The following is a 57,671-nucleotide window of genomic DNA, read 5'->3' on the forward strand; positions in this document are numbered from 1 at the left end:
TTAGTTAACATAGACAAAAATTTATATATAAGTATTTATGGCTTGTAAAAGCTATAATTAATTTTGTTAAGATACTTAACTTGATAACCTTACTGGGATATGAAGGCTGAAAAACTTTAATATCTTCATATTTAGTTTCTTTTGTTAATATGTTATTTTTATTATTGAATAACTGGGGGAATTTATGTTGAATGTTTCAAAAGCAGATCGATTACAGCAAATAATCGAAATTTTAGCTAAAAATAAGAGAATTAGTACTAAAAAATTACAAGAAAAACTTGGAATTAGTATTTCAACATTGAGAAGGGATCTTATGAGTTTACAGGCAACAAATACAATTAGCCGGACTCATGGTTATGTTAGCTTGCTTGAAAATTCCAATGTCGAAATTGCATATGCAACTAGGAAGAGTGAAAATGTAGCTGTCAAGAATAAACTTTGTAAGTACGCAGCTGATTTAATTACTAACGGGGCCGCAATTTTTTTAGATGGATCATCTACTTTAACTTTTTTGCCTAAGTATTTTGCTGGAAAAGAAAATTTGCATATTATTACGAATAATATCAATATTGTTGACGAAGTAACACAATTAGAAAATATTGATATCTCAGTTTTAGGGGGCCAAATATCAAACCGTTCTAATTCAATTTTGGGTCCAAAAGCAATTGCTGATCTTGATAATAATTACCGCCCTAACTTAAATTTCATTTCATGCAGTTCAATTGATGAGAATGGAATATATATGGCAGATGAAAGCCAAACATACATGAAGAGAGCTGCAATAGACAAATCACAAAAGACAATATTATTAATTGATCATACTAAGTTTGGCAAAAAAGACTATATTCTTCTATCAGATTTTAATTCAAAAAAAATTCAAACTATTATCACTGATAAAACTCCACCAATCAATATTGCCAAGGGCATTATGAACAATGGCATCGATCTTATCATTACTTCAACATAATAAAAAAAGAAACTCATCAATTGATGAGTTTCTTTTTATTGTTCTAAATTTGCAGCTATATCATGAATCTTTTTAAATCGATGATTAACTCCAGATTTCGATATTGGACCATCTGGCACCTGCTGTGCTATTTCTTTTAATGACAGTTCAGGCTCTTCTAGTCGCAATCGAGCTAATCCCTGCAATTTTTCGGGAATGTTTTCTAGCCCGATTTTACGTTCAATTAACTCAATATCTTCAACCTGCTTTGCTGCTGCATTAGCCGTCTTCTTTAAATTAGCTGTATCACAATTGACTAATCTATTAACAGAATTACGCATATCGCGCATAATGCGCAAATCTTCAAAAGACAGCATTGCATTTAATGCTCCAACAATATGCAAAAAGTCGCCAATTTTTTCGGCTTCCTTTAAATAAACAATATAGCCTCGCCTTCTAGGTGTGCTTTTAGCATTCAGATTAAAGCGATCATTCATAATATGAAGCAAATCGTCATTGTGGTCTTTATAGATAGAATATATCTCTAAATGATACCGGCTCGTATTAGGATTATTCACACTACCACTGGCCAAAAATGCACCACGTAGATAAGACATTGCCCCTTCCCGTGAATTAATTATTCTTTTAGGAATTCTAGTAATTAAATTCAAAGTTGGCGTCAGAATTTCCAAGTTATTCAGTATTTCTTTAACATGATTTTGAAGTCGCACCAAGTATTGATTATTTTTTTTCAGCTTCATTTTGCGAGAAACTATCAGCTGAGGTTCAACTTTATACGCAGTTTTTATTAATGAAAAAATACGTCTAGCTATAGCAGGATTTTCAGTAGTGATATCAAGGCTAAATTGGTGCTCATGAAAATTCAAAACGCCATTCATACGCAAGAAAGCAGCCAGTTCAGCTTTGGCATGTTCGCGGTGAATCGGCAACGAAGTCAACTCTTTTTTTACGTTACTAGCATAACTGGCCATTATTTATTATTCCTTCCTGCGAGACATTGCTGCGAATGCCAGGTTGATGATCTCCTTTGCTACCTTCTTACCATCATGAAAAACCAACCCGCTACGTTGGTCAATGAAATCATCGGTAATTACACGGCAGCCTTGCTCACGCAATCCCTTAAAATCGTTTTTTACGGGTTCAATGTATGCATCATAATCATTAGGATTAAACTTAGTCATGTCAATTTTGGCGCCATTGACTAAAGTGGTAGTAATATAATGTCCACCCAAATGAGCATTAATTACTCTAACATGATCACAATCAGAAAAGTGATCGGTTTCACCAAGTTGCGTCATAATATTGCAAATATATATCACTTCTGCACTGGTTTTTCTAACAGCTTCACCTAAATTAGGAATCATCAGATTAGGTAAGATCGAAGTAAACAAACTACCTGGTCCCAACACTACAGCATCAGCATTTTCAACAGCTTCCAATACTTGAGGCACAGCTTCTGGTTCAGATTTTGAATCTGTATTAGTAACCCAAACCCTTTTTATCCGCTTATCTTTATCAGTGATTTCCTTTTCTCCCGCCTGGATAGAACCATCGACAAACTCAGCATTAAGCGTTAAGGGTTCATTACAAGCTGGATACACATGTCCATCTACATGCATCATTTTAGACAATGCTTGCACAGCATCAAAAATATTGCCGTGCATCTCATTCAGAGCTGCAATAATTAAGTTACCTATGGCATGACCTGAAAAAAATGAATCTGAGGAATCAAAACGATACTGAAAAACATCTTTTTCTTCTTGAGATATTTCACTTAAAGAAACTAAAACATTACGTATATCACCAGGTGGTACGACATTAATAAAATTGCGAATCGAACCTGATGAACCACCATCATCCGATACAGTCACAATTGCAGTAATTTCAGCATCTTGTTCTTTAAGTGCATTTAAGACAACTGGCAGTCCAGTACCACCACCAATAACCACAATCTGTGGCCTTCTGCTTCTTGTTACGTGAATAACTTTTTCAGCATTCGTCATAAAAATCACCTTTTTCTAGCATAACGACTAATTTCACGGTGAGTAATATCAACTGTATAGTCTTCAGCCAAATCCTTTGCTAATTGTTGTGCAATTGCTACACTACGATGTTGGCCGCCAGTACAACCAATTGCAACAGTTAATTTGCTTTTACCTTCTTTAATATATCCTGGTAAAGCTTCTTTTAATAAATCTAAAAATTTTTGATAAAAACTACGCGTTTCTTTTTTGTCCATTACATAATCAAAAACTCGTTTATCAAGACCGGTAAATGGCCTTAATTCAGGTATATAGAAAGGATTAGGTAAAAACCGTACATCCATTACAATATCAGCATCAATTGGCATACCATATTTGAAGCCAAAAGATAACACTTCAATCGAAAAAGGTTGTTTATGTTTTTTACTAAATCTATTTGCCATCTCTTGTTTTAACTCTTTAGGAGATAAATTAGAGGTGTCGATTATGTCATTAGCGCGACTCCTTAATCTAGCTAAAATTCGTCTTTCTTCCAAAATACCATCTAGTAAACGACCATTCTTGGCTAATGGTGGAACACGTCTGGTTTCCTTATAACGTGCTACTAAAGTACTGTCTGATGCGTCAAGAAATACAATTCTTGTTTGAACGTTGCTGTTATCTTCAAGCGAATTGATTTCATTACCTAAATCTGTGTAAAACCGTCTAACTCGTAAATCAATGACTACTGCCACTTTAGAAAAATCATCCGAATTAACAATTAAATCCCAAAAACTAGGTAAAAGCGATGGAGGCAAATTATCAACTATAAAATAGCCCATATCTTCCAAAGCATGAGAAGCAACGGTTTTACCCGCACCACTCATTCCTGTAACAATCAATAGTTGCTTTTTGTGCTCAGCCATTTTCAAGCTACCCCCTATTAATAAAATTATACCATATCAGATTTTTCATAACTTTTTTGAGTAAAAAAAAAGTTCTAATGAACTTTTTTATTTATTACCGATTAACAAAAGCTGCAATAATCTGATTAATTCCAAAAATTAATAACCAGAATGACACTAACCAAATTAGTGTTAAAGCAGATAGTGCTGGATTAAACATCAGGCTAATTGCTATCAATAATCCTAGTATATTCAGTATCAGATTAAGCCAAAAGAAGAAATTAGAAATCCTTCTCATGTGCCATGAAAAAACTATTCCAGTAATTGAATCAAATAAGAACCAAAAAGCAAAAAGGTAAGCAATTGTTAATCCAGCAGCGTCGTATGAATAAAGAAACAGAACACCAATGATAATGTCCAATACCCCTGAAACAATTGACCACCAGCTAGAAGGGATAAAATACCGAAAACGGCTGTAAAATACCAGCCAAACAAATCCCTGGACAATAGAGACAATAGCGAATAGCAAAACGAATGCATGCAATGCTTTACCAGGATGCCGCAATAAAAATAACCCGGCAATTACCATTAAAATACCAGAAATAAATGCGGCCCAATTAAATCCGCGGTTTTGTCCGTAACTAGAAAAATTATCCATTTTTATTCCTCCTTGCGCTATATTTTACACTTTATCGCAAATAATTAATACTATTTAATTATTTTTTGCACTAGCCTTTTTTGTTAGTGCTATGTCACGCTTAAGAACTGGTTTTAAATACTGACCTGTATAACCTTCTTTAACCAATGCAACCTGCTCTGGAGTTCCAGTGGCAACTATTTGCCCGCCACCTTCTCCACCTTCGGGACCAAGATCAATTAGCCAGTCGGCATTTTTAATCACGTCCAGGTTGTGTTCGATTATCAAAACAGTATTGCCTTGATCAACAAGTCTTTGCAATACTTCGAGTAAACGCTTGATATCATCAGTATGCAATCCAGTTGTCGGTTCATCTAAAATATAAAAGTTCTTACCTGTTGACAGCTTTTGCAACTCAGCAGCAAGCTTCATCCTTTGAGCTTCACCACCAGATAAGGTAGTAGCAGATTGACCTAATTTAACATAACCTAAACCAACATCCACAATTGTTTGTAATTTTCGCGCAATTTTAGGAATATTTTTAAAAAACAGGCAGGCTTCGCTAATCGTCATGTCCAAAACTTGTGCAATATTTTTCTTGCGATAGGTCACTTCTAAAGTTTCAGAATTATAACGACTGCCATGACAAACTTCACACGGAACATAAACATCTGGTAAAAAGTTCATTTCTATTTTAATAATGCCATCGCCATGGCAAGCTTCACAACGGCCGCCTTTAACATTAAAGGAAAAGCGTGCCTTAGTGTAGCCGCGAAGTTTGGCTTCATTTGTTTGGGCAAATAAGGCTCTGATGTCATCAAAAACGCTAGTATAAGTAGCCGGATTACTTCTTGGTGTGCGACCGATCGGACTTTGATCAATATCTATGATCTTTTCAATATTTTGATAGCCACTAATAGTTTTGTATTTACCAGGTTTAGTTTGATTCCGGTTCAGTTTTTGTGCTAAAGCACGTTTCAATATCATGTTTACCAAAGTTGATTTACCTGAACCTGAAACGCCAGTAACCACAATTAATTTTCCCAAAGGAAATTCGACCTTTAGATTTTTGAGATTGTTTTCAGCTGCGCCAGTAACTGTAATTTTTTTACCACTACCTTTACGCCTTTTTAATGGAACAGGAACGAACTTTTTACCAGCCATATATTGCCCTGTCAGAGATTTTTCATTCCGTTCAACTTCTTCAGGCGTACCAGCAGCCATGACTTCACCGCCGTACGTCCCGGCACCTGGGCCCATATCAATCAAGTAATCTGCTTGCCTCATAGTTTCATCATCATGTTCAACTACGATCAACGAATTACCTAAGTCACGCATCCGCTTCAAAGCAGCAATCAATCTGTCATTATCACGCTGATGTAAACCAATTGATGGTTCATCTAAAACATACATTACTCCTGAAAGATTAGAACCTATTTGGGTTGCTAGCCTTATTCTTTGTGCTTCTCCCCCAGATAAAGTATTAGCTGAACGTGACAATGTCAGGTAATCTAGTCCTACACTATTCAGAAAAGTAAGCCTATCACGAACTTCTTTTAGTATTGGCTTAGCAATAATAGATTCCTGTTCGTCCAGTTTAATATTATTAAAGAATTCGAGAGCATGACTGATCGCTAACTCCGATGCCTCAGCAATATCCTTGCCATTAACTTTAACCGCTAATGCTTTACGATTTAACCTTTTGCCATGACATGTTGAGCAAGTAAGTTCTGTCATATATTTGCCCATAACATCTCGCATGAACTTGGACATCGGATGATAGTAACGTCTTTCAACATTCTCCATAGCTCCTTCAAAAGGTGCTGTAGTATCATTAACTCCAAAATCACCAGTAACATGAAACTTAATTTTTTTAGTTGAGCCGTGTAAAATCGTTTCTTTTTGCTTCTTAGTCAGCTTAGAAAATGGCTTATCAAGGGGAATCTTTAAAGCTGTGCATGCCTGTTCGAGCATTTCTCCGTAATACTTAGAATTCTTCCAAGGTGCAATAGCTCCTTCTTCTAAGGTCTTATTCTTATCAGGTATAACCAAATCTTCATCAACTGATAATTTAACACCTAACCCATCACAATCAGGACAAGCACCAAATGGTGCATTAAAAGAGAAAAGCCGTGGCTCCATTTCTCCTACAGTAAAACCACATTTAGGACAAGCATAGTATTCTGAAAAGTTAATCGTCTTTCCACCGATAACGTCAACATTCATATAGCCGTCTGATAAACGAAGAGCAGCTTCTACCGAATCAAAAAGCCGCGAACGAATACCTTCTTTAACGATTAAACGATCAACTACAATATCAATTGAATGACGCTTATTTTTTTCTAAATCGAATTTTTCACCAATTTCATGCATATCACCATCAACGATAACACGCACATATCCTGCTCTTTGTACGCGTTTAAAGACTTCTTTATGTGACCCCCGCTTAGATCTAATTACCGGTGCTAAAATTTGAATACGAGTACGCTCTGGCAAAGCCAAAATACGGTTAACCATTTGTTCAACTGATTGTCTTTCAATTAAAGTGCCATCGTTGGGACAAACTGGATGCCCCACTCTAGCCCATAATAATCTGAGATAATCATTTATTTCAGTAACGGTACCAACAGTCGATCTGGGATTATGTGATGTCGTTTTTTGGTCAATCGAGATTGCAGGATTTAAGCCATCAATTGAATCAACATCTGGCTTATCCATTTGCCCTAAAAATTGGCGCGCATAACTTGATAGCGATTGGACATACCTTCTGCGCCCCTCAGCATACAAAGTATCAAAAGCCAAAGAACTTTTTCCAGAACCTGACAGACCGGTAATAACAACTAATTTATCCTTAGGTATTGAAAGATTGATGTCTTTTAAATTATGTTCACGCGCACCCCGAATAACAATTTTATCATTTACCATTTAAAGCTTTTCCTTTTTTCTTAATTGGACTTCTAGTTGAGCTTTCCAATTCCATGATAGCATCCCGCAAGGTTGCAGCACCTTCGAAGTCAAGCTTCTTAGCAGCTTCTTGCATTTGCTTACGCAAATCCTTTATCATGGTTCTCTTTTGTTTAACGGTTAATTCGTCAAAATTCAAATCGGCAAAACTGTCGGTCTGAGTGTCTTCATCAGCAACCTTAGTAGCAGAAATAACATCTCTGATCGGTTTAACGATAGTTTTTGGTTTCATACCATGTTCTTCATTAAACTTAATCTGTAATTTACGTCTTCTCTGCGTTGCATCAATAGCCTCCCGCATCGAATCTGTGATTGTATCTGCATACATAATTACAGCCCCATCTGCGTTTCTAGAAGCTCGTCCCATTGTTTGCACTAGTGGTCTGTAGGCACGTAAAAAGCCTTCCTTATCAGCATCAAGAATTGCGACCAAAGAAACTTCCGGTACATCAATACCTTCACGCAATAAGTTAATACCAATTAAAACGTCATACTTGCCAGTACGCAAATCACGCAATATTTGCATTCGCTCCAGCGTTTTCACGTCAGAGTGAAGGTATTGCACTTTAATGCCCAGATCTTTCAGATAATCTGTTAAGTCCTCAGCCATTTTTTTGGTTAATGTCGTAACAAAAACACGTTCGTTCTTGTCAATACGTTTATTAATCTCAGCAACTAGATCATCAATTTGACCCTCAACTGGTTTAACCTCAATTTTAGGATCAAGAAGTCCAGTTGGTCTGATGATTTGTTCAACTTTATGATCAGTGCGTTCTAATTCATAGTCTCCCGGGGTGGCTGAAACATATAATATTTGGTTAACGTGCTTTTCAAATTCAGCCAGCTTTAAGGGCCTGTTATCAAGCGCTGAAGGTAAACGAAAGCCATAATCAATAAGAGTCTTTTTACGATTACGATCCCCGTTGTACATTGCCCTAATTTCCGGCATAGTCGCATGAGACTCATCGATTAAAATCAAAAAATCATCTGGAAAGAAGTCAAGTAAAGTATAAGGTGGTTCTCCTTCTTTACGGCCTTCCATATGGCGAGAATAGTTTTCAATACCGTTGGTATAGCCAACTTCACCCATCATTTCCATATCAAAAGTAGTCCGTTGCTTAATACGTTCAGCTTCCAGCAACTTTCCCTCGCCTTCAAACTTTTTCACTTGAATATTCATTTCTTGTGAAATAGCCTTGAGGGCCCGTCTCATTTGTTCTTCATTGGTCATAAAGTGCGTTGCTGGGAAAAGTGAAATACTCTCTCTTTCACCAACTACTTCACCTGTTAAGGCATCAACTTCTACTATTCTGTCAATTTCATCACCGAAAAATTCAATCCGATAAGCGTGGTTAGAATTACCTGCAGGAAAAACTTCTACAACATCTCCGCGGACGCGAAAACGACCACGTTGAAAGTCAATATCATTGCGATCATATTGAATATTAACTAAATCACGCAGCAAAGTATTCCTGTTATATTCTTCACCCTCATGAACTGTAATCACGCTCGCAGCATATTCTTTAGGATCACCTAAACCGTAGATACACGAAACTGACGCTACGACTATAACGTCGTTACGCTCCATTAAGTCACTGGTAGCTTGGTGACGCAATTGGTCAATTTCATCATTAATTGCTGAGTCCTTTTCAATATATGTGTCTGATTGCGGCACATATGCTTCAGGTTGGTAATAATCATAGTATGACACAAAATAGTCAACGGCATTATGCGGGAAAAACTCTTTAAATTCTCCATACAGCTGTCCCACCAAAGTCTTATTATGAGAAATGACTAAAGTGGGTTTATTTAGCTTAGCAATAATATTAGCCATAGTGAAAGTTTTACCAGTACCGGTAGCACCTTCCAAAATCTGTTCTTTATACCCTTTTTTAAAGCCAGCAGCCAATTTGTCAATAGCTTGTTGCTGATCACCTGCTGGATTAAATTTAGAAACGAGTTCAAATTTACGTTCTTCTTGTCGTTTAATCATCGAAAGACTCCTCGTAGAAAAAGTTGGACAAAATTGCCCAACTCTCATTTGACTTATTATATTTTACACTCTCGAACGTATTTTCGCATTATTTTTGTCTTATTTTAACAGTTTTGCCATTGCCTTTTGATAACTTTCAGCCGCATCATGAGCAGTTGCAATATCGGGCTTATTAACTCCGACATAGGCTTTAATTACTGGTTCTGTACCAGATGGTCTTAAGGCCAGCCAAGTTTCATCTGCTAAATAATATTTTAATACATTGGATTTAGGTAATCCTGCTAGCGGTTTAACACCATTCTCGGTAATTTCTTGCTGCTTTAAAAAATCTTGAATTTTGTCAACCTTAACCCCATTTATATCTTTTAAATGCTCTGAGCGCAATTTTGACATTAACTTTGCCATTTTCTTTTGACCACCAATACCGGGCATTTCAATGGCTTTAGTAATTTCATATGAAGTACCGTATTTTTGCCAAATTTCATTGAGACCATCTAGCACGGTCATGTTGCGCGAAGCATAATATGAAGCAACTTCAGCAAACATTAATGCACCCTGCATGGCATCTTTATCCCGCGCAAAAGGCTTGAAAAGATAACCGTAGCTTTCTTCAAAGCCCATTAAAAATTTGCCATCATGTGTTTTACTCATACGATCGATTTCTTCACCAATGAACTTGAAACCGGTCAAAACCGACTTGGTTTTAATACCAAAATCTCGGGCAATTTTAAATGGCATGCTACTTGAAACTACCGAAGTAATTAACTCATAATCAGGATTCAACTGACCATTATTTTTTAAATTAACCAATAAATAATAAATCATCAACGTAGCAATTTGGTTACCAGTTAGCACCTGAAAATCACCATTTTTGGTGCGAACGCATGCACCCATTCGATCAGCATCGGGATCCGTGGCAACGATTAAATCTGCATGTTTTTCATTTGCCAATTTTATTCCCGGATCAAAAACATCACGATATTCCGGATTTGGTTTTTTAGTTGTTGGAAATTCCGGATCAATAATTGCCTGGCTGGGAACCGGAATTACATTAGTAAAACCTCCTTGCCTGAATGCGCGATCATAAATCATTTTACCTGTACCATGCAATGGGGTATAAATAATTGTTAATTTATCGGCATTTTGCCGTATAAGGTCGGTGTTAACATTTACCGTTTTTAATTCTGCTAAATAAGCTTCATCAATGTCTTCACCAATCAGCTGTAAAGTTTTTTGTGCACGTAATTGCACTATGGGCGCTGCTTTAACGTTAAAAATATCTGTTACTTTTTGAGAATACTCAAAAACTCGCTCTGCATCTTCAGGACCCATTTGGGCACCATCAGCACCATAAACTTTGTAACCATTATATTGTTTAGCATTGTGTGAAGCAGTAATATTAATTCCTGCCGTAGCGTGTAAGTATCTAACAGCGAATGATAATTCCGGTGTTGGTCTTAAATCATCAAACAGATAAACATGGATATTATGGCTTCCTAAGATTCGCGCCGCATGTTCCGCAAATTCGCGTGAATGATAACGTGAATCAAAAGAAATTACCACCCCTTTATTTTGAGCTTGCTCACCTTTTTCATCTATCAACCGAGCTAAGCCCTCTGTTACACGACCAACAGTGTACAAATTGATGCGATTAGTTCCCGGCTCTAGTCTGCCCCTCATGCCGGCTGTACCGAAATTAATATCTTGCCCAAACGCATCTTCAACCCAATTAGGATTTTGACCAAGTTCAGACAGTTGATCTTTTAAATAATCGGGCAGATTTGGTGCCTGTTGCCATTTTTGAAATGTTTCTCTTACATTCATTTCAGTAATGTTCCTCTTTTTCTAGCATTTAATTCGTTTTCATAAATTATATTCTAGCATTTATCACTATCGCTATCTGTAAAAATAAAAAAAGAATTCATTTAAGCTGAATTCTTTTTGTAATCGTTATATTTACCGATCATTTAAATCTTGCAAATAATTATAAGCCTGTTGGCCAGCAATACTACCATCACCAACTGCATTGGCAATTTGGCGCAAGTCTTTTGCCCTTACATCACCCAGAGCAAAAATACCATCAACTTTAGTTCTCATATGGTCATCCGTTGGAATCCAACCATTCTCATCAGTTACGCCCAAATCTTTAAATGGAGCAGTTTGAGGAATAACACCAACGTAAATAAAAACACCGCGAGTCTTTAAGTGTTTTTCTTCACCGGTCTCTTTATCTTTATAGGTTACGCCAGTAACCTTATTGCCGTCACCATCAATAGATTGAGTTAAGCCATTCCAAATAAAATGCATTTTAGGATTAGCAAAAGCACGTTTTTGCAGAGTTGGTTGAGCGCGTAGTTGATCTCGCCTATGTATAACCGTAACGGATTTAGCACTTTGAGCCAAGTAAATTCCTTCTTCAATAGCAGAATCGCCACCACCTATAACTGCTATATCTTCATCTTTAAAAAAGGCAGCATCACAAACCGCACAATAAGAAACACCTTTACCGGAATATTCATCTTCACCAGGAACTCCTAAATGACGATGATCTGCACCAGTAGCAATAATTAAAGCAGATGCACTGTACTGGCCAGTATCTGTTTTAACTATTTTTTGGTCACCAGAGGTGGTTACCGATTGCACATCGCCATATTCAAATTTGGCGCCAAATTTCATGACAGATTTATACATTTTTTCACCCAATTCTGGCCCTTTAATCTCACTAAAACCGGGATAGTTATCAATTGCATCGGTATTATTCATTTGACCACCATACAAACCTCGATCAAGCATTAACACTGAAAGGTTTGCACGAGAAGCATAAAGAGCAGCAGTTAAGCCACCAGGTCCTGCTCCGATAATGATTACGTCATATTTTTCAGTCATAGTTTTACCCCCAGTACTTTCTTATTTTTCGTAAGTAAATAGTACAACGATTTGCATGTTAAAGTCTAATCTCCTGTTTAGGACTTCTACCCATCATTTTAGTAATTTCGTCATCAACATTAGAATTTTGGTATAAAACGCGGTAGATAGCTTCACTAATCGGCATATCAATGTTCTTTTCTGCACATAATTCATGCACGGCCTTTACTGTTGTGGCACCTTCTACAACCTGACCCATATTTTGCAAGACATAGTCGAGGCTCTTACCTTCACCTAATTGCTTACCACAGCGCCAATTACGGGAATTAACAGATGTACAAGTCACAATCAGATCACCAATTCCTGCAAGACCACTAAAAGTCATTGGGTTGGCACCAAAGTAATTAACTCCTAAGCGCGTAATCTCTGCTAATCCTCGTGTCATTAAAGCAGCTTTAGCATCGTCACCATAATGTTTACCAACTAAAATCCCTGCCGCAATAGCAATAACATTTTTAACCGCACCAGCCACTTCAACACCAATCAAGTCACTATTGGTATATAAACGGAAATAATCATTTGAAAATAACTGTTGCACTTTTTGTGCGTTTGCCATGCTGGTTGAAGCACATGAAATGGCAGTCAAATCTTTTTGAGCAACACTTTCAGCGTGGCTAGGTCCAGATATAGCTACAATTTTATCCTCATCATCGGGATAAATTTCTTCTGTTAAAATTTCTGATATCAGTTTTTTAGAACCAGGTTCAATACCCTTCGTCGCAGTAACTATAAGCGGCTTGGCATTAGTTTGCTTTAAGATTTTACTTACATTCTTAGCCACACTGCGAATTGCTTGAGTAGGTAAAACAAATAAGACAATTTCAGCCCCTCTTAAGGCTTCGTTTAAATCACCTGTAGCAACGGCCGTTTTATTTACCTGCCAGTTTTTCATGTAATGCTCATTAGTATGACACTGGTTGATTTCGTCATTAACTTTTTCGTTATTACCAAATAAAACGATGTTATATCCTTTATCCGCAAGCATTGAACCTAAAACCGTGCCCCATGAACCTGCTCCTAAAACTGCAATTTTCGTCATTTTTTACTCTCTTTCACTTAAATAAATTATTAATCTCGACTATAAGGGTATTTCAAGCCACTGCCTTCTAGATACCATTTAGGCTTAACAACTCGTCTGCGATAAATAAATAATACTATAACCACAATCAGCAATATGACACTGAGCATTTGCGAAACCCGAATCGATCCCAAAAGATAAAGACTATCTGTCCGCATGCCTTCTACAAAAAAACGCACGACAGAATACCATGCCAAATAGAGCATAAATATTTCGCCTTGTTTAAACAGATGCTTCCTGTGTCTTAATAACAATATTATCAGCAAACCAATCAAATTAAAAAAAGATTCATATAAAAAAGTAGGCTGATAGTAAACTCCACCAATTTTCATCTGATTAATAATAAAATCAGGTAAGTGCAAGCTTTGTAAAAAAGCTAACGTTGTCGGTCCACCATGAGCTTCTTGATTAATAAAATTACCCCAGCGGCCTAATATTTGAGCAGCCATTACTCCTGGGGTAATGATGTCCAGCATCAGAAATGGTGGCAACATTCTCTTATAACAAAATACCAGTAAAACCGCCAGTCCGGCCAGTAGGCCACCATAGATAGCTATGCCACCATTCCAAATAGCAATTATCTCGCCAAGATGCTGAGAATAATAATTCCATTCAAAAATAACATAGTAAATACGGGCGCCCACATATCCAATAGGAACAGCCCACAATAGCAAATCCATGAAATCATCACTTTCAATTTGACGTTTACGACCTTCAATGATTGCCATTGAGACAGCTAAAATAATTGCCACAGCCATAATAACGCCATACCACTTGACACTTAGGTTTCCTAATTTAAATGCTACAGGATTAATGGTCAATATCATTTATTCTTATCCTTTGCTGAGTCTGCTTGAGAGTTTTTCTTAATTAATTTCGTTAAATTATTGTCAAAAGTTTTTGTAGCATTATAGCCGCTTCTCTTGGCGCGGAAATTCATAGTTGCAATTTCAATAATATCTTCCATGTTACGACCGACTTTAACAGGAATGGTAATTTGGGGAACTTCAACATTACAAATATCTCGTTTGCTTTCCTCAAAACCTAAACGATCATAATTAGCTTTATTATCCCAATTGACAAGTTTGATAACTAGCTGAATGCTTTCACGATTTTTAACAGCTCCAACACCGAATAAATCCATAACATCAATGATACCAATACCACGAATTTCCATTAGGTGTTTTAATATTTCCGGAGCTTCACCCATCACGGTTTCCACATCTTTTTGATAAACATCAACTCGATCATCTGCAATTAAACGGTGACCGCGATGAATTAAACCTAAAGCAGTTTCAGATTTTCCTACACCCGAATCACCAGTCAGTAACACGCCCATACCTTTAACTTCGACTAAGACGCCGTGAATTGTATCACGCACAGCCAGTCGCTCTCTTAAATATTCCGTCAAAATACTGGAAACATATGTAGTTGACTCTGGTGAAGAAAGAATAGGAATTTCCGCCTCATCAGCAGCTTGAGCTAATTCAGGTGGTATTCGCAGAGAACGCGATACAAAAAAGCAAGGCGTATCAGGGGTACAAAGTTTTTTAAAAACCTGCACTAAACTATCGTGGTCTAGTCTAGCGGCGTAAGAAATTTCTGTGCGCCCAAGTAACTGAATACGCTGACGGGGATAAAAATCAAAGTAGCCAGTTAACTCTAGTCCTGGTCTATAAATATCAGATACAACAATCTCCTTATTATTGATATATTGTTTTCCCTGCACAACGTGAACAATTTTATTATCACGAATTAAATTTTTTAATTTAACAGCGTTTGTCATTTCAAAATGCCCCTTTATTACTTGTCGACATCTTTAGTTTTAGCATCGCGTACTTTTTTTCGTTTTGGTTTAGTTTCATTATTTTCACTCCAATTGTTCCAGGTATAAGAACTGGAATTGATATCCGAGTGTCCATCATTATTATCATCATTTTTGGTAAAATGATTGATTAACCAGATAATGCCAATAATTACTAGGGCCGCAGGTAATATCATGAAAAAGATGTGAAATATGGCAAAAATAATACTTAGAATAACAACTGCTAATAATACTAATCCAACAATTCCCCAAAAACTCATCTAACCACCTACTCCGGATTTTCCTGGCTTAAAAGCCATTGTAAATATGCATAAACAAACGGTTGTAGTTTGCCATCCATTACACCACTTGTATCGGAAGTTTCATAGCCTGTGCGCAGATCTTTAACCAAATTATAAGGATGAAAAACATAAGATCTAATTTGTGAGCCCCAGCCAATTTCTTTTTGGTCACCTTTAAGCTCCTGCTTATGCTTACGTTTCTTTTCTTCTTCTAAGTGAAACAATTTTGCTCGCAGTTCATTCATTGCGGTTTCCCGATTTTGCAACTGTGAACGCTGTGCCTGAGAAGTAGTCACTATCCCAGTCGGTAAGTGCGTTATTCTGACAGCGCTTGATGTTTTATTAATATGCTGGCCACCCGCACCACTTGACCTGTAAACGTCGACACGAAGATCTTTAGGATCAATATCCACCTTAATACTGTCATCAATTTCTGGAATAACTTCAACTGAAGCAAAAGAGGTATGTCTCCTTTTGGCAGAATCAAAGGGAGAAATTCTCACCAAACGGTGAACACCATTTTCCGATTTCATTAGCCCGTAGGCATTTTTACCAGTAATCTTTGCACTAACGCTTTTAAGACCTGCTTCTTCTCCGGGTTCGTAATTACTAATTTCAAATTTAAAGCCGCGAATGTCAGCATATCTCTGGTACATTCGCAAGAGCATTTGGCCCCAGTCCATCGCTTCAGTGCCACCTGCACCCGGATGAATTTCAATCAGCGCATTGTGATCATCATATTTACCAGATAAGAGTAAATCTAGCTCATAATCATGAAACTCTGTTTGCAATTTTTGCAGATCGGTTTCAACTTCTTTTTGTAAATCTTGATCTGTTTCTTCACGAAGTAATTCCAGTGCTGTAGTTTCATTTTGGTAATCCTTTTCCAATTTGACCAAAGAATCACGTTTTTCTTTCAACACATTTGTTTCACTAATCAAAGTTTGTGCTTTTTCCTGATCATCCCAAAAAGTCGGATCTTGCATCTTATTTTCATTAACAATGATATTTTCATTTATAGAATCTAAGTCAAAGAGACCCCCTAAAGTGGTCTAACCGCTTTTTTAAACTATCCAATTCATTTTGAATGTCACTTATTTCCATATTTTTGCATTAGCTCCTTTATTTTTAATAAAATTTCAGTAAAAAAGAGAAAGCAGCTGCTTTCTCTCCCATCTTAACTATTAACGACTAAGATTTTGTCTAATTTCAGCTTTCATAAATAAACGAGTCACATCAAATTCAATATTTGATATCATTTCTTCAAACATGTTGTAGCCAGAATCCTGATATTCTACCAGCGGATTAAGTTGACCATAGCCCCGCAAACTAATTGACTGCCGTAATTGGTCCATGGCATCTATATGATCAGTCCACCGATCATCAACTACCCGTAAAATAACTACCTTTTCAAATTCAAGCATTTCTGAAGGATCAGCCAAAATCGCTTCTTTTTCTTCATAGTTGGCTTCAACAATATCATACAGTTTTTGCTTTAAGTCAGGAACTGTAATTGTTTTGAAGTCAATTGCATCAGTTTCTTCTTCGCTCGTTAAACTTGAAGAAATAAAGTCACGCAGTGAATCAAGCCGCCACTTACTGCGATCACCCTGTGTAAACATGTCTACTTGGCTATTAATGGTGCGACGAATCATTGGGATTAAAACATCCTTAAGTGACTTCTCTTCACCAATAACCTGCATCCGTTCACCATAAATAATCTCACGTTGAATACGCATAACATCATCGTACTGCAATGTTTGCTTACGGGTATCATAGTTATTACCTTCTACTCGTTTTTGAGCAGATTCAACTTGTCTAGTAATCAAGCGACTCTCAATTACCTTGTCATCATCATTGTCAGACAAACGGTCAAGGAAGTCTTTGACTCTGTCACCGCCAAAGCGTTTCATCAAATCATCTTCAAGCGAGAGATAGAAACGGGTAACACCAGGATCACCTTGACGACCTGAACGTCCACGGAGCTGATTATCAATTCTACGTGATTCATGACGTTCAGTACCTATGACAGATAGTCCGCCTAATTCTTTCACACCTGGCCCTAATTTAATGTCAGTACCACGTCCAGCCATGTTGGTTGCAATAGTGACTGCACCGCGTTGACCAGCATTCATGATAATCTGCGCTTCTTTAGCATGGTTTTTAGCATTCAAAACGGCATGGGGGATTCCTTCTTTGTCGAGTAATTTACTCAATCTTTCAGAGCTTTCAACCGCAACGGTACCAACTAAAACCGGTTGGCCCTTCGAATGCCGTTCTTTAATTTCATTAACAACTGCCGCAAACTTAGATGACAAAGTAGGATACAGAATATCCGGATTATCTTTCCTGATCAAAGGACGGTTAGTCGGGATAGTAATTACCTGCATGTTGTAAATTTCACGGAATTCTTCTTCTTCAGTTTTAGCAGTACCTGTCATACCGGCAAGCTTTTTATACATTCTGAAAAAGTTCTGGTAAGTAATCGTCGCCTGCGTCTTAGATTCTTCCTGAATCTTAACACCTTCTTTAGCTTCAATAGCCTGGTGCAGGCCATCAGAATAGCGCCGTCCCTGCATAACACGACCAGTAAAGGAGTCAACAATTAAGACTTCACCGTTTTGCACAACATAATCAATGTCTTTAAGCATAATGTAATTTGCTCTTAAAGCTTGATCAAGGTGGTGTACTAATTTCTGATTTTCAACGTCATACAAGTTTTTAAGACCAAAGTGATCACAAGCTTTTTGGATACCAGTTCTAGTTAAAGAAATAGTCTTAGTAGGCCAGTCAATTTTGTAATCGCCATAATCCTTGTCATCATCTGCATCATCATCACTCTTATCTTCTTTAAGAGTTTTAACAAAGCGATCAGCTCGAATATAGTCACCATTAGCCTGCTCAGCCTCGCCAGAAATAATTAATGGCGTTCTGGCTTCATCGATTAAAATTGAGTCAACCTCATCGATAATAGCATAGTTAAGTTCACGTTGAACCATTTGTTCCTTGTAAACAACCATATTGTCACGCAAATAATCAAAGCCTAATTCAGAGTTAGTCGAATAAGTTACATCACAATTATATGCTTCACGCTTTTCATCAGGAGACATAGCATTCAGGTTAAGGCCAACAGTTAAACCTAGCCATTTGTAAAGCTGACCCATTTCTTCGGCATCACGACTGGACAAGTATTCGTTAACAGTAACAACGTGAACACCTTTTCCTGTTAATGCATTCAGATACACAGGCATAGTCGCAGTTAAGGTCTTACCTTCACCAGTCATCATTTCGGCAATGTTACCATAGTGTAGCGCAATACCACCTAATACTTGAACATGAAATGGATATAAACCTAAAACTCTTTTGGCTCCTTCACGAGAAACCGCAAAAGCTTCTGGCAAGAGCGAATCTAAGCTTTCACCATTTTTCAATCTATCACGAAATTCAGGTGTTTTTGCCTGTAATTCTTCGTCAGAAAGCCGACTGTATTCGTCTGCATGACTTTCAACTTTATCTGCAATTTTTTCAAATTTTTTCAGTTCTCTTTTATCGTTATTGTATAGTTTCTTTAAAATGTTTACCATTTAATCGATCCTTATATGTAGTTAAAGTATAAAAACACATTATAATTTTACCATGATTAGCGCTAAATGAAAAATAAACAAAACAAAGACCTCACACTAAATGTGGGGCCCTTACTTGATAATATTATTGCTATTTGGTCTCAATCAAACCATAACGGCCGTCATTTCTGCGATAAACAACACTTGTACCACCGGTTTCACCATCTTGGAAAACAAAGAAATCATGCTCAAGCATATTCATTTGCAGGATTGCTTCTTCGGGACTCATTGGTTTCAAGCCAATTTGCTTATTACGAACAATCGTAAATTCATTACTCTCTTTGTCTTTTGAATCTTCCTCAGCGCTTTCAACGAAGAAATCATTAATTCCTTTTTCACGACTCTTACGATTTACACGTGTCTTATATTTTCTAATTTGTCTTTCCAATTTTTCAGAAACAAAATCAATACTGCGATACATATCGTCAGTTGTTTCTTCAGCTCTCAATACTAAGTATGGCAGTGGTATGGTTACCTCAACTTTAGCCTTATGATCACGATACACCTTTAAATTAACATGAGCAATCATATCTTGATTTAAATCGAAATATTTTTCTAATTTTTTAAGGCGCTTTTCTACGTAACTTCTTAAAGCATCCGTTACTTCGATATTTTCACCACGAACATTATACTTTAACATATGAGATTCTCCTTTCAACTGCTTATTGCAGTCTTATGTTACCTATATTATAGCAAAATTATAACAAAACATGAAAGCGCTGAACAATTTTGTTTTATCTACATAAAGTAAAGCTACTAATTTTCGCATTGGGGAAAATTTTTGCCAGCGCATCTCGAGCATGATAAAGCGTTCTGCCAGTAGTGTATATGTCATCCAGCAAGAGAACAGTGCATTTTTGAAAATTAATCGTAAAGTTTTTCTTAACAAAAAAACTTTGCTTACTTCTTAATCTTTCAGCACGATTTTTCTCTCCCTGAGCTCCTAGTCCTGATTTTTTACCCAGTACATTTGTTAAAGGAACAAGACTACCGTATAGTGCAGTGATTGTATCAAATCGTCTTTGAGCGATGTGCTCAGAAGAAGTTGGAACTGGGACATAAACATCAGCTTTATATTTAGATAGTTCTTTAACACACAATTCTTGCAGTGCAGCGTATAAAACATAGTCACCATAACGTTTATAGTTAACCATTAAATCATGGAATGCTCTGTTATATAAATAAACAGAGTGATTAATTAATAACTTTTCGCCATATATTTTTTGCCAAGTCACACAATCAGAGCAAATCTTATTTTGATTTAAATTTCCCGAGCATATTGGGCAATGCTTTTCAGGTATATGAATGAACTTTTTTAAACAGTGGTCACAAATACTTTTGCAATCTTTTTGGGGCAAAGAAAACAAATGTAAAAATGACATTTTCGAAATAAAATACTGTCCACATAATAGGCATTTTTTCATTTATTCATCTCACGAATTTGCTTCATAGCATTACGCAGACTTGAAGTATATTTTTGGTAGCAAAATAATATTAAACCCGTTGGATCAGTTTTAGCCCGACCAACTCTCCCCGCAATTTGGACCAAACTAGAAGTATTATAAATTTTATCATCAGCCTGGACCACAATTACCCAAACATGATTAAAGGTTACTCCACGTTCCAAAATAGTAGTGGTAACAAGCAATTGTATTTGTCCACGCCTGAATTTATCAACTTTTGCAATTCTTTGTACATCATTAGCATGTACACCCTCTATTGTTACTTGATTGAATTCTGGCTCATTTTTAAGCGCACTAACATATGGTTTAATCAAATCAATTTTGGGCAAAAACAAGAGTAGTGGATGCTTAGCCTTAATTACTTTGCTAATTTCTTGCATAAGTTTTGGATTAATCCGTTTACCTTCTAAAAATGGACGTAAAAACAGTTTTTCTTTTGGTACAGGCAAAAGATGGCCATGAAAACGTCTATTTAACTTTAATTGCTGAATTTTGCCCATTTTAACAAGTTTTAACAGCTTTTTTGTTGGTGTTGCTGTCAAATATACCATCCGGCCATTATTCTTAAGCGCATTATTCGCTGCAAAATTAAGCCCAGGATTTTGCACATATGGAAAAGAATCAGCCTCATCAATGATCAATAAGTCAAAAGCATGGAAAAATTTTAATAATTGATGGGTGGTACAGATGGTTAATTGCTCTAAGCCTGGCTCTCGGTATTCATGTCCATGATATTTACCAATTCTGATTTTAGTGAATGCCATCTGCAAGCGGGGAAATAATTCATTAACTACATCTATTCTCGGTGCAGCTATGCAGCACCGCTTTCCTTCCGCTAAACAGTGGGCAATCAAAGGAAACATCATTTCAGTTTTACCAGCACCGGTTACTGCATGAACTAAAGTATTTTGCTTATTTATGTAGTTCTGAACCAAATCCTTAGCGATTTTTTCTTGTTGAGCTGTTAATTTACCATCCCAAGTTAAGCCACCGTTTCTTGTTTGAGGGAAGTTTACTTTCTCCCCACTACGAATAAGATAATCACCTTCAACTACTCTTCCTAAACCAATACATTCGCGACAATATCTTTTGCCGTTCGGCAATTTAGCCCAAACCTTAGCATTGCATCGTGAACACCGATCATTGATGATAGCCTTGATTTTTGTTATACCTTTCTTTGTGCTAAAATCCATTTGACTACTAAGCCATTGACGACCAGCAAGATGAGAAATATTTTCCATTTTGTCCTCCAATGATAAGTACGCAAAAAGGGCTGATTGTTTTGAATGAAAATGAAAAAGAAAACTATTTAACCATTAAGGAAAATGGTGACCATGAATTAATAATTAAAAAAAGTCGCTTTATTGCCACTGTTATAAGAACTTTAACCGTTAAAGAGGCTGAAAGTGCAATTAATGCTGTTACCCAAAAATACCGTGATGCTACCCATAACACTTTTGCTTACACTATTGGATTAAATGACGAGCATGTCAAAGCAAGCGATAATGGTGAACCATCCGGAACCGCAGGTGTTCCAGAATTAAAGGCGCTTCAATTAATGAATCTTAAAAACGTTACCGTGGTAGTAACGCGCTATTTTGGTGGGATAAAACTGGGAGCTGGCGGCTTAATTCGTGCCTATTCCAACAGTGTCACTAAAGCGGTTGAAGCTATTGGAGTGGTTAAGCGCGTGCAGCAACAAGGCTTGAAATTTCAAGTTGATTATAAAAAATTTGACGAAACTCAGCATTATCTTAATCAAAAAAAGATTTTCATTGATAATATAGATTATGGAGCGCAAGTCACAATTTCCATTTTTATTGATGAAAACAAGTTAAAGCAACTCGAAAAAGACTTAATCAATATTTTGGCGGGTAAAGTAGAATTTGAGCTTCTTCCCCAAAGATATAACGAGGTACCTGTCACTCGAAACAACTACCATGAGCAATAGAAAAGACTCACATGTGAAATGTGAGTCAACTTTAAAATTTATTCTTTTTTCTTCTTTTTTAGTTGCTCAGGTTTATCTTGTCCCAGATGCCAAACTTCCACCGTTGGATCTTTTTTACTGCGTGAATTAATTAATTTTTGGGTTAGATTCAGCAAAGGCTTATATTTTTCACCTAAAAGTCCGATGGACTCTACGAAAAATTCAAGAGCAACTGCCAAACCAGCAATTAAGACCCACATGCCCCACATTGGCGACAATAAAAATAAAAGGGAAATAAAAGAGAAGACCAGTGATATTGCATAAATACTTAAAACAGTTTGTCTGTGTGTCAAGCCCATTTTCATAAGTTGATGATGCAAATGATGTTTATCAGCTTGAGAAACGGGCCGATTATTAAGTTTGCGCCGAATCATGGCATAAAGCGTATCAGTAATCGGCACGCCTAAAATAGTGACTGGCACAAGTAATGAAATGAAAGTGACGTTCTTTAAACCTTTTAGAGAAAATACGGCAATCATGAACCCAATATATAACGCTCCCGTATCACCTAAAAATATTTTAGCCGGGTGAAAGTTATAGGGTAAAAAGCCCAGCAAACAAGCTGCCAGCATAAAACAACCGATCGGAATATAGAGTTGACCAGTGTGCAAGAAGAAATAGCCCACAATTCCCATCGTTATAAGCGAAATCATAGAGACACCATCAGCCAATCCGTCAAGCCCATCAATTAAATCAACAGCATTAGTTAAAGCTAAGATCCAAAAAATAGTAATTGGCAGGCTCCACCATCCCAAATTTATTTGTTTGTTCAAAAATGGTAGGTTAAGAACATTCATTTTAATACCGGCAAGAAAATAAATTACTAAAGCACCGATAAAAATACCCAGCATTTTTTGTCTTGGTTTCAGCTCCATAATATCATCGATTATACCAGTCAAAACGATTACACTAGAACCTAAAAGTATGCTGAATGCTTCATGAGTTGGAAATTGATCGCGCAGAAGAATAAAAGCTCCTATATTGAAGGTGACAAAAATACCCAATCCCCCTAGGGTTGGCATTGGTTTTTTATTTACTCTTCTTTTATTGGGAATGTCGACAGCACCTAATACAAAAGCTAATCGCCTAATAAAAGGTGTGATCGCAGCCTGTATAATCACTAAAAAGAATAATTCAACAATAATTTTAAACATAGTCGGCTACTTTCATTTAAAGTTGTCTTAATTATACAGGGTAGAGTAAAAATGCACAAATTAGGTTGATTAGCATAAGTATTTTCTAAAGAAAAAAACTGGATGCAAATGTATCCAGTTTTAAATATATTTAACTTCAAAAACTAATTTTGTGAAGCACCGGAACTAGTATCAGTTTTTACTTGAGCGTTTTTTGCAGCACTTTCACCAGCAATTCTGCCAAAAACAATAGCATTTGTAATACCTATACCACAACCTGGATAAATTTTGCCTCGCCAACCACCTGTGGTACTGCCAGCGGCATATAAATTAACAATAGGATTATTTTGATTATCTAAAACCTCTGTTTTCTTATTAATTGTTAATCCACCGGCCATATCAGGGGTTGCGGGTGCCATTTTAGCAGCGTAAAGTGGTTTCTTTAATTCTGTCAAATCAACTTTACGACCAAATTCAGTATCTCTACCTTTTTCTACATCAGCATTCCATTTATTGATTGTTTCTGTTAAAGTAGCTGAATCCAAATTAGTTTGTTTAGCTAGATCTTCAATGCTATCAGCTTTCTTAATGTATCCATCTTCAATCTCACGTTTCAAATGGGGTGACGGTGCAGGTGCGGAAAATGCAGTCGGCATTTTATCAACTATTCCTTGATCAAAGATAATCCAAACAAAGCCTTGATCTAAAGTAGCAATTTCCTTAGCTGCAAATTCAAAATAAGTATCTTCACTTAGGTGTCTTTTAGCATCCGTACCAACCCAAATATAAGGATCTGTCCAAGATGGACACAATGGACCTATACTTACATTATTTCCGGATTTAATTGCAACCCACGTTGCAATAGGCATCCACATGTCTCTTAATTTAGCTCCGATTTGTGCTCCCATGGTGATACCATCACCCATTTGTCTAATGGACCCATATGATTCACCGACTGCAAAGTCTGGTGCAAAACTTTTAAGCATTTCTTTATTGCGAGAGAAGCCAGCAGTAGCAACAATTACACTTTTACCACGAAAGTTTCCTTTATTCGTATGAACACCGATAACCCGACTATTTTTATCCGTAATTAAGTTTTCTGCAGTAATATTAAAAATAAACTTAGTTCCAACTTCTTTAGCTTTCTTGAATAGAGGTGTAGTAATTCCATATCCACTTTTTTCTACCGTAACATGTGATCTTGCTGCAGGTTTAGCATAGTCCTTCATAGCTTCTTCATTGCCAATCTCTTGAACTTCTTCAAATTTGACTCCCACATCATTGGCTAGCCATTCATAATCTTCAGCACCATATTCAACCATAGCTTCACGCATGTCTGGATCTTCATAACCTTGACCAACTGCTTTCAAGTAATTATTCCAGTTTTCCTTAGTATCATCAATACCCTGTGACTTTTGTAAACTAGTTCCTCCACCAGCATTATAGTATCCCCCAGATAAGGTCGCATCTGACAGCATATAGCTTGAAGTGTATTCGAGACATATAACGGATACTCCTTTTTGTCGAGCAGCAATTGAAGCAGATAAGCCAGCAGCACCGGAGCCTATAACTAAGACATCTGCTTTGTCTTCAAACTTTAAAGTAGCGGGATCTAAATAACGGTAATCTTGTTTATCGTTAGTTTTAGCAACATTTCTTAAGTCAATTTTTTTATTTAAGCCAGTTGTATCGCCAGCCTTAATAAGTGCATTCTCAACAGCCTTCTCAATTGCATGAAAACTTATCGTAGCACCTGTAACCGCATCAATATTGTAAGACTGATTTTCAACAATCAATTCTGGTGCTTTTTTTAAAGCAGCATTACTAATACCCTCAGTTTCATTTTGCTGATCAATCTTAACATCTTTGATTTTATTATTTTTTACCGTTACAGAAACATTTATTTCTCCACGATTACCTGAACCAGTACCGTGAAACACACCATCTCTTAAATTTGCCATTTTATTTTACTCCTAATTTATTTTCTTAATATGACTATTACATCAAATCATTTTTTAATATCAGTTGACGCCGATAATTTAAGGCAGTCATTCCTGTCCATTTCTTAAAGCTTTTATAAAATGAAGTCACGTCTTTAAATCCTATTAAAAAGCTTACTTCTGCCGTACTTAATGTAATATCTTGCAAAAGATTGAGCGCCAATATTTTTCTGACTGTTCTTAATTGCGCTTCAAAATTCGTTCCCTCGCTTTTTAACCAACGTTGCGCTGTTCGAGAAGACACCCCTATTGCATTTGCTACATCTTGTAATTGAAAATTTCCACCAGCAATCAACTTAAAAAGTATATTTTGAACTAATTTTGAAAATGAATGTTCGCCATCAAGATCAATAATATCCTGTTTTAACCCCGGTTCCATTAGATCCCAGATAATGTCATTCTGAGTAGAAAATGGTTCCAGTAAATTTTGCTGATTAAAAACCAAGTAATTGTCTAAGCTTTTTTGAGGCTTAATTCCTATATACTCGGTTATCTCTGGACCATATGTATATTGGCAGCCAATTGAAATTGGTTTTATTTTTTTATTTGTACCTGTTCTAATCAAACTTACTAACGATATTTGATCAACTAGTAAACTAAACCTTGAATTTTTGCAATAATCTTTTAAATAACTAATATGAATACGAAAATTATCACCTTCTCTAAAAGTACCCATTTTGATAGGCCCAATAAGCTGCTCATATGACGCTAAGCGTTCTATTGCTTGCAATCCATTAGTACTAGAAAGAGCGGCAAAATAAGGAGGAACAAATTGATAGAAATTACTAACATCACTACAAGCTAAAATTTGTTTATCAGTTGCTTCTTTATCAAGTACATCGTAACAAAGTGAATCTTTTGTCCATTTAGTATTCAAATTTTTATCTATTATATTAGTATTTAGTGCACCTGAAGTTGAATTAAATGGATATCCTAAACTGTTTAAAACGCTTTTTAAGCCTCGAGATATTGTTAAATCCATCGCTAATCCTCCTACTTGTTTTGTATTGTATACTCTTTCACTAAGATTAAATATGATATTTTACGTCACTTTATGGTTAAATACGCCCACTTAATCAGTTACTTTTATAAACAAAAAAGGATTGAATTTTTAGCATTCAATCCTTTTATTTATTTTGCAATTGATACAGCACGTTTTTCACGAATAACTGTTATTTTAATATTACCGGGGTAATCAAGTTCTTTTTCAATTTGATTGCGAATATCTCGTGCTAAAACAGTAATACGATCATCTGAAATCTTATCAGGTTCAACCATCACGCGGACTTCCCGCCCAGCCTGAATAGCATAAGCCTGTTTGACTCCATCATACCTATTTGCTATTTGTTCAAGGTCGGTAAGTCTTCTAATATAATTTTCCAAACTTTCGCTTCTGGCACCGGGTCTTGCAGAAGAAATGGTATCCGCTGCAACTACCAATTCAGCAATAAATGATAACTTAGGCACATCCCCATGGTGTGCTGCAATTGCATTAACAACCACATCCGGCTCATGATATTTCCTTGTAAGTTCTACACCAATTTCTACGTGTGAACCTTCAATGTCATGGTCGACTGCTTTTCCAATATCGTGTAATAATCCCGCGCGAACGGCTAATTTTTCATTTAATCCAAGCTCCGCAGCCATTGTACCAGCTAATTTTGCAACTTCAATTGAATGACCCAAAACATTTTGACCATAAGAAGTCCGGTATTTGAGTCTACCCAATATTTTAACTAGTTCTGGATTCATTTTATGAATCCCCAGCTCCATTAGAGCGCTTTCTCCGGCTTCGTAAATGTCATCGTTTACTTCTTTACGGGCTTTATCAACAGTTTCCTCTATTCGAGCCGGATGAATCCGTCCATCTTTAATCAAACGTTCCATTGCTCTTTTCGCAATTTCACGCCTAATGGCATCAAAACCACTTAAAGTTACAACTTTTGGAGTATCATCAATTATAAGATCAACTCCAGTAAGTGCTTCAAAAGATCTGATATTACGTCCTTCACGACCAATAATCCGACCTTTCATTTCCTCATTAGGCAAATCAACCACAGAAACTGTTGTTTCAGCTACTGTATCTGCCGAACTACTTTGAATTGCATCAATAATTATTTTGCGCGCATAATGGTCAGCCTTAGCTTTTACTTCTTGATTACTATTACTAATCAACTCTGCCCGTTCTTTGACTAATTCATCTGCCAATTGATCTAAAACAAGCTTTTTTGCCTGCTCCTTGTCTAAATGAGCTACTTCGTAAAGCTTCTGCGTAGTCTGTTCAACTAGTTCATCAGCTTTTTGTAATTTAGCAGCTAATTCTGTTTGCTTTTGCTCTAGCTGTTCATCTTTTTTGGTTAAATCATCCTCTTTTTCTTTTAGCAAAGAGTTCTTATGATCAAGAGTATCTTCTCGTTGGGTTAAGCGATTTTGATCGCGCGCAATTTTATCACGTTTGTCGTTTAATTCATCTTCAACTTTTTGTCGATAGTCTTGAATTTGTTCTTGAGCTTCAAGAATTTTTTCTTTTTTAGTGTTTTGCGCACTCTGTTTAATAGCATCAGCTGCTTGCTTTTGTGCATTGACTTCAGCTTTAGCAGCATCAACTCGTGCTTTTGCTTCGGTTAAAATATGGTCGGCATCGTTTTGAGCATTCTGAGCCTTTTTCTCCCAGATCCTTTTACGAATAGAGTATCCTACAACAACGCCAACAATAATTGAAATTATAGCTATCGCGACGGGAATCAAAAATTTACTTATCATGATTTCTATCGCCTTTTTTATTTTTTAGATTATTCACACAATATTAATAATAAAGAACGATGGGACTTATGTCAAACGACATGAAAAAACCTTAACCCATTTTCACAGGTCAAGGTTTATTTCCTCGTAATTAGCTTTTGCTGTCTGCTTCTTTTTTAGCAGAAGCTTCCTTTTCTGTATCAGCAGCTTTTTGGGCTTTTTTAGCTTTGATTTTCTCAGGATCTTCTCTTTCAGCAACTGATTCTTCATCGATACCGAAAGCTTGACGAACCTGCTTTTGGACATCGTCATAGACATCAGGGTGATCTTCAAGATACTTCTTAGCATTTTCTCGGCCCTGTCCAATTCGTTCATCGTGATATGAATACCACGAGCCAGCCTTGGCTATAATGTCCTTGTCGGCCGCCATATCCAACAGTTCACCACTCTGTGAGATGCCCTTACCATACATCATGTCAACTTCAGCAACTTTAAAAGGCGGTGCAACTTTGTTTTTAACTACCTTGATTTTTACACGGTTACCAGTAATTTCTCCACCGGTTTGCTTGATCTTTTCCGCTCTTCTGATTTCCAAGCGAATAGTGGCGTAAAACTTCAGTGCCCGACCACCAGGAGTAGTTTCAGGATTACCAAACATAATTCCAACTTTTTCACGAATTTGATTGATAAAAATTGCAATAGTTTTGGTCTTATTAATATTACCCGAAAGCTTACGCAGAGCTTGACTCATTAAGCGAGCTTGCAGACCAACATGACTGTCACCCATTTCTCCGTCAATTTCAGCTTGAGGCACAAGTGCTGCAACAGAGTCAACAACTAAAATATCAATCGCACCACTTGTAATCAACGTATCAGCAATTTGTAAACCTTCTTCACCAGTATTTGGCTGAGACAAAATAAGTGAATCAACATCAACACCCAACGCCTCCGCATAAGCTGGATCCATAGCATTTTCGGCATCGATATAAGCTGCTGTACCACCTCTTTTTTGCACTTCGGCTACTGCATGTAATGCAACGGTTGTTTTACCAGAAGATTCTGGTCCGTAAATTTCTACAATTCTACCCCGGGGATAGCCGCCAACTCCCAGGGCCGCATCAAGAGCAAGCGAACCTGAGGGAACGGTCGAAATTTTGGTGTCAGCTTTATCGCCCATACGCATAACAGCGCCTTTACCAAAATTCTTTTCAATTTTCTTAAGCGCATTTTCCAGTGCAGCTTGTTTTTCATCCTTGGCCAAGACTCTTGTCCTCCTCTATCATAATTTCTTTAATTTAGTACGTAATAATTATACTTTGCTTTAGTGTATATTTGCAAGAAAAAAGGCGAACAAATGTTTATTATTTTTATTCACATTATTAAGTACGAAAAAGCTGCAAAAAACTTTTAATTTATTTTTTAAGGCCTTTGGGTTCCAAAACTTTTTGCAGGAAATTTAAAATCACATCTGCCAAGATTGCCATTAATGCTGTAGGAAAGGCGCCAGCTAGTATAATGGCACTGCCATTAGTAGCATTGGTGCCGCGAATAATTATGTCTCCTAAGCCACCTGCTCCAACGAACGAACCAATTGAAGTGATACCAATTGCTATTACTAAAGCATTTTTTAAGCCGGCTATAATAACAGACATTGAGAGGGGTAATCTCACCATATAAAGTAGTTGCAGTTTTGTCATTCCCATTCCTTTTCCTGAATCAATGACATTCTTATTAACGCTTTTCATACCAGTATATGTGTTTTTAATAATTGGCAAAAGTGAATAAAGCGTAACGGTGACAATAACGGTCATAACGCCTAGGCCCAAACCAATCATTACAATAGACAACAGGGCAAGCGAAGGAATCGTTTGAATAAAGTTTGCAATTTCTACAACAAAATCTCCTAAATGTCCATTGCGCGAAATAAAAATTCCAACCGGTATACCAATAATAGCTGCAAATAAAACGCCATAGATTGAAATCAAAAAAGTACGGTTAAATTGTGCTAATACATAACTACCATTATGGACATAATAATAAATAAATTGCTGCCATAAAGATAAATGAGACATTATTTCTCCCCCCTAAAGTAATTATGTTTTTCTAAAAATTGCTGTGCAACCGTAGCTGGTTCAAGTAGCTTGTCATCTACTTGGAAGTTCATTTTACGTATATCATGAACACTCACATTACCCACTAATCTTTCCAAAATTGCTTTTAATTCAGGATGCTCTCTTAACAAATAGTTATTGATTAGCATTCCACAATTATATGGTGGAAAGAAATGCTTATCATCTTTTAACAGGTGCAAATTGTAACTATCAATCCTGCCATCAGTAGAATAGCCTAGAATAACATCCATCTTACCGCTTTTCAGGGCTGAATATACTAAGCCGATATTCATAGGGTGTGCTTTAGAAAAGGTTAATCCATAAGCTGTTTGAAAAGCAGGATAACCGACTCCCGGAGCATTTACCCATTCGGAAGCTACACCGAAAGAAAATTTATCTTTAACTTTCTTTAAATCAGAAATCTTATACAGATGGTAGTTCTTTTGATCTTTTGCTCTCACCATAAAAGCATAATTATTAGCAAAACCATATGTATGCAAATAAGTTTGGTCCCATCTCTTTTTTACTTCACGCCTAACCGTATCATTTGCCTTTTTGGAATTCTTAATAGCCGGCAATAGAAGATTTGCAGTTAGTTCACCACCATCATAAGCAGCAGCTTGAATATCGGCATCATGTCGAATTAGAGCTTGATGCTGCATAGGAGCAGAACCTAAATTATTAACGATTGAAGTTTTATATGAAGTTTCATGTTCAATCAATTGGGCAACAATATTGGCCATAATTTGTGATTCAGTAGTTGTTAATGCCGTAATTCTAATATTTTCCTGACTGCCCTGACTATCAGAAAGTCCAGGCAAGCCACAAGCACTAGTAGTTAACATAATAAGCAAGGCTGTTATCATCAGTAATATCTTTTTAAAATACTTTTTCATGATGAATACCTCCTTATATTCCTTTTGGTGTTAATTTACGTTCTAGCTTACCCAATAAATAATCAGTTAGAAGTGCCAATATGATGACAGGAATGGTACCACCAAAAATTAGATCAGTTTGATATAGACTAAGGCCATTAAAGATGAAGTCGCCAAGACCTCCAGCACCTATATAAGAAGCCAAAGTAGCCCACGCAATAACATAAATCGCAGAAAGTCTTATTCCCGCCATGATCACAGGCATTGCTAAAGGAATATCAACCTTCAAGATTAATTGCATATTCGTCATACCTAAGCCGCGAGCTGAATCAATAGTGTCTGGGTTTACCCCCATTAGGCCCACATATGTATTACGCAAAATAGGCATTAAACTATAAAGAAAAAGTGCAATAATTGCGGGCAATTTACCAATACCGAAGAAAGGAATCATGATCGCGAGCAATGCCAAAGCTGGTATGGTTTGTAACATACTGGCAATAGCAATCACGACTTTTGCCACTCGCGGAAATTTCATTAATATGATACTTAATGGAACTGCCACAATTATTCCTAAGCCTAGTGAAATAGCTGAAATATATATTTGTTGCCATGTTTTCACTAATAATTCTGAGCCATGTTGTGCAAAAAAGGCTGACATTTTAGTTCGCCTCTTTTTCCGTATTATTTTGCGTGTGGCCTTTATCGCCCCATATTTTTTGGTAAACGACATTAACCAAACTTGCACGAGTAACTATACCGACTAATTTATTATCCCCATCAATAACCGGAATATAACTCTTGTTGCGGCTCATGATGCGACTAAAATTGTCCCGCAAATATTCATCAGGACCAACTGTGCTTAATTTAGTAATTAAAATATCACTAACGCTGCTTGCGTTAGAATAATTGCGCTGCAAATCATCAATCGAAATATAACCTTTAAGGTGGTCACTATTATCAACCACTAAAAGCGTATCGACACGGTGTTCCTTCATCATGGTTAAGGCATTAGGCAAAGAGGCACCCAAGTCAATCCTAATCGGATTAGTCATCACGTTTTTAACTTTTACGGTTTCATATTTTGCTTCAGACAAGCGCTCTTCACCGATCAAACTTTTAACATAGTCATTAGCAGGATGATGTAAAATCTCCTCAGGCGTTCCTACTTGAATCAACTGCCCATCATGCAAAACAACTACTTTAGTAGCTAACTTTAACGCTTCATCCATATCATGAGTGACAAAAACAATTGTTTTGCCTAATCGCACTTGTAAGTTTTGTACCAAATTCTGTAAACTTTCACGAGTTATCGGATCTAGCGCACCAAATGGCTCATCCATTAATATTAGATTTTGGTTTGCTGCCAGTGCACGTACAACTCCAATTCTTTGTTGTTGACCGCCAGATAGCTCAGTTGGATACCTGTCTAAATATGATTCCGGCAATTCAGCCATTTGAATCAACTTTTGCGCTTCACCAGCTAATTTTTCTTTAGGCCATTTTAATAACTTGGGTACTAAAATGATATTATCCCTAATGGTCATATGAGGCATCAAACCATTATTTTGAATAACATATCCAATATGACGTCTTAAGTTGACGGGATTAAAACTTTTAACGTTTTTACCGTTAACCAGCACTTCGCCTTTAGTTACGTTGTTCATGCGATTAATCATTCGCATCAAAGTAGTCTTTCCTGAACCGGAGGTGCCAATTAGGCAGCAAAAATCACCTTTATCTATTTCAAAACTGATATGGTTAACAGCCGGATTTTTCATTTTAGGATATATCTTGGATACATCTTTGAACTCAACCATTGGTATTTTTTCTCCCATAAATTTTCCTCCTTTTCAATATTTCCTTAATTTAATCCTAACAAGTAAATGAAGCATAATCAACAATTGACCATTTTACGCCCTTTTTTATATTAAAAAGAAGCACAAAAAAAGCACTACCTTACAGTGCTTTTTAATAAAACTAAATTTTTCTTTAATTTACATTGAACCTTCAAAAACATCCCATGAACTGTGGAAATAATCCCAGCCAGAATAGATAGTAAAAATCAGTGCAATATAAAGTAAGATAGTGCCTATATGATAAAAGTCACCAATTAACAAAAAGATAATTGAAAGCATTTGACATGTCGTTTTGATTTTACCAGGCATAGCTGCAGCCATAACTTGCCCTTTATTCTCAGCCAAAATCAAACGCAATCCAGTTACAGCCAATTCACGACAAACAATTATTGCTACAACCCATGCTGGAGCAAGTTTTAAAGAAATTAACATTATAAATGCGGTCATAGTAAGCATTTTGTCAGCCAAAGGGTCCGCAAACTTTCCAAAATTTGTGACCAAGTTGCGTGATCTGGCAATATGACCATCAAACCAATCAGTTGCAGAAGCAACTGCAAATACAATCGCAGCTATTACCAATCTCCAATAAACAGTAGTACCAGCAACTTTAAAACTGGCATCGCCACCAAAAATGACAATTAACATGAAAACCGGAATCAATAATATTCTAAAAACCGTTAACTTATTAGGCAAATTCATTCTTAACTTTTCCTCCAAAAATAGTTACTATTTTTTATCATCATTTCCACTAGAGGAATTACCTCCAGAATGGCCAGAATCATTACTATGCTCAGTGCTATTTGATTGATTGTTATCATGATTCGATTGACCATTATTCTGGGAACTTTGATTATTTTGAGTATTTTGTTGACCATTATTTGTATTCGAACTTGCACCATTATTACCATTAGAATTATTAGTTTGGCTGTGCTCTTGATTTTGCTGGTTCGAATTACTATGTCCTGAATTATTATTCGTAGTTCCGGAATTATTTTGACTTTGATGTTGTTGGTTGCTTTGACTATTTTGATTACTTCGATGTTTGCCAATATAAAAGGTTAAAGAAAGACTCGAATTTTGAGCTGTATATGGTACTTTTCTGCCGCCAATTGTAACTGATGTTCCCAGAGCGTTGCTAAATGTAACGACAACAGATTGAGCTGTTTCTGGAATTCTTAAAGTGTGTTTTTGACCAGCTGTTAAAGTCTGACCACTTTGGTTTACGCCATTCATTGCAATAGAAACTGTAGTTGCTTGATCACCAGCTCTAACAACTAAATTGCGATTATTTTTAAGGCCGGTAATCTGAAACTGATTCGCAGCCAGTTCCTTAATTTTAACGCTCTTCTTTTTAATTTTCTTAACTTTGCGGTGTCGTTTACCACTATCCGAAGAAACAGAAACATCGTTAGCTTCATTGTTATTTTCATTGCGACTAGAAGAAAAATGAGCAAACACAACGTAGCATACTAAAAGCACTACAACAATCCCCAAACCGACAATGATTCGTGGAAGGTAATCCTGCCAAATCTTTTTCTTATTACTGGTGGTTTTGCGTACTTCCTCACTTTTATTGTCAATCGAATCTTCGACAAATTCTTCGGGTTCAGCTTTAGGTATGTCTTCGTGGTATTCACTTAGCAGCTTTTTACCATCTAAACCAACTATCTGTGCATATTGTCTAATGAAAGCTCTGACGTAAAAATCACCAGGAAGTTTATCAAAATCATTTTGCTCGATTGCAGTCAGATATCTACCTTGAATTTTGGTTGTTTTTTCAATGTCTTCAATTGAAAGTCCTTTAGCCTCTCTGGCACTGCGTAATTTATCTCCGATATCTGCCATAGTTACCTCTTCAAATTCTAAATTTACTCTTTGAGTATAACATATACTACATATAATTATTACATTTAAATAAGCCAGCCGCCACTAACATAAATAGTCTGACCAGTTAGATACCCTGACTGAACGTCAAGTAAAGTTTTAACCCAATAAGAAATGTCCTTACCTTCTGCTAAACGACCAACAGGTATTTCACCCTTAACTTCTTCCATCGTTTCAGGGCCAAGCACTGCATTCATTGCTGTATTAACAGCACCTGGTGCAACAACATTAACCGTAAGGTTAGCTGAAGCAACTTCGCGGGCATAAGCTTGAGCAAACCCTTCGAGACCTGATTTGGAAGAACTGTATGCCGCTTCCATGGCACTACCTGCCCCACCGTAAACTGATCCTAAATAAACAATACGACTATAATCATTTTTTATCAAATGAGGTTCGAATAGTCCTGTCAATTTAATTGGGGTAATCAAGTTTATACGCATAATATCATCAATTTTGGCTGTATCTTGACTACTAACAAAATTATAATCGGTAATTCCCTGGGCAAATACTACAGCGTTAACTGGTAATAAATTATTAACAAATTCTTTTAAATCTTTATTTTCAGCCAGAAAATCTAATTTGATGGGAATAAAATCCTGCTGAGGATATTTTTGACTCATCCCTTGAGCCAAAGAATAAGCTTTTTGCCAATTTTGACTGCAATGAATGTAAAGAGACCAACCAGCATTAGCCAACTCAACACAAATAGCCTGACCAATGCCACCTGTAGCACCAAATACAAGAGCTCGCTGCAATTAAAACATTCCTTTTATTCTATTTTTACTTTTAATATTGAAAATGATCCTAATAACTGAATCAATCTTCTCGAGAATAACTCAGTTATGTATTCACATTCAATTTTATTTTACCATTATTTTTTCACAAATTTGAACTAATAAAACGACATGATAAACTTTCTTAAAAAATTAGCTCTGATCTTCCTCTTTTTTAGGCGGTAATAAAACTTGGCGAGGTTTTGAACCTTCAGATGGGCCAACAATACCTTTTTCTTCCATTTCATCAACTATCCTAGCGGCACGATTATAGCCAATACGAAATCTTCTTTGCAAGAGTGACACACTGGCCGTTTGTTGTTGCCTTACTAAGTCCACTGCTTGATCATAGAATTCGTCTTTTGGCTCATCATCATTATTTTCAGAATTTTCTTGGCCTTTTTGTGGAATCATACCTTTATCATATTCGGGTTTCTGCTGTTTCTTTACCCATGAGATAATATTTTCAACCTCATGTGAAGAAACATAGGCTCCCTGAATACGTTCAGGCTTTGAAGCACCAACTGGCATATATAGCATATCACCGCGACCGAGTAATTTTTCGGCCCCAGTCTGATCTAAAATAGTCCGTGAATCAATGCCACTCGAAACAGCAAAAGAAATCCGTGAAGGAACATTTGCTTTAATTAAACCGGTAATGACATCAACACTCGGTCTTTGTGTGGCCAAAATCATGTGAATACCAGCCGCTCGCGCCATCTGGCCTAAACGGACAATTGCTCCTTCAACGTCACGTCCGCCAACCATCATTAGATCACTAAGTTCATCAACTACTACTAAGATATATGGTAACGGCTTCATTGCCGGTTTTGATTTATCTTGATTATTCAGGCGCACCTTTTCGTTAAATTCACTCATGTTACGAGCTCCACTTGCAGCAAACAACTTATAGCGGCGTTCCATTTCTTTAACAGCTTTACTCAAAGCATTTGCAGCCAATTTTGCATCAGTAACTACCGGTATCAACAAATGAGGTACTCCATTATAAACAGAAAGCTCCACCATCTTTGGGTCTATCAAGATTAACTTTACCTGATCCGGCAATGCTTTCATTAAAATACTGGTTAAAATCGTATTAATGGCTACAGATTTACCAGAACCGGTTGATCCAGCAATCAAAAGATGAGGCATTTTAGTCAAATTAGCCGAAATAGTTTGTCCACTGACATCCTTACCCAAAGGAACCTGCATAGGATCCTTTTTGGCCCTGATATCCTGATTTTGCATTACATCTTTAAAAGCAACAATTGAGGTGTTTTTGTTAGGTACTTCTATTCCAATATATGGTTTACCAGGTATTGGTGCTTCTATTCTAATATCCTTTGCAGCCAACGCAAGAGCTAAATCGTCAGCGAGATTAACAATACGACTGACTTTGACACCAACAGCCGGTTGAACCTCATAGCGCGTAATAGTTGGACCCAATATTGCCTTTTTGATAATAACGTTAACGCCAAAACTCTTGAAGGTAGATTGTAAAGTCTGAGTATTTTTGCGAATGAGAGCTTTATCAGTACTTTGGTCAATATTTTTTATATTATCAAGTAATGTTAACGGCGGTTTTTGGTAATCCGGACTAACTTTTTGATCTTGTTTTAAATCACCGTGGTCTATTGCTCCTAATTCTTCCTTAATCTTTTTATCTTCTTCAACAAAAGAATGTGATTTAGGTAATGATGAAACAGAAGAATTACTTTGCTGTGCCTTGTCGCTATTATTTTGACTCGCAACTTGAATTTGCGGCTCAACAGGAGCGTGTTCCGGAATATCACCATATTCTGATTTTTCAGATGGAAAATTAGTTACTTCGTTTTGATCGATGTTACTTTCAGAAGAGTTATCATCCACAGTAAAATCATCCACGTCCGGAAAAACTGGAGCTTTTGTACCCACTGAATTGTGATCTTCCTGGTCACGCAACTCGTTTTTTTTCTGCTCACGTTTCTCTTTGAAAGAGCCATATTTATCTTTTATTTTGTTACCAGCTGCTTTGTTTTTATTAATAAAAAGCTGACTAACAGACTGAAATTTTTTGATAATTGTTGAAAATTTAACATCAAAAAACATCAAAATACCACTCGGTATCAATAAAATTGCAATTATACGCAGTCCTATATGACCAAGTAAGGGGTAAAAAATCTGATAACATAAGGCGCCTATGACTCCACCACCGATATTTTTAGTAACAGCCATGCGACCGAACTCAGCTGAAATTTCATGCCAAAAGACATTCATAAAAGCATTATTAACGAATTCACGTTCAAAATAAATACTGCTTTGAATTAATAAAATTCCTAAAATAGCAAAAAATAGTCCACAACTGCGTTTGAAGTTAAAGTGCATCGGCTTATTATAAATCAACATAACCAAGCCGAAAACAATGCAAATACCAGCTGCAAGCAAATAGGAATCTCCAAAGACCAGGCGAAAAGCATTTGCTACTTGTTTACCCAAGATTCCAAATTTGGCAAATGCTAAAGCAGAGATAACAATTTGTAAAAGTCCGACAATTGCCCATTTAATTCCAGTACTCTGATTTTTCTTTCGAGCCTTTGTGGTTTTTCTCCTTTTCTTTTTTGGCATGATATTACCTAATCAATAGCTAAAAATTAGCTTGGAAGTTCAAGTTGACTGGTTTATCCAACGTAATTTGAGTAACTTGATAAGTTAACGTTTCAATATACTCAACTAAAGGTCTACTAAGCAATTTGTAATCACTCTTACTAAGATCACTACCATCACCAAAGTAATTTTTGATTTGAACAATTTGGCTGATCATCCCGCTTACTGAGAATTCCCCTGGAGCAGGTGCCACGTCAAAAATGATGGTAATGTCAAAATAATTACCATCTACTCCTGCATCTGTTGAGCCATCATCATTTTGTTTTTCAACTTTTTTAAGGCCAAAATTAACTTGATCTTTAGTTTCAGGTTCTTCATTAATATCATAGTGAAAATTTTTTACTAACACTGGTGTTTCTTTTTCAAAGTCCATTTTAATTTCCTCCCAAATTTCTTTCATAGCGTTCAGGACGATTGTAGTTATCTTTTAACTTGTCATTTTCATAATGATGAGAAGTTTCTAGTTTAGGAAAACCTTGTTGACGTAATGCTTCAAGCAAAACTATTGCCACTGAATTAGCTAAATTGTAACAACGAATATTATTTGACATAGGTATGCGCAAATTACGTTCGTAATATTCTCGCATAAAAGTTTCAGGTAAGCCAGTAGTTTCCTTACCAAATATGAAGTAGTAATTTTTGGAAGAATCCGTGTAATCTACTTCAGCGTAATTTTTAGAAGAAAATTTAGAAATAAGATAAAGCTCATCCTGTGGTCCTAACTGCTTCAAAAAGGCATTAAGATCATCATGAAGTCGCACATCAACTTTATCCCAATAATCAAGCCCGGCTCGTTTCATTTTTTTATTATCAATTTGAAATCCTAAGGGCTCAATTAAGTCAAGAACTGTATTAGTACCAGCACATGTCCGAGCAATATTACCCGTGTTTGCCGGCATTAATGGTTCATATAACACTACATGATTTGTCAATCTTTTTTCTCCTTCAACATAAAACTTCTAAACAAACTAACCTTATTCCTTATTTTTCAAATCAGCTTTTTCTACATTTTGCGCAGCAATTTGAGTAGTTTCTTCGTCCTCATCTTCTCTAAAAACTTGAGAAACATTACGATAATAATTATAAACACGTAAAATGATGATTTTTAAGATTGCATAGATAGGAATACCAAAAATGACACCCCAAAGTCCCCAAACAGCACTAGAACCAATTAACAATAAAATTGTAGTTACCGGATGCATTTCCATCTTATTACCCATTACGAGGGGACTGATAATTCTTGATTCAATTGTCTGTTCAATTGCAAAAACAATCAAAACTTTAATGACCATGGGAACTGAAAGCATGATCGCAATTACAATTGCAGGGATAAAGGAAATAAATGTACCAAAATATGGGATCAGGTTAAGTAAACCACTTAAAACAGCAAGCGCAATGCCATATGGCAAGCCTACTATACTATAGCCAATGGCAAACATAATTCCTACCCAAAAGGCAACTGTGATCTGTCCCCTGATATACGAAGCTAAAGCGGTGTTAATATCATAGAGTAGTTCACCAAAACTTTTTTGCCAGCGCTTAGGTGCAAATTGGGTTAGATAGGGCCGCAAATTATGGGCATCTTTTAACATAAAGAAGAGAATAAAAGGTGCTGTAAGTAAAGTCATAACAATTATAGTTACTACACTGATAGCTGATGAAATATTGCTCAAAGCAGCGTTTATGGCTTCGTGACCAGATTTGAAAAGCATATCCTGTGCGCGATTAATAGCATCATTAATATTGCCTTTTACACTATGAAACTGTGGTTTGCTCAGTGCCTCTTGTACAGCATTACTTGCATCCTTCCAAATATGCGGCCAATGTGCAATTAACGAATTAATTTGACTTTGAACAATTGGCAATAAAGTATTCACAATCCACACCAGCAAAATTGCCACAAGCAGAAATAGTCCCAAGATCGTAACCAGTCTTGGCACTTTAAATTTCCGCTCCAAAATATCTACCAGCGGGTTCATGATGTAAAATTGAATTAAAGCAAGCATTAGTGGTGGCAAGATTGCACTCACGAATACTTTAGCAGGGTTTAAGACAAATGAAATTTTGTTGAACAACCAGATTACAAGGAAGAACAACAAAATGTTTAGTAATGCAATACTAAACCGGTTATTTAAAAACCATTTTTGAAATATGGTTCTTTTTTTATGTTTTTTTTCAACTTCCATCAAATCATCCTAATCAAATATGTTCGTAAATTATATCATCGCCAACGTTAAATTCAGGCAGAGTTTGCTTGTCACCTAATGTAAGATACACAGCATTTGCCAAGGGATTTTTAGACTTTTTCTGATTAAAGAAAAGTGTGGCGTGTCCCAATGCCTTCATATCACTGACAACCATTGCGCCAACATAATCAGCTACATAAGTTTGACCATCAATTGTAATTGTGTCCCCTTTTTTCAAAATAAAACCAGTCAGTGGCGATTCAGGGTCAAATTTTTGAATAATTGAAACATCTACCAGTTCAGCTGTAACATTTTCACCAAATAAAATCACCATATTGCTCTTAGGCTCTATAGCTTGTTTACCAATTTTTGTAATAGTTGCTGTCCACTTCATAATTTGTTCTCCTTAAGCTTTAATTTTAGCATAACAAAAACCGCTTAACTAATATATAAGCGGTTTTATTTGTTAGTTCTTTATTTCTGATGGTAAAGAAGCCATTTTTTAATTTCATCAATTATAACTAATGGGATAGGCAAGCAGAACAGGAATAACCAGTCAACAGGCAATAATCTCGTAGTATTGAATAATTGTTGCAATCCTGGAGTTACAGTTAAAGCTAAAAATAGCAGTATTTCAAAGATAATGCCATACCAGATATTGCGGTTACTAAAAATGCCTTTTTTGAATAAAGAAACTTTGTTTGTTCTACAATTCAACACATTTGCAATCTGAGTAAAAATAATTGCTCCTAAGACCATTGTGGTTGCACGCATGTATACCGGACCGTTAGCTGCCAAAGGTACATGAGGCCAACCATTTTGGAAATTAACGAAGAAGTATGCGCCAATTGAAATAGCACTGGAAATGAGACCATACCACAAAAATGCTTTGATTATTACGCTTCTATTAAGCAAGTGCTCATTGCGTTTACGTGGTGCCTGTTTCATGACATCTGGATCAACTGCTTCTCCACCAAGTCCTAAAGCTGGCAACATGTCTGTTCCCAAATCGACTGTCAAGATCTGCATTACCGTCATTGGTAAAGGAATCATACCTCCTGAAAACAGGAATAAAATTGAAGGAAAGGCTTCCGGCACATTTGAAGTTAGGATATAAGTCAAGAACTTACGAATATTGCTATATACTGCCCGTCCTTCTTCAATTGCGGCTACAATTGAAGCAAAATTATCATCAGTCAATATAATATTAGCAGCGTCCTTTGCCACGTCTGTGCCAGTGAGACCCATTGCAATACCGATATCAGCTTGCTTCAGTGCAGGGGCATCATTAACTCCATCACCGGTAGAGGCGACAATTTCACCGTTTTCCTGCAAGGTCTTAACAACCTTGTATTTTTGTTCAGGAGCGACACGGGCAAAAATCACTTCTCCTTTTAGTGCTTCTCGTAAATCTGCATCACTCATATCTTCGAGCTCGTCACCAGATATGACCCGCGCCTTGTCTGAAGTCAAACCAATTTGTACAGCCACTGACTTAGCCGTTAGCTTGGAGTCGCCAGTAACCATAATAATCTTAATCTTGGCTTGATGACACCGTTTAACAGCATTATAAATTTCTGGACGAGGAGGATCGCTCATCGTAGTCAAACCAACGAATACCAAGTGTTGTTCAGCCGTTTCGATAGTTAACTTAGCAACGTCAGTATTCTCTTTTTCGACAATGCGGTAAGCCATCGCCATACTGCGGAAACCCTTGGCAGCATAATCAGCATTGTATTTTTCAGCACGCTTTTTATCCTCTTCAGTCATAGAGCGAACCTTACCGTCAACTTGAATCTGGTCACATTGCTTAATTACATCACTGAAAGATCCTTTAGTAAAAATAATATACTGACTGTCGTTCCAGCGATGAATGGTTGACATGCGTTTACGGTTAGAGTCAAAAGGCAATTCACGTAAACGAGGATATTTAACCAGAACTTTCTGACGATCAAAGCCTGCTTTTTCAGCCATAATAATTAAACAAGCTTCAGTTGGAGTTCCCAAAATTTTGGGTTTACCCCCTTTAACTTTGCTGGGTTGAACCGCAGTATCATTATCTAAAGAAGCTATCTGTACCAGCTTATGCAAGTCGGGATTTTCTTCGTACCACAACTGCTTTTTATTCAGTTCAATCTGACCATTATTAACATAGCCGTTGCCCGTAACCGTATATTCATTTTGCGGTGTCCAAATGTAATGAATAGTCATTTGATTTTGAGTTAAAGTACCAGTTTTATCTGAACAAATAACTGTAGTTTCGCCTAAAGTTTCTACCGAATTCAGTTCCTTAACTAAGGCATGCTTTTTAGCCATGCGCTTAACTCCTTGAGCTAAGCTTAAAGTAACAGTTGGAAGCAATCCTTCAGGAATAAATGCAACAATCATACCTAACGCAAAGATAAAGGCCTTGGCAAAAGGATATTTGACAAAAAAGATTGCCGCAATTAAGAACAAAACACCAATTGAGACCGCAATTATTGATAATTGCTTTGTTAGTCGATCTAACTCTTGAGTCAATGGGCTATCAACCTTATTTTGCTTTTGCGTTAGCTGCGCAATTTTACCAAATTCAGTATCCATCCCAGTGGCAAAAGCGATAGCACGAGCAGTACCAGATCCAACTGTTGTTCCGGAATAAACTAAGTTTGCTTCCGCATAACTGCCTTCGCCTGGAGCGTATTCTGTAGTTTTTGATTCTGGCACGGATTCACCATTTAACGCACTTTGATCAACCTGCATAGAACTGGCAGTAATCAGTCTGGCATCAGCCGGAATGGCATTACCGGCCTGAAGAATAAAAACATCTCCTGGAACCAGTTCTTTGGCATCAATCTGTGTTTTTTTACCATCACGGATTGCTTGAACATAGGTTGGCAACATATTATTCAAAGCATCTGTCGCTCTTTTAGCAGCTCTTTCCTGCCAAAAACTGAACAGTCCGTTAATGATATTGACCATCCAAATGGCAATTCCTAATTCAAGCGTCCCACTAAACATGGCTACGGCACCTGAGATCCACAATAAAATTGCCATCATACTAATGAAATTCTTAAAGAAAGTTTTCCACTCGGATTCTTCCTCAGATTTTTTAATTTCGTTACGACCATATTTTGCCAATCTTGCGGTTGCTTCAGCAGAAGTTAAGCCTGCCGAAGATGAGTGAAGATTAGTATAAACTTCAGAAATATCATTCTTAGCGTATAGCTCTCGAATTTTATTTTCTTCCATTTCCAACATACCTCTTGTTTAATTTTTTTGTTTTTATACTAATAAAGCCGACACCATACTTTACCACTTTTTAAAACGATAAAGTCACTCAATATTTTTACAATTGCGTGTCATGCTATACTAATTATTGAGACAATTATAAATGAATTTGGAGGCTTTTCAAGCATGAAATTATTAATTGGCGGATACACCAAAAAAAAGTCAACGGGAATTTATGAGCTGCCGCTTACTCCGGCTGCTAATGGCGTAGAAATGCAAATGGGACCAGCAAAAGAAGTAATCCAAGTTGGTGGACCTACTTATTTTGTTCAAGATGGCAACCTCATTTTTACAATTAACAATGCTGGAGAAAAAGGTGGAATCAGCTCTTTCGAGTTAGTTAATGGCAAATATTCAGAAAAGGACTCTTATTTAACCCCAGGATCTTCACCAGCCTATATTGGAATTAACCGCGAAAAGAAATTATTATATACGGCAAATTACCATACAGCTGTACTCAGCGTATTTTCATACGATGATGAGGGTAAACTGACCTTTTTAGATTCCGTAACTCATACGGCAGATACTCTTGGTCCCTGTCCTGAACAAGCAGATGGCCCTCACCCCCACTTTTTCGATCAAACACCACAAGGCAATTTAGTGAGTTGTGATCTAGGCAACGACTGTGTTGATTTTTACAGTTTCAAGAATAATAAGCTGAATCACCTGGCTAAATATCAAAACGAGCCAGGTTTTGGCACACGCCATATTGTATTTAGTCCTGACGGTAATTATTTTTATGTTGTCGGTGAGCTTTCAAGTAAAATTAACTTAGTTAAGTTCGATGAAGTCCACTGGAATTTTAAAAACATTGCTACCTATTCAACTATTCCTGATGATTTTTCTGACCACAACGGCGCAGCTGCCATAAAAATTAGCCATGATGGTAAATTTATTTACACTTCCAACCGTGGTCATGATACTATCACTGTTTTTGCAGTTAATGATGATCATACCCTGCAACTACGTCAGAGAATTTCAACTTTTGGTGAATTTCCTCGTGATTTTAACTGGGACAAAGATGAAAAATATGTGGTGGCAACCAACCAAAATTCAGATAATGCCACTTTATATACACGAGATGCCGAAAATGGTTGTTTGACCCCAGTTCAAAAAAATATTTTTGTTCCCGAAGGTACTCGCGTACTTTTTAGTGAATAAATTTTGTAAAACAAATAAAAGAGTTGTCTACCACAAGACAACTCTTTTATTTCTCTACAGATATCTTAAAGACTATGCCATAATTTTTGCATATCAGGTGCATCAGGTATTTCAATACTAATTTGCTGGCCTTTAGTAAATGGATCAGGAAAACCCAAATAAAAGCAATTGAGCGCCTGGCGTTTAAACTCATCATTAACGCCATATAGAGGATCGCCATACAAAGGATGGCCCAAATATTGCATATGTATGCGAATCTGGTGAGTTCGGCCGGTATATAGGCGCAATTCGACTAAACTGGCCCCACTTTTTTGAGCAATCACTTTATAAGCAGTTTTAGCATTCTTGCCAGTGAAATCAATGCTGCGCACAATTGAGGTTCCTTTTCTGCCAATAGGCTGATCTATCACTCCTGTCAAGTCTTCCGGGGCAAAATTGCCATGAACTATTGCATGATATTTTTTAATAAATTGAGATTTATTAATCTGACTAAAGCGAGCATGAGCGATAGCATTTTTCCCAACCAGAACTAGACCCGAAGTATCTCGATCGAGCCGCGTCACTATGTGCGGTTTTACGTCAACCTCTTCTTTACTGTTAAAATAACCTAAAACTTGGTTAACTAAAGCATTGTCATCATAACGAGATGGAATTGACAAAATGCCAGCTGGTTTATTCACTACCAAATAATTTTCAGTTTCCCGTACCACTGCCAGCGGCTTCTTTGAAGGTACCAACCACGGATTGACCTTCTCTTTTCCGGGAATAAAAATCACTTCATCACCTTGATGCAAAAGGTAGTTGGTGAAGCGCCTTTTATGATTTACCAAAAGCATGCCACCGGAATTTTTAGCATTATTCACTGCTCTTTTTGAAAAACCATTTTGCAGTAAAAAAGCTCCTAATTTCTTGGGAACTTTGTCTTGTACAATTACTTTAAATAGTGTCATCTTTATCTCCAATAAAGGCGCTCTGAACACGAGACCAAAAATGAGTATGTCCAAAGCGATCAAAATGAATTTCCTTACTAGAAATGCGGTATTCAATTTGTTTAGCATTGCGTACATTAATGCGGTGACCATCAATAGTCAAAACGCAGTGATCAACATTTGGTACGACAGTAATCCACTGCTCTGGTGCCAGTACTATTGGTGAAGATAATGACCTGAAAATCCGGTTATTAATTGAAGCGATTTCTGCCATTTGTAAGGCTTTAAGTCTTGGGTGAATCACAGCACCGCCAAGTGATTTATTATAACCCGTTGAACCGGTGGGAGTTGATATACATAAGCCATCTCCCCTGAAATTTTCAAATAATTGATCATCAATATAGACCTTTGCTTCTAATGTATGCGATACCCGTTTGACGGCAGATTCATTCAAGGCCAAAAAATGTTTCTTTTCATTGGCTTCTGTTAAAAGTTCTACTTCTAAAAGCGGATAATTGGCAGATTCCGGCTCTCTTAAAAGTAATGCATCTACCATTTTATCAACTTCTGGACCACGCCAATCAGTGTAAAAACCTAAATGCCCAGTGTGGATGCCAATAAAGCGAATGGAACTGATTTGATTTTCATAACGGTGAAAAGCATTGATTAATGTGCCATCGCCTCCGACAGTAATGACAACATCGGGGTATTTGGCATCAAAAACAATGCCTTCTTTAGCTTCCAACAGTTTTCGCAAGTGCGCCACAACTTTTAGCGTTTCAGGATTAGTGTTATGGGCAATTGTAATTCTCATTATTTTTCCTTACCCTTATTTTTGGTAAAAACCTTTTGGGCTTCCTGCACTTCATCTTTTATTAAAGACATCTCTTCATCAAGTTTATATGCTGTTTCAGCAGTTGATTTTAGTCTTTTAGAAATATCCTTTGGATAAGAACCTTGATATTTATAATTAAGAGTATGTTCAACAGTAGCCCAAAAGTTCATAGCTAAAGTTCTAATTTGAATTTCCGCCAGCAACTTTTTGGGACCAGTTGGCAAATAAACCGTATAAGAAATTACCATATGGTAGGAGCGATAGCCCGAAGGTTTGGCATTTTTAACATAATCACGTTCCTCAATGACTTCCATATCATCACGTGCATGTATTAAGTCTACCACCTTATAAATATCATCAACAAATTGACAAACTATCCTAATACCCGCAATATCTTGCATATCAGTTTCAATTACATCAAAACTGATTACACGACGTTTCATCTTTTCTTTAATTGAATCGACAGTTTTAACCCTGCCAACTACAAATTCTATCGGGGAATGTTCCCCTTGCGTTAAAAAACTTTGTCTTAAAGAACGAAATTTCACTTTCAATTCTCGGACGGCCTCTTCATAAGGCCATAAAAAATTATCCCAATCATTATTCATAGAAATAACCCTTTCTCAAACAGCATATCCATTTTAACATAAATTATATGATAGCAATTTCATATGGCTACTAGCTTTAATAAAAGAATCCGTTTTTTTCTATACACCATATATAATCCCTTGTTTGATAGAGTTTTTTCTTGCATATTAAAGCTTTTAAGATTATGATAAATTTATTAATTTCAGTATAGCCTATACTTTTATAGTTTTGCTGTCTTTTCTATAATTACGCAAAAACTGGAATTTTGACAATATATCAATAAAAAAACTATACTTTCTTAATTAGTAGCATAGAATAAAAAAGTAAATTCTATCACTGAAATTGGATGGGGAATTATTATGTCGAAAAATAATGAAATTGAAGCAAAAATTATCCTGCCAAAGACGATCTATCACAAACTTTGTCATGATTTTGCTACAAAAAGTTGTTTTAAACAGGAAAATTATTATTTTGATACCAAAGATGGTTTGCTAAAGCAAAATCATATCAGTTGTCGCATTCGTCTTTTTGCTGATCGTGCAGAACAAACACTCAAAGTCCCAAATGATGACCCTGTGCAGCACAAGTTTCATGAAGCAATAGAAATTAATGACGTACTAAAACTAGATGAAGCTAAAGCAATGGTCAAAAATGGAACCAAAAATTTACCGATCCGTTTTAAATACAGCATAGGAGACTATCTGAACAAGCACTTTTCAGACCAATTAAAACTCAACTTGCAAACTTTCAGTAAAACTAAACGTATTTTAGCAAATGGTCCTGAAAATTGTGAATTAACATTTGATGATAGTACCTATCCTGACAATTATGAGGACTTTGAAATTGAGATTGAAAATCCTAATCCGCAATTAATTGCACAAGTTCTGTTAGACTTAAAAAAGAAATATCATTTTACACAGAATTCTGCTAATACTAATCAAGCAAAAATTGCACGCGCTTACAAGCATCGTGATAAAATAAAGTTTAATGAATAAATTTCTAAAAAGGATAGATAATTAGATTTTTAAATAATCAGTATTGGAGGAGCCTGATCATGTTCGAAATTTTTCTCTTTGTCAATCCCGTTGGCATTTACTGCTATAACACAGAAGTTTTAATTCAAGATGCAATTGCCGAGCTTAATATCAACTCTTCTTTTAACTTCGTTCCTATCATAAATTCAAAAGTTATCAAAGAAGATATTATTAGAAGAAAAAAGAACGGCCAAAGAATAATAGATATCCCGCAGTATACAATCGCTTCATTTCAAGCTTTACGAAATTACCATGCAATTAAGTTCGAATATGGCAATAAAAAGGCACGAGCCTATCTAGTTGCTTTACAACAAGCCATTAGCGGTGATTTTAATAAATATTCTGAACAATTACCGAGAAAAGTTGCTCAAAATTTAAATTTGAATTTTGACCGTATTACCGATCGCAGAATTTCTCCTTATGTAGACAATTCCATTCGCCAAGATAAGGAACTTGCCCATAAGTTTAATGTTTGTAACATTCCTACAACTATTATTTTTAATGAAAGCGGCAATTACAGTGGAGTAATGCTTGAAGGGATTTTGGCTCACGATAAGTTGATTCGACTTTTTAAAAATACTGGTTGTATTGCAAAGGAAGACAAAGATTATTATCCTGCTAAGCACTTACGTCTGATCTAAAAACTTACTTGCATTATCAGGAGAATTGATTTTACGAAAATTGCTAAATACCCAAGGCGGCAAATCATCAATAGTTTGCCGCCTTTTATATAAATTGGTTGCAATCTTCATGCCATTGAGACTTTTTTGCATAAGCTGCATTTTTAGATATTGTTTTTGTTTTGTGGAATCAATATAATATTCCCGCAAAGCTGGCCTAAAGTGCCACAGCTTTTTTAGTCCCCTGGCATTTATAGTAAAATTCTGTTTCTGCCAATGGATTTTATTAGTCAGTGGCTCAAGTAAAACGTTATATTTCAAACTGATAACTAACTTAGCAGGATTAATTTCCAAATAATAATCATGCCACGGTTTATTCCTTCGAAAAAAGATAAGTTGCGATTTTTTGATGTATTGTCCTAAAAAATGTCTCCTTCCCACTATCCAGATATCTTTTACGCCTATTTGCTTATATAAAAGATGCCGATGACGAAATTCAGATTTGTTGAGAGGAGCGCATTGAATTTCAAATGCTAAATTTGGGCTTGCTAAGATATCAGCGCGTAATTGACCATTAGCTAATTGAACTTCCATCTGTGCGTTAAAGTGGGCTGCTCTTAAAGCTGTGGTCAATAAGCTTTTACTTTGTGCATGTTCTTTATTTTCTCCACTTAAATTAACTTCACTTGGTATATGCTTAAAATAAGGTGTTTTACTATTATTTATTAGCTGGACTTCTCGATAACACTGAGGGCAAAAATAATGCCTTTCTTTATTCTTTTCATTTTCACTTATCCGAGCTTCTGCTACAGCTAAAACTAAAACATTATTCAACAATGCCGCGTACATAATCATCACCTATTAGTAAGTACGCAAAAGGGGCAGGATTTTACCTGCCCCTTTAATTTTGCCATCCGACATTTTAATTAATGTTACTAAAATAGTCTTGCAGCTTCTCTAAAGCTTCATGCGCTATCAAGCATTTGCCATTAATGCGCACACGAGCCATTTCACTAGCTTTAACTTTAATACCATATTCATTTGCAATTGCCCATGCATCCGCCGGCTTTATTTCCAAGTAATCTTGATCAGTAAAAATTAACTCTAAGTAAAATTTGCCGCGTTCAAAATAAAGACTGGAAGCCAAATCGTCTGCTTGAAGACTATCTGCCAGTTCAACTACCTGATTAAGGTCATTAAAACTATATGCCTGCTTTTTTTGCAGTTTCCAAAACTCTTTCTTCACCTTGGGGTGACCAGAAATTGTAGAACCAGTTGATTCGTCTTTATCGTTTTCATCTTCCTCAGGTTCTAAATCGAGAAAAGACTTACGGGCATCATTCTTCTTTTTATTGTTGTCAGTAAAATCATTATCAAATAACTGAGCCAAGTTATTCCGATCTTTGGCCGTAACTTTAGTGATGAGTAAATCAAGCCCACCATTATTAGGCATTACTTGAAAAGTAACAGGTGCATCTTGACTAAAAGAATGATCCGTATCAATTTCATCTAAAATTGAATAAAAGAAATGCTGGATTTTATTTTTATCACCCAGTAAATCCAAAACTTTAAGACCACGATTTGCTAATTCTTGTTTACCTATTCTCACGCGAATCGTATTTTTGTTTATATGATCTACTTGCATGAGTTCTCACCTCCATCAGATACTTTGTTCTATTGTAGCGTACTTTACTCATAAAATAAAAGCGTTAGTTTAAAAACTAACGCTTTTATTTTAAACCTGCCTGAATTTATAAGTCAGCTATCTTTTGCATTTCTTCAAGTTCGAGACGGCGTACCTTTCTAGGTAAAAAGCGCCTAATCTCATCTTCATTATACCCAACCTGTAAACGACGATCATCCATAATGATAGGACGTCTTAACAAACTTGGATTCTTTTCTACTAGATCAAGCAATTGATCAATTGACATGTCATCCAGATTAACTTTAAGTTGTTGAAATGCTCTTGAACGAGTTGAAATAATTTCTTCGGTACCATTTTCAGTCATGCGCAAAATTTGCAACAGTTCATCTTTTGTTAACGGTTCAGAAAAAATATTTCTTTCCTTAAAAGGAATGTCGTGCTTCTTTAACCAGGCCTTCGCTTTACGACAAGATGTACAGCTTGGAGAGATATATAAATTTACCATATATTTCACGCTCCCTTAATTAGTATCTATATAATTATATCATACTACTTCTTTTTTGTAAGTAGTTTTTTCAACTAATCTTATTATTATAGTATCTTTTAAACGTGAATATTCTGTGAACTTTTTATCAAGAAAAAATAAAGAAATTAAAAAAGAATACATAATTTTTTGCTAATGTATCCTTTTTTATTATTATTAGTTATTTACTTTCTTCATTAAGTCTTTAACCAATTTCTCATTTTCTTCAGCAGTTTCTGAAACATAACAAGCTTTGTTGGCTAATTCCTTAATATCTGCAGTATTGAGTTTCTTCATCAAGCTTCTAATACGCAAAATTGAAGTAGCACTCATTGAGTACTCATCCAAGCCCATTGAAAGCAAAATTGGAAACATGGTACTGTCTCCAGCAGCTTCACCACACATGCCACACCAAATGTTGTTTTCATGTGCTGCATCAATCGTGTGCTTAATTAAACGTAAAACAGATGGGTTTGCCGGTTGGTAAAGGTAAGAAACATTATCATTGCCCCTATCAGCAGCCATTGTATACTGAATTAAGTCATTAGTACCAATTGAGAAGAAATCAACTTCTTTAGCAAATTGATCAGCTAAAACTGCAGCGGCCGGAACTTCAATCATCATTCCCACTTCTAAGTTTGAACCAATCTTAACGCCCTTTTTAACTAACTGCTCTTTTTCTTCACCCAAAATTGCTTTAGCCTTGCGCAACTCATTCAGTGTACCAATCATTGGGAACATAATGCCCAACTTGCCATAAGCTGATGCACGCAACAAGGCTCGAAGCTGCGTACGGAAAATCTGTTCATTTTGAAGTGAAAGTCTAATGGCACGCACACCCAAAAATGGGTTCATTTCTTCTGGTAAATCCCAATAATCAAGGTGCTTGTCACCACCAATATCCATGGTCCTGATAATTACCTGCTTACCATGCATACCTTCAATGACTTCCTTATAGGCTTCAAATTGTTCATCCTCAGTTGGGAAGTCCTTTGAATCCATATATAAGAATTCGGTTCTGTAAAGACCAACGGCTTCAGCACCATTATCATTTACACCCTTCATATCATTTGGTGTACCAATATTAGCAGCAATTGTAAACTTTTTACCGTCTGCAGTAACTGAAGGCTCGTTCTTTAATTTTTCCCATTCAGCTTTTTGCTTCAAAAAGTCAGAACTCTTTTGTTTATATTCAGCAACTTGACTGTCAGTAGGTTTAACAACTACATCACCGCTTAGACCGTCAACAGCAATCGTATCGCCATTTTCAGCATCCTTGGTAATTGAATCAGTACCTACAACTGCTGGCAATTCAAGTGAGCGTGCCATAATAGCAGAGTGCGCTGTTCTTCCGCCAATATCAGTAACAAAGCCCTTAACAAATTTTTTATTAAGTTGGGCAGTGTCACTAGGAGTTAAATCATGAGCAACCACAATAACTTCATGGTCAATTGAAGCTGGGTTTGGTAGTTCCTTACCCAGTAAGTGAGCCATGATTCTCTTAGAAACATCACGCACATCAGCAGCACGTTGCTGCATATAGGTGTTATCAGTCATTCCTTCAAAAATACTGATAAACTTTTGTGCAGTTTCGTCAAGTGCAGCTTCACTGTTTACTTTTTGTTCCTTGATTTCGTTTTCAATGGCACCAGTAAATTCAGGATCGTTCAAGATCATAAGGTGAGCTTCAAAGACTTGAGCTTCGTCTTCACCTAAACTCTTCTTTGCACTATCACGAATTTTTTCAACTTCAGCAGTTGATACTGAAATTGCTTTCTTATAGCGTGCTAATTCACTTTCAACGTCGCTAACTGTGGATTTTGAAAATGAAAGATCAGGTTCAACCAAGAGATAAGCTGGTGCTACAGCAATACCATCACTAGCAGCAATTCCTTTTAATGTCTTGGTCATTATTCAGCTAAGCCCTCTTTTTTCATAGTCTCTGAAATAGCGTTAATTGCATCTTTTTCGTCGTCACCACTAGCACTGATAGTAACATCAGCATTTTTGCCAACACCAAGTGACATAACGCCCATAATTGACTTTAAATTAACTGACTTACCATTGTATTCCAAATTGATATCTGAACCAAATTTAGAAGCAGCTTGTACTAGCAATGTAGCTGGACGAGCATGAATACCTGTTTCTGCAACAACATGAAAATCGCGTTTTTCCATTATATATATCTCCTTTGAATTCAAAAAATCAAACCGGTAATAAATACCTATTCGCCTACTTAGACTATCATTTTTTTGTGAATTAGACAACATAAATGTAACAGTTTACATCATTAAACTTCAGATTTCGATTTTGAATAAATTATTTTACCACCTCGCAATGCTTTCCCTGTAATATTTTGCCTTTTTTCAAAGGACCTTAATACTGCTTGAAATTCAAAAGCATTTTTTGGCTCAACTTCATAATGATCGAGTTCACCATTTGCTAATTGCACAAGAATTTTTTGATAATCCAAAAACTATCACCACTTTTTAATCAATTTTGTTTATGCAATCAACTGATCATGCACTTATATTTTATCATATTAACGTTACTTACAAATAATAAGATTCAAGTTTTAGCACTTGATTATTGCGAGTGCTAATTATATAATTTAGTAAACTGATATGAAAGGCGGTAATACAATTGCTTTGTCAAAACTGTCAAAAACGACCAGCTTCCATTCATCTTTTTGCAAAGGTTAACGGACAAAGTCGTGAAATTAATTTGTGTGGACAATGTTATCAACAACTTAAACAACAAGGAAATATTAATATGAATAATGATAATAACGACTTCTTTGGTGATTTCAGCGACCTGTTTAATTATAACGGCAATGCGGGAAATCCAGGTGATCCCAGAATGGGCAATGGGAATCCAGGAAACGTCAATAACGGCAACAATGGTGCTGGGGGCGGACGCTCACTTCTTGATCAGTATGGAACCGATCTTACTGCTCTAGCCAGAAAAGGTAAAATCGACCCAGTTATTGGACGCGATAAAGAAATTGCGCGTGTCATTGAAATACTGAATCGCAGAACCAAGAACAACCCTGTCTTAATCGGTGAAGCCGGTGTTGGTAAAACTGCCGTGGTCGAAGGCTTAGCTCAGCAAATTGTAGATGGCTCAGTACCTGCCAAGCTGCAAGATAAAAGAATAATATCACTAAATGTTGTTTCTTTAGTTCAAGGTACAGGTATTCGTGGTCAATTTGAACAGCGTATGCAGCAACTGCTTAAAGAAGTTCAAGGCCATGATGATATTATCCTCTTTATTGACGAGATTCATGAAATCGTTGGTGCGGGTAATGCCGAAGGCGGAATGGATGCAGGTAACATCATTAAACCTGCTCTTGCTCGTGGTGACTTGCAACTTGTTGGTGCTACCACATTAAAAGAATACCGGGAAATTGAGAAAGACTCTGCTTTAGCAAGAAGATTCCAGCCTGTTGACGTCAAAGAGCCTTCTGTTGCAGAAACAATCCGCATTTTAAAGGGTATTCAAAAGCGCTATGAAGACTATCATCATGTTCATTATACTGACGATGCCATCAAGGCGGCAGCAGAATTATCTGAGCGTTACATTCAAGACCGCTTTTTACCTGACAAAGCCATTGACTTGTTAGATGAAGCAGGTTCAAGAATGAACTTGACAATTCCTTACGTCGACAAGGAAAAAATGAAGGAACGGATTGATGCGGCCCAGAAATTAAAACAAGAATCCCTAAAGAATGAAGATTATGAAAAAGCTGCATACTACCGCGACCAAATCGAAAAATATAACAAGATGAAGGATCAAAAGGTTGATCCGGACAAATCTCCTGTTATTACCAGCAAGATCATGAACAAGATTGTTGAAGAAAAAACCGGCATCCCCGTTGGTGATTTACAAAAGCAAGAAGAAAACCAGTTACAAAACTTGGCACCAAATCTTAAGGCACACGTTATTGGTCAAGATAAGGCAGTCGATAAACTGGCTCGTGCAATTCGGCGTAACCGTATTGGCTTTAATAAATCCGGCAGACCTATCGGCTCCTTCCTCTTTGTGGGACCGACTGGTGTAGGTAAAACCGAATTAGCTAAGCAGTTAGCTCGGCAAATGTTTGGTTCAGAAAATGCCTTAATTCGCTTCGATATGTCAGAATATATGGAATCATATTCTGTTTCCAAGTTAATTGGTTCAGCACCTGGTTACGTCGGCTATGAAGAGGCCGGGCAACTAACAGAACGAGTTAGACGTCATCCATATAGTTTGATTTTACTTGACGAAATTGAAAAAGCTGATCCAGCTGTTATGAATCTTTTCTTACAAATTTTAGATGATGGTCGCTTAACTGATTCTCAAGGTAGAACTGTATCATTCAAGGATACGATTATTATCATGACCTCTAATGCTGGTCAAGGCATTAAGAACACCAGTGTTGGTTTTGCAGCTGAAAATTCTGCAGATCAACCAGATTCTGCCAGAAATTCAATGAGTCAATTCTTCAAGCCAGAATTTTTAAACCGGTTGGATGATGTGATTGAATTCAACGAACTGACTAAGGATGACTTAGTAAAAATTGTTAATTTGATGCTTGACGATGTAAACAGTATGGTTAAAAACCAAGGAATGCATATTAACGTTACAGAGGATGCTAAAAAGAAATTAGTTGATGAAGGATATAGTCCGGATATGGGCGCAAGACCATTGCGTAGAACCATTCAGGAAGAAATTGAAGATAAAGTAGCTGACTATAAGCTTGATCATCCTGCAGTAAAGAATTTGCTAGCAAGTGTTTCTGAAGATAAGATTGTTATCAGTGAAGATGAGAACACTATTAGTTCGGCAAATGACACAATTAATAATTAAAGACGTCATTTTTTCTTAAGCATGATTATTGCAAAATATAATAATCATGCTTTTTATTAAAGAAAAAAGTTTATTTTAGTTGTATACTTAAATTAAAAAAAGAACTACTAGAAGAAACGGGTGAAATCCATGCATTTAATAGATGTAACCAATAGTTATAAAGACCTAGTTCATAGTCAATTAAATACGACCAACGTAAATTATGTCAAAGTTTACTCTCTAGGCAATACGTCCGTTATCTACACCGAAAGTGATAAAGCAATCGGAATTGTCTTGGAAAATCACAATCGACGTGTTCGTAAAGATGAAACGGACTTCGTTATTGAGCGACTCATTAAAGAAGAAAATCCTTCATATATGTTGACATTTGATAAAAGTCAACATGTAATTGAAATCCATATTGACAAATAAAAAAACTGGCTTAAAGCCAGTTTTTTGTTTACAATTTTTCAGTCAGTTTAACATCTGGATATTTATCTTTGAAAAAGCGCTCCGCAAATTGATTTTCAAACAAGAACAGCGGTTGACCATAACGGTCTTTTACTAGTAAATTTCGACTGTTAGCCATAGCCGGATCAAGTTGCTCAGGATCAATCCAGCGGGCTACTCTGTGACCAATATTAGTCATTTCAACATCAGAATTATATTCATTTTTCATTCTGAATTTAAAGACCTCAAATTGTAGTTGCCCAACAGCACCTAAGATATACTCATCAGTCTGATAATTCTGGTATAACTGAATTGCACCTTCTTGAACTAATTGAACCATACCCTTATGAAAGGATTTCTGTTTCATAACATTCTTAGCAGTAACTCGTACGAAAAGTTCAGGAGTAAATTCAGGCAGTGGCGGATAAACCACTTTATGTTTACCGGCATAAATACTGTCACCTATTTGAAAATTACCAGTATCATACAAACCAACAATATCTCCTGCTACAGCATCGGAAACCTGCATTCTTTCACTAGACATAAATTCGGTAGCATTATTGAGACGAATTGGCTTGCCAGTGCGAGCCAAAGTTACATCTAGTCCTTTTTTAAACTCACCGCTGCCAATACGCACAAAAGCAATCCGGTCCCGGTGATGAGGATTCATATTAGCTTGAATTTTAAACACAAAGCCGGAAAATTCTTCATTATCAGGAGCTAAGTCTTCAGTGCCGTTAACTTTATGACCGGCTGGTGCAGGAGCCATTTTGACAAAACTCTGCAAAAAAGTTTCAACACCAAAATTAGTCAGAGCAGAGCCGAAGAATACTGGAGTCTGATCGCCTCGAGCAATTTTTTGCAAATCAAATTGATTTCCAGCTTCTTTAATTAAGTCAATTTCTCCTAATGTATCTTGAAATTGGGGATTCTGACTAAATGGTTCACTAGCTGGCAGTTTACCGTCTTTATCT

At 36.5% G+C, this 57,671-nt stretch carries 52 protein-coding genes (1 of these 52 only partly in view); 7 read left to right on the forward strand and 45 right to left on the reverse strand.

Going from position 1 to position 57,671, the window contains the following annotated elements; translation table 11 throughout:
• Positions 1-184: 184 nt before the first annotated feature.
• Positions 185-967 (forward strand): DeoR/GlpR family DNA-binding transcription regulator, encoded by a 783-nt coding sequence (locus AAA915_RS02220; RefSeq protein ID WP_338199489.1) that lies wholly within the window; start codon positions 185-187, stop codon positions 965-967.
• A 35-nt stretch (positions 968-1,002) separates the two neighbouring features.
• Here the strand turns inward: AAA915_RS02220 and whiA are convergent, their stop codons facing one another.
• The 17 genes from whiA to AAA915_RS02305 form a co-directional block, all read right to left on the reverse strand.
• A complete protein-coding gene (whiA, locus tag AAA915_RS02225; protein WP_338199491.1) occupies positions 1,003-1,938 on the reverse strand; it encodes a DNA-binding protein WhiA in 936 nt (311 codons plus the stop codon).
• A 6-nt stretch (positions 1,939-1,944) separates the two neighbouring features.
• Positions 1,945-2,970, reverse strand: a complete 1,026-nt coding sequence (locus AAA915_RS02230) for a gluconeogenesis factor YvcK family protein (RefSeq protein ID WP_338199493.1) — start codon at positions 2,968-2,970, stop codon at positions 1,945-1,947.
• A gap of 5 nt (positions 2,971-2,975) precedes the next feature.
• Positions 2,976-3,854, reverse strand: a complete 879-nt coding sequence (rapZ, locus tag AAA915_RS02235) for an RNase adapter RapZ (RefSeq protein WP_338199495.1) — start codon at positions 3,852-3,854, stop codon at positions 2,976-2,978.
• Positions 3,855-3,948: 94 nt separating this feature from the next.
• On the reverse strand, positions 3,949-4,491 hold the full coding sequence (locus tag AAA915_RS02240) for an HdeD family acid-resistance protein (RefSeq protein ID WP_338199497.1): 543 nt from the start codon (positions 4,489-4,491) through the stop codon (positions 3,949-3,951).
• Between the two features lie 54 nt (positions 4,492-4,545).
• On the reverse strand, positions 4,546-7,395 hold the full coding sequence (uvrA, locus tag AAA915_RS02245) for an excinuclease ABC subunit UvrA (protein ID WP_338199499.1): 2,850 nt from the start codon (positions 7,393-7,395) through the stop codon (positions 4,546-4,548).
• Positions 7,385-9,427: an excinuclease ABC subunit UvrB gene (gene uvrB / locus AAA915_RS02250; RefSeq protein ID WP_294602045.1), complete on the reverse strand. Its 2,043-nt coding sequence runs from the start codon at positions 9,425-9,427 to the stop codon at positions 7,385-7,387. The genes uvrA and uvrB overlap by 11 nt, the downstream gene beginning before the upstream one ends.
• A gap of 99 nt (positions 9,428-9,526) precedes the next feature.
• Entirely contained in the window at positions 9,527-11,251 is a 1,725-nt protein-coding gene (locus AAA915_RS02255; protein ID WP_338199501.1) for a phospho-sugar mutase, read from the reverse strand.
• 132 nt (positions 11,252-11,383) lie between these two features.
• Positions 11,384-12,313 (reverse strand): thioredoxin-disulfide reductase, encoded by a 930-nt coding sequence (trxB, locus tag AAA915_RS02260; RefSeq protein ID WP_338199503.1) that lies wholly within the window; start codon positions 12,311-12,313, stop codon positions 11,384-11,386.
• Between the two features lie 58 nt (positions 12,314-12,371).
• Positions 12,372-13,391, reverse strand: coding sequence for an NAD(P)H-dependent glycerol-3-phosphate dehydrogenase (locus AAA915_RS02265; RefSeq protein WP_338199505.1), 1,020 nt, complete (start codon positions 13,389-13,391; stop codon positions 12,372-12,374).
• A 29-nt stretch (positions 13,392-13,420) separates the two neighbouring features.
• Entirely contained in the window at positions 13,421-14,257 is an 837-nt protein-coding gene (lgt, locus tag AAA915_RS02270; RefSeq protein ID WP_338199507.1) for a prolipoprotein diacylglyceryl transferase, read from the reverse strand.
• Entirely contained in the window at positions 14,254-15,216 is a 963-nt protein-coding gene (gene hprK, locus AAA915_RS02275) for an HPr(Ser) kinase/phosphatase (RefSeq protein WP_338199509.1), read from the reverse strand. The genes lgt and hprK overlap by 4 nt, the downstream gene beginning before the upstream one ends.
• A 17-nt stretch (positions 15,217-15,233) precedes the next feature.
• Entirely contained in the window at positions 15,234-15,515 is a 282-nt protein-coding gene (locus AAA915_RS02280) for a hypothetical protein (protein ID WP_338199511.1), read from the reverse strand.
• Between the two features lie 8 nt (positions 15,516-15,523).
• Positions 15,524-16,640, reverse strand: a protein-coding gene (gene prfB, locus AAA915_RS02285) for a peptide chain release factor 2 (protein WP_338199513.1) whose coding sequence is annotated in 2 segments (ribosomal slippage) — positions 15,524-16,567 and positions 16,569-16,640 — 1,116 coding nt in all. Because the reading frame shifts where the segments join, the coding sequence is not laid out codon by codon here.
• Positions 16,641-16,720: 80 nt separating this feature from the next.
• Complete coding sequence (gene secA, locus AAA915_RS02290; protein WP_294602059.1) at positions 16,721-19,120, reverse strand: preprotein translocase subunit SecA; 2,400 nt, start codon at positions 19,118-19,120, stop codon at positions 16,721-16,723.
• A gap of 130 nt (positions 19,121-19,250) precedes the next feature.
• Positions 19,251-19,799, reverse strand: coding sequence for a ribosome hibernation-promoting factor, HPF/YfiA family (hpf, locus tag AAA915_RS02295; protein ID WP_046324605.1), 549 nt, complete (start codon positions 19,797-19,799; stop codon positions 19,251-19,253).
• Between the two features lie 94 nt (positions 19,800-19,893).
• Positions 19,894-20,583, reverse strand: a complete 690-nt coding sequence (locus AAA915_RS02300) for a ComF family protein (protein ID WP_338199517.1) — start codon at positions 20,581-20,583, stop codon at positions 19,894-19,896.
• Positions 20,580-21,863, reverse strand: a complete 1,284-nt coding sequence (locus AAA915_RS02305) for an ATP-dependent helicase ComFA (protein ID WP_338199519.1) — start codon at positions 21,861-21,863, stop codon at positions 20,580-20,582. Before AAA915_RS02305 ends, AAA915_RS02300 begins: the two co-directional genes overlap by 4 nt.
• Before the next feature lie 41 nt (positions 21,864-21,904).
• Here AAA915_RS02305 and AAA915_RS02310 point away from each other — a divergent pair, with 41 nt between their 5' ends.
• Positions 21,905-22,573: a YigZ family protein gene (locus AAA915_RS02310; RefSeq protein WP_420915098.1), complete on the forward strand. Its 669-nt coding sequence runs from the start codon at positions 21,905-21,907 to the stop codon at positions 22,571-22,573.
• 38 nt (positions 22,574-22,611) lie between these two features.
• On the opposite strand, the gene AAA915_RS02315 is transcribed toward AAA915_RS02310, so the two are convergent.
• The 18 genes from AAA915_RS02315 to AAA915_RS02400 form a co-directional block, all read right to left on the reverse strand.
• Positions 22,612-23,766: a glycosyltransferase family 4 protein gene (locus AAA915_RS02315; protein WP_110445855.1), complete on the reverse strand. Its 1,155-nt coding sequence runs from the start codon at positions 23,764-23,766 to the stop codon at positions 22,612-22,614.
• Positions 23,767-23,909: 143 nt separating this feature from the next.
• Complete coding sequence (locus AAA915_RS02320; RefSeq protein WP_338199523.1) at positions 23,910-25,706, reverse strand: FAD-binding protein; 1,797 nt, start codon at positions 25,704-25,706, stop codon at positions 23,910-23,912.
• A gap of 37 nt (positions 25,707-25,743) precedes the next feature.
• Complete coding sequence (locus AAA915_RS02325; RefSeq protein ID WP_338199525.1) at positions 25,744-26,727, reverse strand: helix-turn-helix domain-containing protein; 984 nt, start codon at positions 26,725-26,727, stop codon at positions 25,744-25,746.
• Between the two features lie 149 nt (positions 26,728-26,876).
• On the reverse strand, positions 26,877-28,508 hold the full coding sequence (gene rny / locus AAA915_RS02330; RefSeq protein ID WP_338199527.1) for a ribonuclease Y: 1,632 nt from the start codon (positions 28,506-28,508) through the stop codon (positions 26,877-26,879).
• A gap of 130 nt (positions 28,509-28,638) precedes the next feature.
• Positions 28,639-29,748: a recombinase RecA gene (gene recA / locus AAA915_RS02335; RefSeq protein ID WP_294955601.1), complete on the reverse strand. Its 1,110-nt coding sequence runs from the start codon at positions 29,746-29,748 to the stop codon at positions 28,639-28,641.
• Positions 29,749-29,899: 151 nt separating this feature from the next.
• Positions 29,900-30,559 carry an ABC transporter permease gene (locus AAA915_RS02340; protein WP_338199530.1) on the reverse strand — a complete coding sequence of 220 codons (660 nt, stop codon included), beginning with the start codon at positions 30,557-30,559 and terminating at the stop codon, positions 29,900-29,902.
• Complete coding sequence (locus AAA915_RS02345) at positions 30,559-31,494, reverse strand: osmoprotectant ABC transporter substrate-binding protein (RefSeq protein ID WP_338199532.1); 936 nt, start codon at positions 31,492-31,494, stop codon at positions 30,559-30,561. The genes AAA915_RS02340 and AAA915_RS02345 overlap by 1 nt, the downstream gene beginning before the upstream one ends.
• Positions 31,495-31,507: 13 nt before the next feature.
• Positions 31,508-32,131 carry an ABC transporter permease gene (locus AAA915_RS02350; protein WP_294602084.1) on the reverse strand — a complete coding sequence of 208 codons (624 nt, stop codon included), beginning with the start codon at positions 32,129-32,131 and terminating at the stop codon, positions 31,508-31,510.
• Position 32,132: 1 nt separating this feature from the next.
• A complete protein-coding gene (locus tag AAA915_RS02355; protein WP_338199534.1) occupies positions 32,133-33,308 on the reverse strand; it encodes an ABC transporter ATP-binding protein in 1,176 nt (391 codons plus the stop codon).
• Between the two features lie 159 nt (positions 33,309-33,467).
• A complete protein-coding gene (gene pgsA / locus AAA915_RS02360) occupies positions 33,468-34,028 on the reverse strand; it encodes a CDP-diacylglycerol--glycerol-3-phosphate 3-phosphatidyltransferase (RefSeq protein WP_046324592.1) in 561 nt (186 codons plus the stop codon).
• A gap of 27 nt (positions 34,029-34,055) precedes the next feature.
• Entirely contained in the window at positions 34,056-35,174 is a 1,119-nt protein-coding gene (locus AAA915_RS02365) for a helix-turn-helix domain-containing protein (protein WP_338199537.1), read from the reverse strand.
• A 65-nt stretch (positions 35,175-35,239) separates the two neighbouring features.
• Positions 35,240-35,968, reverse strand: coding sequence for an elongation factor P 5-aminopentanone reductase (gene ymfI, locus AAA915_RS02370; RefSeq protein WP_338199539.1), 729 nt, complete (start codon positions 35,966-35,968; stop codon positions 35,240-35,242).
• 171 nt (positions 35,969-36,139) lie between these two features.
• Positions 36,140-38,590, reverse strand: coding sequence for a DNA translocase FtsK (locus AAA915_RS02375; protein WP_338199541.1), 2,451 nt, complete (start codon positions 38,588-38,590; stop codon positions 36,140-36,142).
• A 19-nt stretch (positions 38,591-38,609) separates the two neighbouring features.
• Positions 38,610-39,002 (reverse strand): DUF1149 family protein, encoded by a 393-nt coding sequence (locus AAA915_RS02380; protein WP_294602097.1) that lies wholly within the window; start codon positions 39,000-39,002, stop codon positions 38,610-38,612.
• 1 nt (position 39,003) lies between these two features.
• Positions 39,004-39,561, reverse strand: coding sequence for a tRNA (cytidine(34)-2'-O)-methyltransferase (locus tag AAA915_RS02385; protein ID WP_294757263.1), 558 nt, complete (start codon positions 39,559-39,561; stop codon positions 39,004-39,006).
• A 42-nt stretch (positions 39,562-39,603) separates the two neighbouring features.
• Positions 39,604-40,815 carry an AI-2E family transporter gene (locus AAA915_RS02390; protein WP_338199545.1) on the reverse strand — a complete coding sequence of 404 codons (1,212 nt, stop codon included), beginning with the start codon at positions 40,813-40,815 and terminating at the stop codon, positions 39,604-39,606.
• Between the two features lie 13 nt (positions 40,816-40,828).
• Positions 40,829-41,209, reverse strand: coding sequence for a PTS glucitol/sorbitol transporter subunit IIA (locus tag AAA915_RS02395; protein ID WP_294602105.1), 381 nt, complete (start codon positions 41,207-41,209; stop codon positions 40,829-40,831).
• Positions 41,210-41,289: 80 nt separating this feature from the next.
• Complete coding sequence (locus tag AAA915_RS02400; RefSeq protein WP_338199548.1) at positions 41,290-44,046, reverse strand: cation-translocating P-type ATPase; 2,757 nt, start codon at positions 44,044-44,046, stop codon at positions 41,290-41,292.
• A gap of 165 nt (positions 44,047-44,211) precedes the next feature.
• On the opposite strand from AAA915_RS02400, the gene AAA915_RS02405 reads away from it, so the two are divergent.
• Positions 44,212-45,246, forward strand: a complete 1,035-nt coding sequence (locus AAA915_RS02405) for a lactonase family protein (protein WP_294602111.1) — start codon at positions 44,212-44,214, stop codon at positions 45,244-45,246.
• A 65-nt stretch (positions 45,247-45,311) separates the two neighbouring features.
• Here AAA915_RS02405 and AAA915_RS02410 read toward each other — a convergent pair whose 3' ends face one another.
• The 3 genes from AAA915_RS02410 to yjbM are packed head-to-tail and all read right to left on the reverse strand — an operon-like array spanning position 45,312 to position 47,618.
• Positions 45,312-46,196 (reverse strand): RluA family pseudouridine synthase, encoded by an 885-nt coding sequence (locus tag AAA915_RS02410; RefSeq protein ID WP_338199551.1) that lies wholly within the window; start codon positions 46,194-46,196, stop codon positions 45,312-45,314.
• Positions 46,183-46,989: an NAD kinase gene (locus tag AAA915_RS02415; RefSeq protein ID WP_338199553.1), complete on the reverse strand. Its 807-nt coding sequence runs from the start codon at positions 46,987-46,989 to the stop codon at positions 46,183-46,185. Before AAA915_RS02415 ends, AAA915_RS02410 begins: the two co-directional genes overlap by 14 nt.
• Complete coding sequence (gene yjbM / locus AAA915_RS02420) at positions 46,989-47,618, reverse strand: GTP diphosphokinase (RefSeq protein WP_294602119.1); 630 nt, start codon at positions 47,616-47,618, stop codon at positions 46,989-46,991. Before yjbM ends, AAA915_RS02415 begins: the two co-directional genes overlap by 1 nt.
• A 339-nt stretch (positions 47,619-47,957) precedes the next feature.
• On the opposite strand from yjbM, the gene AAA915_RS02425 reads away from it, so the two are divergent.
• Together AAA915_RS02425 and AAA915_RS02430 are read left to right on the forward strand one after the other, a co-directional pair.
• Positions 47,958-48,593, forward strand: coding sequence for a CYTH domain-containing protein (locus AAA915_RS02425; RefSeq protein WP_338199556.1), 636 nt, complete (start codon positions 47,958-47,960; stop codon positions 48,591-48,593).
• 59 nt (positions 48,594-48,652) lie between these two features.
• Positions 48,653-49,273: a DsbA family protein gene (locus AAA915_RS02430; protein WP_294603494.1), complete on the forward strand. Its 621-nt coding sequence runs from the start codon at positions 48,653-48,655 to the stop codon at positions 49,271-49,273.
• On the opposite strand, the gene AAA915_RS02435 is transcribed toward AAA915_RS02430, so the two are convergent.
• From AAA915_RS02435 to AAA915_RS02460, 6 genes are all read right to left on the reverse strand, one after another.
• Complete coding sequence (locus tag AAA915_RS02435) at positions 49,259-50,101, reverse strand: competence protein CoiA (RefSeq protein WP_338199560.1); 843 nt, start codon at positions 50,099-50,101, stop codon at positions 49,259-49,261. The genes AAA915_RS02430 and AAA915_RS02435 overlap by 15 nt on opposite strands.
• A gap of 73 nt (positions 50,102-50,174) precedes the next feature.
• Complete coding sequence (locus AAA915_RS02440; RefSeq protein ID WP_338199562.1) at positions 50,175-50,897, reverse strand: adaptor protein MecA; 723 nt, start codon at positions 50,895-50,897, stop codon at positions 50,175-50,177.
• A gap of 106 nt (positions 50,898-51,003) precedes the next feature.
• On the reverse strand, positions 51,004-51,402 hold the full coding sequence (spxA, locus tag AAA915_RS02445) for a transcriptional regulator SpxA (RefSeq protein WP_046324575.1): 399 nt from the start codon (positions 51,400-51,402) through the stop codon (positions 51,004-51,006).
• Positions 51,403-51,597: 195 nt separating this feature from the next.
• Entirely contained in the window at positions 51,598-53,331 is a 1,734-nt protein-coding gene (gene ptsP, locus AAA915_RS02450) for a phosphoenolpyruvate--protein phosphotransferase (protein WP_338199565.1), read from the reverse strand.
• A complete protein-coding gene (locus tag AAA915_RS02455; protein WP_046324573.1) occupies positions 53,331-53,597 on the reverse strand; it encodes a phosphocarrier protein HPr in 267 nt (88 codons plus the stop codon). Before AAA915_RS02455 ends, ptsP begins: the two co-directional genes overlap by 1 nt.
• Positions 53,598-53,710: 113 nt before the next feature.
• Positions 53,711-53,893, reverse strand: a complete 183-nt coding sequence (locus AAA915_RS02460; RefSeq protein ID WP_338199567.1) for a hypothetical protein — start codon at positions 53,891-53,893, stop codon at positions 53,711-53,713.
• 170 nt (positions 53,894-54,063) lie between these two features.
• On the opposite strand from AAA915_RS02460, the gene AAA915_RS02465 reads away from it, so the two are divergent.
• Together AAA915_RS02465 and AAA915_RS02470 are read left to right on the forward strand one after the other, a co-directional pair.
• Entirely contained in the window at positions 54,064-56,268 is a 2,205-nt protein-coding gene (locus AAA915_RS02465) for an ATP-dependent Clp protease ATP-binding subunit (RefSeq protein WP_338199569.1), read from the forward strand.
• 129 nt (positions 56,269-56,397) lie between these two features.
• A complete protein-coding gene (locus AAA915_RS02470) occupies positions 56,398-56,679 on the forward strand; it encodes a DUF1827 family protein (protein WP_338199571.1) in 282 nt (93 codons plus the stop codon).
• 28 nt (positions 56,680-56,707) lie between these two features.
• On the opposite strand, the gene AAA915_RS02475 is transcribed toward AAA915_RS02470, so the two are convergent.
• On the reverse strand, positions 56,708-57,671 hold the 3' portion of the coding sequence (locus AAA915_RS02475; RefSeq protein WP_294757238.1) for a peptide chain release factor 3. Its footprint extends 608 nt past the window's final position; 964 of the gene's 1,572 nt are visible here — the last part of the coding sequence; the start codon falls outside the window, past its right edge; its stop codon occupies positions 56,708-56,710.

The organism is Lactobacillus rizhaonensis (assembly GCF_036246345.1).
Classification (GTDB): Bacteria; Bacillota; Bacilli; order Lactobacillales; family Lactobacillaceae; genus Lactobacillus; species Lactobacillus rizhaonensis.

Excerpts from the sequence above, each read along its gene's own strand:
- AAA915_RS02380 (WP_294602097.1), bottom strand. The coding sequence starts at position 39,002 with ATGGACTTTGAAAAAGAAACACCAGTGTTAGTAAAAAATTTTCACTAT.
- AAA915_RS02425 (WP_338199556.1), top strand. The coding sequence starts at position 47,958 with ATGTCGAAAAATAATGAAATTGAAGCAAAAATTATCCTGCCAAAGACG.
- whiA (WP_338199491.1), bottom strand. The coding sequence starts at position 1,938 with ATGGCCAGTTATGCTAGTAACGTAAAAAAAGAGTTGACTTCGTTGCCG.
- uvrA (WP_338199499.1), bottom strand. The coding sequence starts at position 7,395 with ATGGTAAATGATAAAATTGTTATTCGGGGTGCGCGTGAACATAATTTA.
- uvrB (WP_294602045.1), bottom strand. The coding sequence starts at position 9,427 with ATGATTAAACGACAAGAAGAACGTAAATTTGAACTCGTTTCTAAATTT.
- AAA915_RS02350 (WP_294602084.1), bottom strand. The coding sequence starts at position 32,131 with ATGTCAGCCTTTTTTGCACAACATGGCTCAGAATTATTAGTGAAAACA.
- ptsP (WP_338199565.1), bottom strand. The coding sequence starts at position 53,331 with ATGACCAAGACATTAAAAGGAATTGCTGCTAGTGATGGTATTGCTGTA.
- spxA (WP_046324575.1), bottom strand. The coding sequence starts at position 51,402 with ATGGTAAATTTATATATCTCTCCAAGCTGTACATCTTGTCGTAAAGCG.
- AAA915_RS02415 (WP_338199553.1), bottom strand. The coding sequence starts at position 46,989 with ATGAGAATTACAATTGCCCATAACACTAATCCTGAAACGCTAAAAGTT.
- AAA915_RS02435 (WP_338199560.1), bottom strand. The coding sequence starts at position 50,101 with ATGTACGCGGCATTGTTGAATAATGTTTTAGTTTTAGCTGTAGCAGAA.
- AAA915_RS02305 (WP_338199519.1), bottom strand. The coding sequence starts at position 21,863 with ATGGAAAATATTTCTCATCTTGCTGGTCGTCAATGGCTTAGTAGTCAA.
- AAA915_RS02280 (WP_338199511.1), bottom strand. The coding sequence starts at position 15,515 with ATGAGTTTTTGGGGAATTGTTGGATTAGTATTATTAGCAGTTGTTATT.
- AAA915_RS02405 (WP_294602111.1), top strand. The coding sequence starts at position 44,212 with ATGAAATTATTAATTGGCGGATACACCAAAAAAAAGTCAACGGGAATT.
- rapZ (WP_338199495.1), bottom strand. The coding sequence starts at position 3,854 with ATGGCTGAGCACAAAAAGCAACTATTGATTGTTACAGGAATGAGTGGT.
- AAA915_RS02395 (WP_294602105.1), bottom strand. The coding sequence starts at position 41,209 with ATGAAGTGGACAGCAACTATTACAAAAATTGGTAAACAAGCTATAGAG.
- hpf (WP_046324605.1), bottom strand. The coding sequence starts at position 19,799 with ATGTTAAAGTATAATGTTCGTGGTGAAAATATCGAAGTAACGGATGCT.
- AAA915_RS02240 (WP_338199497.1), bottom strand. The coding sequence starts at position 4,491 with ATGGATAATTTTTCTAGTTACGGACAAAACCGCGGATTTAATTGGGCC.
- AAA915_RS02365 (WP_338199537.1), bottom strand. The coding sequence starts at position 35,174 with ATGGCAGATATCGGAGATAAATTACGCAGTGCCAGAGAGGCTAAAGGA.
- AAA915_RS02230 (WP_338199493.1), bottom strand. The coding sequence starts at position 2,970 with ATGACGAATGCTGAAAAAGTTATTCACGTAACAAGAAGCAGAAGGCCA.
- lgt (WP_338199507.1), bottom strand. The coding sequence starts at position 14,257 with ATGATATTGACCATTAATCCTGTAGCATTTAAATTAGGAAACCTAAGT.
- AAA915_RS02265 (WP_338199505.1), bottom strand. The coding sequence starts at position 13,391 with ATGACGAAAATTGCAGTTTTAGGAGCAGGTTCATGGGGCACGGTTTTA.
- AAA915_RS02455 (WP_046324573.1), bottom strand. The coding sequence starts at position 53,597 with ATGGAAAAACGCGATTTTCATGTTGTTGCAGAAACAGGTATTCATGCT.
- AAA915_RS02315 (WP_110445855.1), bottom strand. The coding sequence starts at position 23,766 with ATGTTTAAAATTATTGTTGAATTATTCTTTTTAGTGATTATACAGGCT.
- trxB (WP_338199503.1), bottom strand. The coding sequence starts at position 12,313 with ATGACTGAAAAATATGACGTAATCATTATCGGAGCAGGACCTGGTGGC.
- AAA915_RS02355 (WP_338199534.1), bottom strand. The coding sequence starts at position 33,308 with ATGGGAGAAAAAATACCAATGGTTGAGTTCAAAGATGTATCCAAGATA.
- AAA915_RS02325 (WP_338199525.1), bottom strand. The coding sequence starts at position 26,727 with ATGGATTTAACAATATCTCGAGGCTTAAAAAGCGTTTTAAACAGTTTA.
- AAA915_RS02220 (WP_338199489.1), top strand. The coding sequence starts at position 185 with ATGTTGAATGTTTCAAAAGCAGATCGATTACAGCAAATAATCGAAATT.
- yjbM (WP_294602119.1), bottom strand. The coding sequence starts at position 47,618 with ATGAATAATGATTGGGATAATTTTTTATGGCCTTATGAAGAGGCCGTC.
- AAA915_RS02255 (WP_338199501.1), bottom strand. The coding sequence starts at position 11,251 with ATGAATGTAAGAGAAACATTTCAAAAATGGCAACAGGCACCAAATCTG.
- AAA915_RS02400 (WP_338199548.1), bottom strand. The coding sequence starts at position 44,046 with ATGGAAGAAAATAAAATTCGAGAGCTATACGCTAAGAATGATATTTCT.
- AAA915_RS02300 (WP_338199517.1), bottom strand. The coding sequence starts at position 20,583 with ATGAAAAAATGCCTATTATGTGGACAGTATTTTATTTCGAAAATGTCA.
- pgsA (WP_046324592.1), bottom strand. The coding sequence starts at position 34,028 with ATGAATTTGCCTAATAAGTTAACGGTTTTTAGAATATTATTGATTCCG.
- hprK (WP_338199509.1), bottom strand. The coding sequence starts at position 15,216 with ATGACAAACGCTGTTAAATTAAAAAATTTAATTCGTGATAATAAAATT.
- AAA915_RS02440 (WP_338199562.1), bottom strand. The coding sequence starts at position 50,897 with ATGCAAGTAGATCATATAAACAAAAATACGATTCGCGTGAGAATAGGT.
- AAA915_RS02375 (WP_338199541.1), bottom strand. The coding sequence starts at position 38,590 with ATGCCAAAAAAGAAAAGGAGAAAAACCACAAAGGCTCGAAAGAAAAAT.
- AAA915_RS02410 (WP_338199551.1), bottom strand. The coding sequence starts at position 46,196 with ATGACACTATTTAAAGTAATTGTACAAGACAAAGTTCCCAAGAAATTA.
- secA (WP_294602059.1), bottom strand. The coding sequence starts at position 19,120 with ATGGTAAACATTTTAAAGAAACTATACAATAACGATAAAAGAGAACTG.
- AAA915_RS02320 (WP_338199523.1), bottom strand. The coding sequence starts at position 25,706 with ATGGCAAATTTAAGAGATGGTGTGTTTCACGGTACTGGTTCAGGTAAT.
- rny (WP_338199527.1), bottom strand. The coding sequence starts at position 28,508 with ATGATAAGTAAATTTTTGATTCCCGTCGCGATAGCTATAATTTCAATT.
- AAA915_RS02390 (WP_338199545.1), bottom strand. The coding sequence starts at position 40,815 with ATGGAAGTTGAAAAAAAACATAAAAAAAGAACCATATTTCAAAAATGG.
- AAA915_RS02470 (WP_338199571.1), top strand. The coding sequence starts at position 56,398 with ATGCATTTAATAGATGTAACCAATAGTTATAAAGACCTAGTTCATAGT.
- AAA915_RS02345 (WP_338199532.1), bottom strand. The coding sequence starts at position 31,494 with ATGAAAAAGTATTTTAAAAAGATATTACTGATGATAACAGCCTTGCTT.
- AAA915_RS02340 (WP_338199530.1), bottom strand. The coding sequence starts at position 30,559 with ATGTCTCATTTATCTTTATGGCAGCAATTTATTTATTATTATGTCCAT.
- AAA915_RS02430 (WP_294603494.1), top strand. The coding sequence starts at position 48,653 with ATGTTCGAAATTTTTCTCTTTGTCAATCCCGTTGGCATTTACTGCTAT.